This window comes from Streptomyces sp. RFCAC02, assembly GCF_004193175.1.
Lineage (GTDB): Bacteria > Actinomycetota > Actinomycetes > Streptomycetales > Streptomycetaceae > Streptomyces.
Genome location: NZ_SAUH01000001.1, coordinates 4,468,702 through 4,524,516, shown reverse-complemented (window position 1 = coordinate 4,524,516; position 55,815 = coordinate 4,468,702). Strand labels below are relative to the sequence as shown.

At 74.1% G+C, this 55,815-nt stretch carries 56 protein-coding genes and 1 pseudogene (2 of these 57 cut by a window edge); 27 read left to right on the top strand and 30 right to left on the bottom strand.

Translation table 11 applies throughout. The features are described 5' to 3' along the window. The 5 genes from EMA09_RS21070 to lepA all read right to left on the bottom strand — a co-directional run. Positions 1-117, bottom strand: the start of a protein-coding gene (locus tag EMA09_RS21070; RefSeq protein ID WP_206305977.1) for an iron chelate uptake ABC transporter family permease subunit. It extends 978 nt beyond the left edge of the window; the window shows 117 of its 1,095 coding nt (coding positions 1-117); the start codon lies at positions 115-117; its stop codon lies off the left edge, out of view. Further along, positions 114-1,154, bottom strand: a complete 1,041-nt coding sequence (locus tag EMA09_RS28685) for an iron ABC transporter permease (protein ID WP_240796705.1) — start codon at positions 1,152-1,154, stop codon at positions 114-116. The genes EMA09_RS21070 and EMA09_RS28685 overlap by 4 nt, the downstream gene beginning before the upstream one ends. A gap of 149 nt (positions 1,155-1,303) precedes the next feature. Beyond that, positions 1,304-1,885: an MSMEG_1061 family FMN-dependent PPOX-type flavoprotein gene (locus EMA09_RS21060; RefSeq protein ID WP_129842546.1), complete on the bottom strand. Its 582-nt coding sequence runs from the start codon at positions 1,883-1,885 to the stop codon at positions 1,304-1,306. 106 nt (positions 1,886-1,991) lie between these two features. After that, positions 1,992-3,869 (bottom strand): AMP-dependent synthetase/ligase, encoded by a 1,878-nt coding sequence (locus EMA09_RS21055; protein WP_129842545.1) that lies wholly within the window; start codon positions 3,867-3,869, stop codon positions 1,992-1,994. A gap of 96 nt (positions 3,870-3,965) precedes the next feature. Continuing rightward, complete coding sequence (gene lepA, locus EMA09_RS21050) at positions 3,966-5,825, bottom strand: translation elongation factor 4 (protein WP_129842544.1); 1,860 nt, start codon at positions 5,823-5,825, stop codon at positions 3,966-3,968. A 208-nt stretch (positions 5,826-6,033) separates the two neighbouring features. Between lepA and rpsT the strand changes: the two genes are divergently transcribed. Further along, positions 6,034-6,300, top strand: a complete 267-nt coding sequence (rpsT, locus tag EMA09_RS21045; RefSeq protein WP_129842543.1) for a 30S ribosomal protein S20 — start codon at positions 6,034-6,036, stop codon at positions 6,298-6,300. Positions 6,301-6,498: 198 nt separating this feature from the next. Here rpsT and holA read toward each other — a convergent pair whose 3' ends face one another. Beyond that, positions 6,499-7,485, bottom strand: a complete 987-nt coding sequence (gene holA / locus EMA09_RS21040) for a DNA polymerase III subunit delta (RefSeq protein ID WP_129842542.1) — start codon at positions 7,483-7,485, stop codon at positions 6,499-6,501. 54 nt (positions 7,486-7,539) lie between these two features. Here holA and EMA09_RS21035 point away from each other — a divergent pair, with 54 nt between their 5' ends. The 3 genes from EMA09_RS21035 (at position 7,540) to EMA09_RS21025 (ending at position 9,565) form a co-directional block, all read left to right on the top strand. Beyond that, complete coding sequence (locus EMA09_RS21035) at positions 7,540-7,785, top strand: hypothetical protein (RefSeq protein WP_129842541.1); 246 nt, start codon at positions 7,540-7,542, stop codon at positions 7,783-7,785. A 63-nt stretch (positions 7,786-7,848) separates the two neighbouring features. Further along, positions 7,849-8,307, top strand: a complete 459-nt coding sequence (locus tag EMA09_RS21030; protein ID WP_346655847.1) for a pyridoxamine 5'-phosphate oxidase family protein — start codon at positions 7,849-7,851, stop codon at positions 8,305-8,307. Between the two features lie 262 nt (positions 8,308-8,569). After that, positions 8,570-9,565 carry a tetratricopeptide repeat protein gene (locus tag EMA09_RS21025; protein ID WP_240796495.1) on the top strand — a complete coding sequence of 332 codons (996 nt, stop codon included), beginning with the start codon at positions 8,570-8,572 and terminating at the stop codon, positions 9,563-9,565. Between the two features lie 31 nt (positions 9,566-9,596). Here EMA09_RS21025 and EMA09_RS21020 read toward each other — a convergent pair whose 3' ends face one another. From EMA09_RS21020 to EMA09_RS21000, 5 genes are all read right to left on the bottom strand, one after another. After that, a complete protein-coding gene (locus EMA09_RS21020; RefSeq protein ID WP_346655846.1) occupies positions 9,597-12,215 on the bottom strand; it encodes a ComEC/Rec2 family competence protein in 2,619 nt (872 codons plus the stop codon). 1,204 nt (positions 12,216-13,419) lie between these two features. Continuing rightward, positions 13,420-14,196, bottom strand: a complete 777-nt coding sequence (locus tag EMA09_RS21015; protein WP_240796494.1) for a ComEA family DNA-binding protein — start codon at positions 14,194-14,196, stop codon at positions 13,420-13,422. A 234-nt stretch (positions 14,197-14,430) separates the two neighbouring features. Then, the gene (locus EMA09_RS21010) at positions 14,431-16,467 is read right to left on the bottom strand and encodes a GTP-binding protein (protein WP_240796493.1); all 2,037 of its coding nucleotides are present in this window, start codon (positions 16,465-16,467) and stop codon (positions 14,431-14,433) included. A gap of 166 nt (positions 16,468-16,633) precedes the next feature. Continuing rightward, positions 16,634-17,620 (bottom strand): methylmalonyl Co-A mutase-associated GTPase MeaB, encoded by a 987-nt coding sequence (meaB, locus tag EMA09_RS21005; protein WP_129842536.1) that lies wholly within the window; start codon positions 17,618-17,620, stop codon positions 16,634-16,636. Positions 17,621-17,628: 8 nt separating this feature from the next. Continuing rightward, positions 17,629-18,837 carry an acetyl-CoA C-acetyltransferase gene (locus tag EMA09_RS21000; protein WP_129842535.1) on the bottom strand — a complete coding sequence of 403 codons (1,209 nt, stop codon included), beginning with the start codon at positions 18,835-18,837 and terminating at the stop codon, positions 17,629-17,631. A gap of 129 nt (positions 18,838-18,966) precedes the next feature. On the opposite strand from EMA09_RS21000, the gene mce reads away from it, so the two are divergent. The 5 genes and pseudogenes from mce to EMA09_RS20975 all read left to right on the top strand — a co-directional run bounded on the left by mce (position 18,967) and on the right by EMA09_RS20975 (position 26,182). Then, on the top strand, positions 18,967-19,419 hold the full coding sequence (gene mce / locus EMA09_RS20995; RefSeq protein ID WP_129842534.1) for a methylmalonyl-CoA epimerase: 453 nt from the start codon (positions 18,967-18,969) through the stop codon (positions 19,417-19,419). Positions 19,420-19,546: 127 nt separating this feature from the next. Further along, positions 19,547-23,238, top strand: a pseudogene (locus tag EMA09_RS20990) (hypothetical protein). Positions 23,239-23,477: 239 nt separating this feature from the next. Continuing rightward, positions 23,478-24,419 (top strand): cellulose-binding protein, encoded by a 942-nt coding sequence (locus tag EMA09_RS20985; RefSeq protein WP_129842533.1) that lies wholly within the window; start codon positions 23,478-23,480, stop codon positions 24,417-24,419. Positions 24,420-24,499: 80 nt separating this feature from the next. Continuing rightward, entirely contained in the window at positions 24,500-25,405 is a 906-nt protein-coding gene (locus EMA09_RS20980; protein WP_129842532.1) for an ABC transporter ATP-binding protein, read from the top strand. A 60-nt stretch (positions 25,406-25,465) separates the two neighbouring features. After that, positions 25,466-26,182 carry an ABC transporter permease gene (locus tag EMA09_RS20975; protein WP_240796491.1) on the top strand — a complete coding sequence of 239 codons (717 nt, stop codon included), beginning with the start codon at positions 25,466-25,468 and terminating at the stop codon, positions 26,180-26,182. A 7-nt stretch (positions 26,183-26,189) separates the two neighbouring features. Here the strand turns inward: EMA09_RS20975 and EMA09_RS20970 are convergent, their stop codons facing one another. After that, positions 26,190-26,516, bottom strand: coding sequence for an ATP/GTP-binding protein (locus EMA09_RS20970; RefSeq protein WP_129842530.1), 327 nt, complete (start codon positions 26,514-26,516; stop codon positions 26,190-26,192). A 189-nt stretch (positions 26,517-26,705) separates the two neighbouring features. On the opposite strand from EMA09_RS20970, the gene EMA09_RS20965 reads away from it, so the two are divergent. Next, complete coding sequence (locus EMA09_RS20965; protein ID WP_129844173.1) at positions 26,706-27,788, top strand: LLM class flavin-dependent oxidoreductase; 1,083 nt, start codon at positions 26,706-26,708, stop codon at positions 27,786-27,788. Here the strand turns inward: EMA09_RS20965 and EMA09_RS20960 are convergent. Continuing rightward, the gene (locus EMA09_RS20960) at positions 27,757-28,146 is read right to left on the bottom strand and encodes an SCO5389 family protein (protein ID WP_129842529.1); all 390 of its coding nucleotides are present in this window, start codon (positions 28,144-28,146) and stop codon (positions 27,757-27,759) included. The genes EMA09_RS20965 and EMA09_RS20960 overlap by 32 nt on opposite strands. Positions 28,147-28,482: 336 nt before the next feature. Here EMA09_RS20960 and nucS point away from each other — a divergent pair, with 336 nt between their 5' ends. Further along, positions 28,483-29,163: an endonuclease NucS gene (nucS, locus tag EMA09_RS20955; protein ID WP_129842528.1), complete on the top strand. Its 681-nt coding sequence runs from the start codon at positions 28,483-28,485 to the stop codon at positions 29,161-29,163. Between the two features lie 71 nt (positions 29,164-29,234). On the opposite strand, the gene EMA09_RS20950 is transcribed toward nucS, so the two are convergent. The 5 genes from EMA09_RS20950 to EMA09_RS20930 all read right to left on the bottom strand — a co-directional run bounded on the left by EMA09_RS20950 (position 29,235) and on the right by EMA09_RS20930 (position 36,405). After that, positions 29,235-31,631: an ATP-binding protein gene (locus EMA09_RS20950; RefSeq protein ID WP_129842527.1), complete on the bottom strand. Its 2,397-nt coding sequence runs from the start codon at positions 31,629-31,631 to the stop codon at positions 29,235-29,237. A gap of 126 nt (positions 31,632-31,757) precedes the next feature. Continuing rightward, positions 31,758-32,051, bottom strand: a complete 294-nt coding sequence (locus tag EMA09_RS20945; RefSeq protein WP_129842526.1) for an STAS domain-containing protein — start codon at positions 32,049-32,051, stop codon at positions 31,758-31,760. Positions 32,052-32,221: 170 nt separating this feature from the next. After that, a complete protein-coding gene (locus EMA09_RS20940) occupies positions 32,222-33,076 on the bottom strand; it encodes a 3-hydroxyacyl-CoA dehydrogenase family protein (protein WP_129842525.1) in 855 nt (284 codons plus the stop codon). Between the two features lie 230 nt (positions 33,077-33,306). Then, positions 33,307-35,448 (bottom strand): prolyl oligopeptidase family serine peptidase, encoded by a 2,142-nt coding sequence (locus EMA09_RS20935; RefSeq protein WP_129842524.1) that lies wholly within the window; start codon positions 35,446-35,448, stop codon positions 33,307-33,309. A gap of 303 nt (positions 35,449-35,751) precedes the next feature. Continuing rightward, the gene (locus EMA09_RS20930) at positions 35,752-36,405 is read right to left on the bottom strand and encodes a TetR/AcrR family transcriptional regulator (protein ID WP_129842523.1); all 654 of its coding nucleotides are present in this window, start codon (positions 36,403-36,405) and stop codon (positions 35,752-35,754) included. Positions 36,406-36,485: 80 nt separating this feature from the next. Here EMA09_RS20930 and EMA09_RS20925 point away from each other — a divergent pair, with 80 nt between their 5' ends. Genes EMA09_RS20925 through EMA09_RS20915 form a run of 3 tightly spaced genes read left to right on the top strand, consistent with a single transcriptional unit; the run spans position 36,486 to position 38,685 of the window. Further along, complete coding sequence (locus tag EMA09_RS20925) at positions 36,486-37,271, top strand: ABC transporter ATP-binding protein (RefSeq protein ID WP_129842522.1); 786 nt, start codon at positions 36,486-36,488, stop codon at positions 37,269-37,271. Between the two features lie 53 nt (positions 37,272-37,324). Beyond that, on the top strand, positions 37,325-38,080 hold the full coding sequence (locus EMA09_RS20920) for an ABC transporter permease (protein ID WP_129842521.1): 756 nt from the start codon (positions 37,325-37,327) through the stop codon (positions 38,078-38,080). A 32-nt stretch (positions 38,081-38,112) separates the two neighbouring features. Beyond that, positions 38,113-38,685 (top strand): cob(I)yrinic acid a,c-diamide adenosyltransferase, encoded by a 573-nt coding sequence (locus tag EMA09_RS20915; RefSeq protein WP_129842520.1) that lies wholly within the window; start codon positions 38,113-38,115, stop codon positions 38,683-38,685. Positions 38,686-38,697: 12 nt separating this feature from the next. Here the strand turns inward: EMA09_RS20915 and EMA09_RS20910 are convergent, their stop codons facing one another. Then, on the bottom strand, positions 38,698-39,294 hold the full coding sequence (locus EMA09_RS20910; RefSeq protein WP_129842519.1) for a hypothetical protein: 597 nt from the start codon (positions 39,292-39,294) through the stop codon (positions 38,698-38,700). A 159-nt stretch (positions 39,295-39,453) separates the two neighbouring features. Here EMA09_RS20910 and EMA09_RS20905 point away from each other — a divergent pair, with 159 nt between their 5' ends. The 13 genes from EMA09_RS20905 to EMA09_RS20850 all read left to right on the top strand — a co-directional run bounded on the left by EMA09_RS20905 (position 39,454) and on the right by EMA09_RS20850 (position 46,507). Further along, on the top strand, positions 39,454-40,392 hold the full coding sequence (locus tag EMA09_RS20905; protein WP_346655845.1) for a histidine kinase dimerization/phosphoacceptor domain-containing protein: 939 nt from the start codon (positions 39,454-39,456) through the stop codon (positions 40,390-40,392). After that, positions 40,287-40,664: an ATP-binding protein gene (locus EMA09_RS29490; protein ID WP_346655873.1), complete on the top strand. Its 378-nt coding sequence runs from the start codon at positions 40,287-40,289 to the stop codon at positions 40,662-40,664. The genes EMA09_RS20905 and EMA09_RS29490 overlap by 106 nt, the downstream gene beginning before the upstream one ends. Next, positions 40,661-41,338, top strand: a complete 678-nt coding sequence (locus tag EMA09_RS20900; RefSeq protein WP_129842518.1) for a response regulator transcription factor — start codon at positions 40,661-40,663, stop codon at positions 41,336-41,338. Before EMA09_RS29490 ends, EMA09_RS20900 begins: the two co-directional genes overlap by 4 nt. Positions 41,339-41,412: 74 nt before the next feature. Next, a complete protein-coding gene (locus EMA09_RS20895) occupies positions 41,413-41,721 on the top strand; it encodes a gas vesicle protein (protein ID WP_240796490.1) in 309 nt (102 codons plus the stop codon). Positions 41,722-41,760: 39 nt separating this feature from the next. Then, positions 41,761-42,162, top strand: a complete 402-nt coding sequence (gene gvpJ, locus EMA09_RS20890; RefSeq protein WP_129842516.1) for a gas vesicle protein GvpJ — start codon at positions 41,761-41,763, stop codon at positions 42,160-42,162. Beyond that, entirely contained in the window at positions 42,159-42,920 is a 762-nt protein-coding gene (locus tag EMA09_RS20885; RefSeq protein WP_129842515.1) for a GvpL/GvpF family gas vesicle protein, read from the top strand. Before gvpJ (EMA09_RS20890) ends, EMA09_RS20885 begins: the two co-directional genes overlap by 4 nt. A gap of 1 nt (position 42,921) precedes the next feature. After that, positions 42,922-43,191, top strand: coding sequence for a gas vesicle protein GvpG (locus EMA09_RS20880; protein ID WP_129842514.1), 270 nt, complete (start codon positions 42,922-42,924; stop codon positions 43,189-43,191). A 4-nt stretch (positions 43,192-43,195) separates the two neighbouring features. Beyond that, the gene (locus EMA09_RS28465) at positions 43,196-43,855 is read left to right on the top strand and encodes a histone protein (RefSeq protein WP_168220773.1); all 660 of its coding nucleotides are present in this window, start codon (positions 43,196-43,198) and stop codon (positions 43,853-43,855) included. Positions 43,856-43,860: 5 nt separating this feature from the next. Continuing rightward, complete coding sequence (locus EMA09_RS20870; RefSeq protein WP_129844172.1) at positions 43,861-44,811, top strand: SRPBCC family protein; 951 nt, start codon at positions 43,861-43,863, stop codon at positions 44,809-44,811. After that, a complete protein-coding gene (gvpJ, locus tag EMA09_RS20865) occupies positions 44,808-45,140 on the top strand; it encodes a gas vesicle protein GvpJ (protein WP_129842513.1) in 333 nt (110 codons plus the stop codon). Before EMA09_RS20870 ends, gvpJ (EMA09_RS20865) begins: the two co-directional genes overlap by 4 nt. Further along, on the top strand, positions 45,137-45,982 hold the full coding sequence (locus EMA09_RS20860) for a GvpL/GvpF family gas vesicle protein (protein WP_129842512.1): 846 nt from the start codon (positions 45,137-45,139) through the stop codon (positions 45,980-45,982). The genes gvpJ (EMA09_RS20865) and EMA09_RS20860 overlap by 4 nt, the downstream gene beginning before the upstream one ends. Beyond that, positions 45,969-46,229: a gas vesicle protein gene (locus EMA09_RS20855; protein ID WP_129842511.1), complete on the top strand. Its 261-nt coding sequence runs from the start codon at positions 45,969-45,971 to the stop codon at positions 46,227-46,229. Before EMA09_RS20860 ends, EMA09_RS20855 begins: the two co-directional genes overlap by 14 nt. Continuing rightward, entirely contained in the window at positions 46,226-46,507 is a 282-nt protein-coding gene (locus tag EMA09_RS20850) for a gas vesicle protein K (RefSeq protein ID WP_240796489.1), read from the top strand. Before EMA09_RS20855 ends, EMA09_RS20850 begins: the two co-directional genes overlap by 4 nt. Positions 46,508-46,560: 53 nt before the next feature. Here EMA09_RS20850 and EMA09_RS20845 read toward each other — a convergent pair whose 3' ends face one another. The 11 genes from EMA09_RS20845 to EMA09_RS20795 all read right to left on the bottom strand — a co-directional run. Continuing rightward, on the bottom strand, positions 46,561-47,010 hold the full coding sequence (locus EMA09_RS20845) for a DUF2550 domain-containing protein (RefSeq protein WP_129842510.1): 450 nt from the start codon (positions 47,008-47,010) through the stop codon (positions 46,561-46,563). Positions 47,011-47,079: 69 nt separating this feature from the next. Further along, positions 47,080-47,463 carry a F0F1 ATP synthase subunit epsilon gene (locus tag EMA09_RS20840; protein WP_129842509.1) on the bottom strand — a complete coding sequence of 128 codons (384 nt, stop codon included), beginning with the start codon at positions 47,461-47,463 and terminating at the stop codon, positions 47,080-47,082. A 144-nt stretch (positions 47,464-47,607) separates the two neighbouring features. Continuing rightward, positions 47,608-49,062: a F0F1 ATP synthase subunit beta gene (gene atpD / locus EMA09_RS20835; protein WP_129842508.1), complete on the bottom strand. Its 1,455-nt coding sequence runs from the start codon at positions 49,060-49,062 to the stop codon at positions 47,608-47,610. Positions 49,063-49,064: 2 nt separating this feature from the next. Further along, a complete protein-coding gene (locus EMA09_RS20830; RefSeq protein ID WP_129842507.1) occupies positions 49,065-49,994 on the bottom strand; it encodes a F0F1 ATP synthase subunit gamma in 930 nt (309 codons plus the stop codon). A 3-nt stretch (positions 49,995-49,997) separates the two neighbouring features. Continuing rightward, positions 49,998-51,569 (bottom strand): F0F1 ATP synthase subunit alpha, encoded by a 1,572-nt coding sequence (atpA, locus tag EMA09_RS20825; RefSeq protein ID WP_129842506.1) that lies wholly within the window; start codon positions 51,567-51,569, stop codon positions 49,998-50,000. A 98-nt stretch (positions 51,570-51,667) separates the two neighbouring features. Continuing rightward, positions 51,668-52,492 carry a F0F1 ATP synthase subunit delta gene (locus EMA09_RS20820; RefSeq protein WP_129842505.1) on the bottom strand — a complete coding sequence of 275 codons (825 nt, stop codon included), beginning with the start codon at positions 52,490-52,492 and terminating at the stop codon, positions 51,668-51,670. Further along, positions 52,489-53,049: a F0F1 ATP synthase subunit B gene (locus tag EMA09_RS20815; RefSeq protein ID WP_129842504.1), complete on the bottom strand. Its 561-nt coding sequence runs from the start codon at positions 53,047-53,049 to the stop codon at positions 52,489-52,491. Before EMA09_RS20815 ends, EMA09_RS20820 begins: the two co-directional genes overlap by 4 nt. A 41-nt stretch (positions 53,050-53,090) precedes the next feature. Continuing rightward, positions 53,091-53,321 carry an ATP synthase F0 subunit C gene (atpE, locus tag EMA09_RS20810; RefSeq protein WP_129842503.1) on the bottom strand — a complete coding sequence of 77 codons (231 nt, stop codon included), beginning with the start codon at positions 53,319-53,321 and terminating at the stop codon, positions 53,091-53,093. Between the two features lie 94 nt (positions 53,322-53,415). Then, a complete protein-coding gene (gene atpB, locus EMA09_RS20805) occupies positions 53,416-54,225 on the bottom strand; it encodes a F0F1 ATP synthase subunit A (RefSeq protein WP_129842502.1) in 810 nt (269 codons plus the stop codon). Positions 54,226-54,438: 213 nt separating this feature from the next. After that, positions 54,439-54,864 (bottom strand): hypothetical protein, encoded by a 426-nt coding sequence (locus tag EMA09_RS20800; protein WP_129842501.1) that lies wholly within the window; start codon positions 54,862-54,864, stop codon positions 54,439-54,441. A gap of 261 nt (positions 54,865-55,125) precedes the next feature. Further along, positions 55,126-55,815: the 3' portion of an MraY family glycosyltransferase gene (locus EMA09_RS20795; protein WP_129844170.1), read on the bottom strand. It continues 744 nt past the right edge of the window; only the last 690 of its 1,434 coding nucleotides appear in the window; the start codon falls outside the window, past its right edge; the stop codon is at positions 55,126-55,128.

The following is a 55,815-nucleotide window of genomic DNA, read 5'->3' as shown; positions in this document are numbered from 1 at the left end:
CCCGCGCCGGCGGCCGACGTCACGGGAGGCGCGCACGGCCAGCCGGGCGGCGGCCAGGGCCTCGGACTCCGCCGGCCGCCGGCCGGCGCGCGGCGGGGAGCCGGTGGCGGCGCTCACAGTTCGGCCACCTTCCGGGCGCGGACCAGCAGGATGAACGGCACGGCCCCCAGCACCGCCGTGACGATGCCGACCTGCACCTCGCCTGGACGTGCCACGACGCGGCCGATGATGTCGGACAGCAGCAGGAGCGCGGGCGCGAGCACCGCGGAGTACGGGAGGATCCACCGGTAGTCGGCACCGGTGATGGCCCGCGCGATGTGCGGGACGACGAGCCCCACGAAGACGATCGGGCCGCACAGCGCGGTGGCCGCGCCGCACAGCAGGACGGTGAGGGCGGCGCACAGCAGCCGTACGGCGCCGACGCGCTGCCCGAGCGCGCGGGCCATGTCCTCGCCCAGCGCGAGGGTGTTGAGGAGGCGGCCGCAGGCAAGCGCGCCGACCGCGCCCACCAGGATGAACGGGGCGGCGTCCCCCACGGTGCCGGCGGCGCGCGACAGGGTGCCGACCTGCCAGAACCGGTACTGGTCGAACGTGTCGGTGTCGCTGAGGACGAGGGCGCTCGTGACCGAGCCGAGCGCCGCCGTGGTGGTGGCGCCGGCCAGGGCCAGCTTGACCGGGGTGGCGCCCTCGCGGCCCGGCGCGCTGACCCCGTAGACCAGCACGGCGGCCACCAGGGCGCCGGCGAAGCCGCACCAGACGTAGCCCGTGAAGGACGTGAGGTCCAGCCAGCCGATGCCGATCACGACGAACAGCGCGGCGCCGGAGTTGACGCCCAGCATGCCCGGGTCGGCCAGGGGGTTGCGGGCCACGCCCTGCATCAGGGTGCCGCCGAGCCCGAGGGCCGCCCCCACGAGCAGCCCGGCCAGGGTGCGCGGGAGACGCAGGTGGTGGACGACGATCTGGTCGCGGTCGGTGGCGTCGTAGTCCAGCAGGGCGTGCACGACCTTGCCCGCCGGCACGTGCTCGGCGCCGACGGCGAGGCTCGCGGCGCAGGCGGCGAGCAGCACCAGGCAGGACAGCAGCAGACCGGCGGCCAGCACCGGGCGGCTGCGGACCGACCGGCCGGTGACCGCCTCGGGGGCCGGCGGTGGCACGAGCGCCGGCCCGGCCGCCCGCGGCGTCACCGGGGGCTCCCGGGCGCGGTGTCCGCGCGTACGGCTCTGGGCATGTCGGGTCCCGCACCTTCACCAGTCGTTGAACTTAGGTGAGGCTACCCTACGTAAACCGGGCCTGGGGTGGCCCCTCACCCCCGGCGTGCGCGGCCCGGCGCCTCCCCCGGCGCCCACGTCCCGGGCCGCCACACGCCGGCGCGCGTGAGGGAGCGCGAACAGTGCAGGAACACCTCCTGCGTCCGCACCACGAGGGCGAGCTGCGGCGGATCGCCGGCCAGGGCCAGGCGGTCGAAGAACGGGGCGTCGCGGACGAGTTCCGCCGTGCCGTTGACCCGCAGCGTCTCCCCGACACCGGGTATGAGGAAGACCAGGCCGACGTGGGGGTTGCCCAGGACGTTCCGCCAGTTGTCGGCACGGCGGTTCCCCCGCCGGTCGGGCAGCGCGAGCGTCGTCGCGTCCAGCACCTGCACGAACCCGGGCGGGTCGCCGCGCGGCGAGACGTCGCACGTGCCGTCGGGCGCCGACGTGGCGACCATGCACAGCGGGGACCGGGCGATCCAGTCGCGCTCGGACTCCCCGAGATCCGGCCGCACCTTGTCGATCACCACCGGGTGCGGCGTACCGAGCAGCGCGTCGAGCTCGCCCTCCGAGGAGATCCGCACGGCACCGGCCAGGGGGTCGTCGAGGGGCGCCGGCCCCCGGTGGTCGAGCACGTCGCCGACCTTCCTCTCACGATCGGCAGCAGGTCACGGCACGTCCGGCGGGACCGGAACGGCCCCTCAGCCTAGTTCGCCCCGGCGGGCGGCCCAGGACCGGGCCTCAGTCCTTGTACATCTCGTCGATGAGGTCCCTGAACTCCGCCTCCACGACCGGCCGCTTCAGCTTCAGGCTCGGCGTGAGATCGCCGTGCTCCACATCCAGCTCGCGCGGCAGGACGCGGAACCGCTTCACCGTCTGCCAGCGCTGGAGCCCCGCGTTCAGCTCCTGCACATAGCCGTCCACCAGGGCCTGGGTGCGCTCGTGCGCGACGATGTCGGCGTACGTCGTGCCCGGCACGCCGTTCTCCCCGGCCCAGCGCGTGATCGCCTCGGCGTCCAGCGCGATCAGCGCCGAGCAGAACTTCCGGCCCGCGCCGACCACCACCATCGACGACACGTACGGACACACCGCCTTGAAGCGGCCCTCGACCTCCGTCGGCGCCACGTACTTGCCCACCGAGGTCTTGAACAGGTCCTTCTTCCGGTCCGTGATGCGCAGGTAGCCGTCGTCCGACAGCTCGCCGATGTCGCCCGTGTGGAACCAGCCGTCCTCGTCCAGCGCCTCGGCCGTCTTCTCCGGCAGCCCGTGGTAGCCCTGCATGATGCCGGGACCCCGCAGCAGCAGCTCGCCGTCGTCGGCGATCCGCGCCTCAAGACCCGGGAACGCCTTGCCGACCGTGCCGATCCGGTTGGCGGCCAGCGGGTTCAGGAAGGACGCGGCGGCCGACTCCGTGAGGCCGTACCCCTCCAGCAGGGGGATGCCGAGGCCGCTGAAGAAGTACCCGATCTCCGGGGTGAGCGCCGCGGAGCCCGAGACGACGAGCCGCATCCGGCCGCCGAACAACGCCCGCAGCTTCCCGTACACCAGCCGGTCGGCCAGCGCGTGCTTCGCGCGCAGCGCGCCGGGCACGGAGGCGCGCCCGGTGCGGCGGAAGTTCTCCTGGGAGACGCGCGCGAACTCCTTGGCCGTCGCGGCCGCCCAGTCGAAGATCCGGCCCTTCAGCGCGCCGTCCCCGTGCGCCTTCATCGACGCGCCGTTGTACACCTTCTCGAAGACGCGCGGCACGCCGCACATGAAGGTGGGGCGGACGTGCGGCAGGTTCTGGATGATGCGGTCCTGCCGGCCGTCGACCGCCGTGACACCGCCGACCTTGATGTGCGCGGACAGCAGCACCTTGCCGAAGACGTGCGCGAGCGGCAGCCACAGGTACTGCACGTCATCGGGGCGCATCAGGCCGATGGCGTCGATGGTGTGGCCCATGTACGACCAGGTGTCCTGGCTCAGCCGCACCCCTTTGGGGCGGCCCGTCGTACCCGAGGTGTAGATCAGCGTCGCGAGCTGGTCCGGGCGGAGCGCGGCGACCGTCTCGCGCACGCAGTCCGGCTTCCGCTCCAGGCGGGCAGCGCCGCGGGCGGCGAGGTCGGCCAGCGACAGGACCCAGCCGTCCGGGTCGCCCTCGGCGGGGACCGCGTCGGCCGCCTCGATGACCACGACGTGCGCGAGGTCCGGCAGGTCGGCGCGGCGCTCGCGCGCCTTCGCGAGCTGCACCCCGTCCTCGGCGATCAGGACGCGGCTGCCCGAGTCGGCGAGGATGAACGCGCTCTCCTCGGCGTTCGTCTGCGCGTAGATCGTGGTCGTCGCGGCGCCGGCGCACATGATGCCGAGGTCGGCGAGGATCCAGTCCACACTCGTGCCGGCGGCGATCGCGACCCGCTCCTCCGGCCGCACCCCCAGCTCCATGAGCCCCGCAGCCAGCGCGAACACGCGGTCCGCCGCCTCGCGCCACGTGTAGGACGCCCAGTCGTCGGGGCCGCCGCCCGGCGCGGCCACCGGGTAGCGGAAGGCCTCGTCGTCCGGCGTCGCCGCGACACGGTCCAGGAAGAGGTGGGCCACGGATGGCGGGCGGTTCTGCGTGAGCTGGTTCTGCCTGTCGGTCACGGGGTCCTCCGGGTGCCGCGCTGCAACGGGGTGACTTGCCGGTAACTTGAGAGTGTCGCCCAGATTAGGCGCCACGCTCCCCGTGCGTAAGGGGTGTCATTTCTTGTTCTTCCCCTCACCGCCGTCGCCATCCGACGACAGGGCCGCGATGAACGCCTCCTGCGGCACCTCGACGCGCCCCACCATCTTCATGCGCTTCTTGCCCTCCTTCTGCTTCTCCAGCAGCTTCCGCTTCCGCGAGATGTCGCCGCCGTAGCACTTGGAGAGCACGTCCTTGCGCATCGCCCGCACCGTCTCGCGGGCGATGACACGGGACCCGATGGCCGCCTGGATCGGGACCTCGAACTGCTGGCGCGGGATGAGCTCGCGCAGCTTCGACGCCATCTTCACGCCGTACGCGTACGCCTTGTCCTTGTGGACGATCGCGGAGAACGCGTCCACCTTGTCGCCGTGCAGCAGGATGTCGACCTTGACCAGGTCGGCGGTCTGCTCGCCGGTCGGCTCGTAGTCGAGGGACGCGTAGCCGCGGGTCTTCGACTTCAGGGCGTCGAAGAAGTCGAAGACGATCTCCGCGAGGGGCAGGGTGTAGCGCAGCTCGACACGGTCCTCGGACAGGTAGTCCATGCCCTGCAGGACGCCGCGGCGGGTCTGGCACAGCTCCATGATCGCGCCGACGTACTCGCTGGGCGCGAGCACCGTGGCGCGGACGACGGGCTCACTGACCTCGGCGACCTTCCCGCCGGGGAACTCGCTCGGGTTCGTGACCGTGTGCCGGGTGCCGTCCTCCATGGTGACCTGGTAGACCACGTTCGGCGCGGTGGCGATCAGGTCGAGGTTGGACTCGCGCTCCAGCCGCTCCCGGATGACCTCCAGGTGCAGCAGGCCGAGGAAGCCGACGCGGAAACCGAAGCCGAGGGCGACGGACGTCTCCGGCTCGAAGACGAGCGCCGCGTCGTTGAGCTGGAGCTTCTCAAGGGCGTCGCGGAGGTTCGGGTAGTCCGAGCCGTCGATCGGGTACAGCCCGGAGAACACCATCGGCTTCGGGTCCTTGTAGCCGCCGAGCGCCTCGGTCGCGCCGCGCCGCTGGAGGGTGACCGTGTCACCGACCTTCGACTGCCGCACGTCCTTCACGCCGGTGATGAGGTAGCCGACCTCGCCGACCGCGAGGCCGTCCGCCGGGGTCATCTCGGGCGAGTTGACGCCGATCTCCAGCAGTTCGTGCGTGGCGCCGGTGGACATCATCTGGATGCGCTCGCGCTTGCCGAGGGCGCCGTCCACCAGCTTCACGTAGGTGACGACGCCGCGGTAGGCGTCGTACACCGAGTCGAAGATCATGGCGCGGGCGGGCGCCTCCGGGTCGCCCACGGGGGCGGGGACCTGGCGGACCACCTCGTCCAGGAGCGCGTCGACGCCCTCGCCGGTCTTCGCGGAGACGCGCAGCACGTCGCCCGGGTCGCAGCCGATGAGGTGCGCCAGCTCGGCGGCGAACTTGTCGGGCTGGGCGGCGGGCAGGTCGATCTTGTTGAGGACCGGGATGATCGTGAGGTCGTTCTCCATCGCCAGGTAGAGGTTGGCGAGGGTCTGGGCCTCGATGCCCTGGGCCGCGTCCACGAGCAGGATGCAGCCCTCGCACGCGGCGAGGGAACGGGACACCTCGTAGGTGAAGTCCACGTGGCCCGGGGTGTCGATCATGTTCAGGACGTGCGCCGCGCCCTCCGCCTGCCACGGCATGCGGACCGCCTGGGACTTGATCGTGATGCCGCGCTCGCGCTCGATGTCCATGCGGTCGAGGTACTGCGCGCGCATCTGGCGCTGGTCGACGATGCCGGTGAGCTGGAGCATGCGGTCGGCCAGCGTCGACTTGCCGTGGTCGATGTGCGCGATGATGCAGAAGTTACGGATCAGAGCCGGGTCGGTACGGCTGGGCTCCGGCGCGTTCGAGGTGATCGCGGGCACGCGGGGTCCTGTCGGTCATGGCTGCGGAAGGGTGGATCGCGTCCCATGCTCCCACGCGGCGGACGCTGGTACGGATTCGGAGCCCGCGCGGGCCCGCTGGTAGGCTGGCGGACTGTGTCCGTCATCCGCGGAGCGCCGGCCGGCAGGCCGGGGCCGGGGTGGGGGACCGTCCATCGAATCACCGACAGAACCTGCGAAGGCTCATTCCGTGGCGAACATCAAGTCCCAGATCAAGCGGATCCGGACCAACGAGAAGGCCCGTCTGCGCAACCAGGCGGTCCGTTCCGAGGTCAAGACGGCCGTCCGCAAGGCCCGTGAGGCCGTGGCCGCCGGCGACTACGAGCAGGCCGAGACCGCCCGCCGTGTCGCGGCCCGCAAGCTCGACAAGGCCGTGAGCAAGGGCGTGCTCCACAAGAACAACGCCGCCAACAAGAAGTCGGCCCTCGCGCTCCAGGTCAACGCGCTCCAGGGCTGACACCGGGCTCGTTCCGCCGCCGGTCCGGGTGTGAAGCGGTCCCTCTCCCCGCTCCCTGTCCGGCGCGCGCACGGCACCGCGCTGATCCCAACGTTCGCCACGCGGGTGCGGTGCCCCTGAGCTTCTCGACGGTGCCGAAGGCCCCGGCCCCCGCCATCCCCCGGCGGGGCCGGGGCCTTCGCGCTGCCACGGCCCGCCTCAGCGGGAGCGGGCGGCCCGCGCGATGGTGACGACGGCCCGCTCCAGCGCGTACTCCGGGTCGTGGCCGCCGCCCTTGACGGCCGCGTCGGCCTCGGCGACGGCGGTCAGCGCGGTCGCGACGCCGTCGGCGGACCAGCCGCGCATCTGCTGCCGCACCCGGTCGATCTTCCACGGCGGCATGCCGAGGTCCCGTGCCAGGTCGGCGGGCCTGGCGCCGGCGGGCGCGGTGGCGAGCCTGCCGATGGACCGGACGCCCTGCGCGAGGGCACTCGTGACGAGGACGGGCGCGACCCCGGTGGACAGCGCCCAGCGCAGCGCCTCCAGCGCCTCGGCCGCCCGGCCCTCCACGGCCCGGTCGGCGACGGTGAAGCTGGACGCCTCGGCGCGGCCGGTGTAGTAGCGGCCGACGACGTCCTCGTCGATGGCGCCCTCCACGTCGGCGGCGAGCTGGGCGCAGGCGGACGCCAGCTCCCGCAGGTCGCTGCCGATGGCGTCCACGAGGGCCTGGCACGCCCCGGGGCTCGCGCTGCGCCCGGCGGACCTGAACTCGCCGCGCACGAACGCCAGCCGGTCCGCCGGCTTCGTCATCCGCGCGCAGGCCACCTCGCGGGCGCCGGCCTTGCGGGCCGCGTCCATGAGCCCCTTGCCTCTGGCGCCACCGGCGTGCAGCAGGACGAGGGTGATCTCGTCGGCGGGCGCGGCCAGGTACGCCTTGACGTCCTTCACGGTGTCGGCGCCCAGGTCCTGGGCCTGCCGGACGACGACGACCTTCCGCTCGGCGAACAGCGAGGGGCTGGTCAGCTCGGCCAGGGTGCCGGGCTGGAGGGCGCCGGGTTCGAGGTCGCGGACATCGGTGTCGGGGTCGGCGGCGCGCGCCGCCGCCACGACGTCACGGACGGCCCGGTCGAGCAGCAGCTCCTCCTGCCCGACGGCGAGCGTGACCGGGGCGAGCGGGTCGTCGGCGCGGGGTGCTCTGGCTGCCATGCGCCCAGCATCGCACGGACCTCGGACACCCGGCGGACGGGCGAGAATGGGGCGGTGACCGAGGGACGACATGTACTGGTGCTGCCGGACCGGGACGCGGCCGACGAGGTCGCGGCGGAGGTGGCGGACCGCCTGGGCCTCGCCGAGGAGCCCCGCCCCCTGCGGGACGCGCTGGCCGGCGAGGACGACGCGGAGGACGCGCAGTGGCTCGTCGTCGTGGAGGACCCGGATTCCCGCCACGACGCGGCCGCGCTGGCGGCGCTCGCCGAGGAGTACGACGGCTGGCTGGAACGCGACTGATCCCCCGGCCCTACGTCGCACGCCCGATGCGCACCGCCCCGGCCCGCCCTACGGTCGGCGCACATGATGCGGGAACTCCCCCCGCCGCGTGAGGCGGCACAGCGCAAACGGGACACTCTGCGACGGCTGCGGGACGACGAGGACGCCTGGGTGGCCACGGCCGGCACCGACGGCGAGCCGTGCCTGACACCGCTGTGGTTCGTCTGGCACGGCGGGCACTTGGTCATGGCCACCCGCGCGGCCAACCCGACGGCGGTCAACGCCCGCCGCACGGGCCGCGCGACGGTCTGCCTCGGCCACCCGCGCGACGTGGTGCGCATCGAGACGGACGTCGAGACCGTCCCGGTGGACGCGCTGCCAGGACCGGAGGCGGAGGCGTTCATCGCGAAACTGGCCTGGGACGTACGGAGCCTGCCGGCGTACACGTTCCTCCGCTTCCGCCCGACACGGATCACGGCGTGGCGCGGGGTGAACGAACAACCCGGCCGCCTGCTGATGCACGACGGCACCTGGCTGGTCTGACCCCCTCCCCCTCACGCCCCACCGCGCTGTACGACATACGTCACTGACCGCCGAGGAGCCTGCCAGCGTCTTCGGCGGCGGCCGACAGGCGCGGTCGAGAGCCTCCCGGCGTCCGGCACCGGACAACGAACCACGGCCTCCACTCGTCCGACCGCAGGCGCCGGACTTCACCGGGTCGAGCGGTCTCGGCGGAGCAGCGTCCGGCGATACCGTGGCGTCGGTGGTCCGGTCAGGAGAGTGGGACGTGCAGCGTCGGGAGTTCATGGCAGCATCCAGCGCGTACGCGTTGAGCGTTCTCGCGCTGCCCGACCTGGATGCCATCACCCGCCGCACCGCCACCGCCCAGGCAGGCTCGCCCTCGGTGCGCGTCGGCAAGGGCGAAGTCGCCGCGGTGCGGCAGATGACCAAGGTCCTCGGCGACGCCGCCGCCGAACTCGGCGGCGGACACGCCCGCCACCTGGTCGTGCGGTATCTCACCGAGGACGTCGCCCCCTGGCTGGGCGGCAGCTTCACCCAGGCGATCGGACGTGAGCTTTTCGCAGCCGTCTCCCAACTGGTGCACCTCGCGGGCTGGATGGCGGGGGATGAAGGCAACCAGGGTCTCGCCCAGCGGTATTACGCGCATTCCTTTCGACTGGCGGCCGAGGCCGGGGACGCGGAGCTGTCCGCGACAGCCCTGCGGGGCATGGCCGTCCAGGCCATCGACCACGGGCACCGGGCCGCCGCCGTCCGCCTGTCGGAAGAGTGTGTGCGGCGGGCGCGTGCTCTCGACGATCCGCGCGCGCTGGCCTACTACAGGACGACGCTTGCCAACGCGGCGGCTCTCGACGGCGACCGCCCCACGGCGGCTTCCGCACTGGCCGCCGCCCAGTCCGCGATCGAACGATCCCCGGCCGCCCCGGGCGAGTCGTGGGCCGGGCACTACTCGGTCGGGCGGTGGGCGCACGAGTCCGGGATGATCCTCGCCCGCCTCGGTGACCTCGACGCCGCCGAGGAGCACCTGCGGCACGCGCTCGACATCCACGGCCTCGACCGACGCCGCACCCGCGCGATCGTCTTGGCGGACCTGGGGCAGATCCGGCTCCAGCGGGGGGACATCGGCGCGGCCGTGGCAGGCTGGCACGACTTCCTGGACTGCGCGGACGGCATCCGTTCGGTCAAGGTCCACGACGCGGTCCAGGAGATGCGGGCACGTCTCGACCGCCTGAGCGGCGTGCCGGAAGTCGATGGGCTGAGCGAGCGGGCCGCCGCTCTCTGATCCCTCCGGTGCGGGGGTTCGTGCGCCGCTCTCATGGTGCATGGCGTGCGATCACTCGGGGGTCGGTCGTGTCGCCGGTGATGGCCAGGTGGCCGTGCAGGTCGGTGCGTGCCGTCACCGCGCCGGCGTCCGACAGTGCCTCCAGTGTGCTCGGTGCCGGGTGTCCGTAGGAGTTGTCCGCACCGGCGGAGATGAGCGCGATGCGGGGGCTCAACCGGTCCAGCAGGGCCGGGTCCTGGTGCGCCGAGCCGTGGTGCGCCACCTTCAGCACATCGACGGTCGGCAGGTCCGGATGGTCGGCCAGCAGCCGTTCCTGCGCGAGCGGTTCCAGGTCGCCCGGCAGGAACACGGTCAGGTCACCGGTGCGGACGAGCAGGGTGACGCTGGTGTCGTTCGCCCCGTAGCCGGCGGTCACTGCGTCCGGTGGCGGCCACAGCACCTCCCAGCTCAGCTCCTCCCCGATCCGGTGCCGCTCCCCCGCGACCGCCTCCCGCAGCGGCACGCCCGCCTCCCGCGCCACCCGCCGTACGGCCGCGGCCTGTTCCTCCTCGCCGGCGGCCGGCGGCGCCTGGATCGCGTCCACGCGCCGTCCGTCCAGGACGCCCTCGACACCGCCGACATGGTCGGCGTGGAAGTGGCTGAGGACCAGCAGCGGTACGTGCCGGACGCCGAGGTCGCGCAGGCACGCGTCGACCGCCGCGGGCTCGGGTCCCGCGTCGACGACCAGCGCGCTGGTACCGCCCGCCGCGAGGACCAGCGCGTCGCCCTGGCCGACATCGCAGGCGACCACGCGCCAGCCGTCCGGCGGCCAGCCCGTGATCAGGCGCGGCAGGGGTGCGGGGCGCAGCACCGCGAGGAGCAGCAGCAGGACGCAGACGGCGGCGGGCAGCGGGTGGCGCGGCAGCCGCCGGAGCAAGGTGACGGCGGCGACCGTGACGACGGCCAGCAGAGCAGCGCCCGACCAGCCCCCCGGCCAGGCCAGTTCGGCCCCCGGGAGTCCAGCCCCGGTGCGGGCGACCCAACCGATCCAGCGGGCGGGCCAGGCTGCGGGCCAGGCGGCCGGCGGCGCGGCGGCGGGCGCGAGCTGCGCGATCAGGATGACGGCCCAGCCGAGCACGATGACCGGCGCGATCGCGAGCTGGGCGAGGAGGTTGCACGGGACGGCTACGAGGCTGGTGCCCGGCGCGAAGACCGTGATGACAGGGGCGCACGCCGCCTGCGCCGCCGCCGCAGCGGCGAGGGCGGTGGCGAGCCGTTCCGGGACGCCGCGCCGCCGCAGCGCCTCCGCCCACCGCGGGGCCACCGTCAGCAGGGCGCCGGTGGCGAGGACGGACAGCAGGAAGCCGTAGGAACGGCTGAGCAGCGGATCGTGGAGGATCAGCAGCAGGACGGCCGCGGCGAGCGCCGGGAGCAGGGACCGGCGGTGCCCCGTGCCGAGCGCGAGCAGGGTCAGGGCCGCGCACAGCGCCGCCCGCAGCACGCTGGGGTCCGGCCGGCACACCAGCACGAAACCGGCGACGAGGACGCAGCCCACCACGGCGGTGGCGCGCAGCGGGATGCCGAACCGTGCGGCGATCCCGCCGCGTTCGGCGCGGGCGGCCAGGGCGGTGCGGCGCCCGACGAGGACGGCGAGGACGATCGCGACCTGACTGCCCGACGCCACGACGAGGTGCGTGAGGCCGGTGGCACGGACGGCGTCGGTCAGGTCCGCCGGCATGCGCGAGTCGTCACCGATGACGAGCGCCGGCAGCAGGGCGGCCGCGTCGCCGGGCAGGGCCGCGGTGGCGTCGCGCAGCCCCTGCCGCAGGCGGCCGGCGATGCGCTGCGCGGTGCCCGGCGATGCGGTGACGGGGGGACGGCCGGCGTCCCGGACGCGCAGGATCGCGGCCCGCTCCTCGCGCCGCTCGGGCATCGGCGGGGCCAGGTCGGCGCGCAGCGTCAGCCGGGTGCCGGGGAGGAGGGCGAGCCAGTCGTCCGGACGGTCGGTCTCCACGACGACGACCACCGGCGCGCGGACGGTGACCGCGCCGCCGGGCGGTGCCGTGACGCGGCGGGTCTCCGCCTCCAGGAGGACGGGCCGTGCCGCGCCCGGGGGCCGGTCGGCCCGGGCGGCGCTCGGGTCCGCCGTGAGCGTCACCTCCGCGTCCACGCGGGAGCCGGCGGCCGTATCCCACAGGTCGGAGCGGATGGCGGAGGAGTGGAAACCGGCCGTCACGAGGGCCGCCGCGCCGCACAGCAGCGCCATGGCCGCCGCCGGGCCGAGCGGCCGTGCGCCGTGCCGGGACGGCGCGCGGCGCGGTGGCAGGAGGCGGCCGGCGACGAGGACCGTGCCGAGGACGAGGACGACCGGCGCGGCCGGTGCCCCGAGCGCCTGGACGGCGACGGTCCAGACGGCCGACGCGCCCAGCACGCACCGGAGCACGGTGCCCCTGCCGGGGCGGAGAGCGGTGAGGGGGAGGGCGGCACCGGCCAGGAGGCAGCAGCCGAGAGCGCAGAGGACGGCCGTGCGCGCCGGCAGACCGAGTCCCAGTGCGGCACCGGCCCATGCGGCGGTTGCGGGCGGGATCAGCCGCAGGTCGGGCGGCTGGTGCTGCTTCGGCTCCGAGGCGCCGAGCCGGTGCCCCGACGCGGCGTGGACGGGATGCCGCACCGGCTGTCGGGGCGAGGGGGAGGACCGGCGGGCCGGCGCGTGCGCCCCCGGGCGGGGCAGGCCGGGGATGCGGCCGGCCGGCGCGGGCCGGGAAGCCCTGCCATCCGGGTCCCCGTCACGCGACCGACCGGTTCGACCGCCCGGCACCGGGCCGGGAACGGTTCCCGGGGACACCCCGCGCCCCGGCCCGGACCGTGGGGCGACGCCCCGCTCATCACCCGCCCTGCCCGGGAGCAGGGACGGTGGCACGGTCGGACGCTCCGAAGTGGCGCCACGCAGCGGCCGATCACCCCGAGCACGGTCGCGCCCCGGACCGCCGGCGCCGGCGTCACGCGGCAGCCGATCACCCCGACCACCATCACGTCCCGGACCGGCATCCCCTGCCGCACCGCGAACCATTCGCGGGAACGCCCGGGCTCCCAGTCCGACCCACGAGGACGTCCCGCGCGCATCACCCGCCACGTCGGCGTCGACCACCGGCAGCGGATGCCCCGGGACCGCGGCGGACGAGGCCCCCGGGCCGAAGCCGCGCAACGGATCGCCACCCGTTGCCGAATCGGGCACGGATCCGGCAGACGGCCCGTGTCCCGGTCCCAGCAGCGGGAGGACTGCCCATGCGCCTTCCACCGGCAGCGGATCCCGCAGGGGCACAGCAGGCGAACCCCCGGGGCCGGCGTCACCCAGCGGCCGACCGCCGCGGGCACGGTCGCGCCCCGGACCACCACCCGTCGCCGTACCGGGAACGGTTCGCGGGGGCGCCCCGGATCCCGGTCCGAGCACCGAGGACGAGCCTCGGACCACCGGCAGCGGACGCCCCGGGGCCGCGGCGGACGAGGCCCCTGAGCCGACGTCACGCGATGACCGGTCTCCCCGGCCTCCGTCGCGCCCCGGAACAGGATCCGTCTCCGCCTCATCCGCGACACCGGCCACCGGCAGCGCGGGCGACTCGGTTCCGTGCGACATGTGCTCGCGGGCCGCGTCGCCCCGGACGTCGTGGGTTCCGTGTCCGTGGACGGTTCGTGCGGTCGCCGCGGGTCGTCCGCGCGCCCGGCCTGCCCGGAGCCCGCCTTCCGGTCCGAGTGAACGGTGCGCCCCGGGCGGGTGGTCGAGGGGACGGTGACGCCGGGGCGTGGTGGGTGGGACGGCAGGTCCCGGCCGCTCCGGCGCCGTGGCATCCGTGTCCGGCGTGGGAACGCCGGACGGCTCACAGGACGACATGGGGCCTCAGATCCGCGAGCCGTCGATCGCCGATGCCGGAGACCTCGCCGAGCTGGTCGACGGAGGTGAAGGCGCCGTGCTCCTGGCGCCACGTCAGGATGCGGCCGGCGAGGACGGGGCCGATGCCGGGAAGGGTCTGGAGCTGGTCCGCGGTCGCCGTGTTGAGGCTCACGGGCGCGGGTCCGGCCTGCGCCGCTCCCGCCGGTGCCGCCTGTGGTCCCGGCCGGTCCGCTCCGACCACGATGTGCTCGCCGTCAGTGAGGACGCGTGCCCGGTTGAGCCCTTCGGTGTCCGCGTCCGGGGCGCTGCCGCCCGCCGCGTCGATCGCGTCGGCGACCCGTGAGCCCGGGGGCAGCGTGTAGATGCCCGGCTCGGAGACGTCGCCCGCCACGTCGACGACCACCTCCGCCCGTACGGACGCGCCGGTGGCCGCGGGCGCGGACGGCGGCTGTGACGGCGACGGGCCGGCGGACCCCGGAGCGGTCGGCCCGGCCGCCGCGACGTCGGTGACCGCGACCGTCCCGGGGCGGCCGGTGACGAAGTGGTACCAGCCGAACCCGACGGCGACCGCGAGCAGGACGGACAGCGCGGCGAGGGTCCGGCCCTCGACGCCGCAGCGTGCGCGCAGCCATTCCCGCGCGCGGTCGGCCGGCGCCCGCCGCTGGCGCGCCCCGCCACCCTCCGGCGGCCCGTCCGGTGGTTCGGGGGGCGGTCCTGGCGGCGGCGGTCCCGTCCCGAACAGCGCCGCCGCCCGCGCGGACACGGCGGTGCCGGACCGCCGCCCCCGCCCGCCCGGCCGGGACCACGCCGGTCGGCGCGGCCCCGCCCCGGCCCGGTCCCGGCACCCCCGGCCCACGGCGTGGTCACCCCTGTACGTCGTCGCGTCGTCTCCATGGCCCCGACCATGACGGCGCGCACGCCCCCTGGCCAGTGCCCTCCTCGAACCTGTGGACAACCCCGCGCCTGTGGACAACTCCGCCACTCTTCCGAGTGATTCTCAGGGCCTCGTCCCCATCCAGCGCCCGTCCTCCGCCGTGACGGCGAGACTCCGGTCGGCCAGGAAGCGGAGGTACGCCACCGGGTCGAGCGGGTCGCCGTCCGTCCGCTCCCGGACCGGCGGCGCGCCCCGCACCGGCCGGTCCGCGCCCGGCCGCGCCAGGACCGTGCCCTCCCCGCGCGTCAGTCCTGGCAGCGCCGCCACGAGCCGCTGGTGCGGCAGGACCGGCAGTCCGGCGGGGACCAGCCAGCCGTCCGCCGTCTCCCGCGGCTCGCCGAGTTCGGCGCCGATCCCCGCCAGGAAGCCGATGACCTCGCCCAGCGTGTCCGCCGGCACCTCCACGTCCACCGCGCGGCACGGCTCGAAGACCGCGCTCCCCGCCGAACGCAGCGCCCGCAGCACGACCATCGGCGCGAGCCCACGGAAGTCGGCCGCGACGCTCTCGGGGAACTTCGCGCGCGCCCGGAACACCGTCACGACGCAGTCCGTCACCTCCCACCCGAAGACGCCCTGCCCCAGGGTCCGCAGCACCGCGTCCTCCGTGGCCCGCACGAACGCCGCCGGCATGATGCCCCGCTCGTCCGCGTGGACGTACGTCACGCCAGCCCCGCGCGGCGCCGGCTCGATCCGCACGCCGACGGTGGCCCAGAACGGGTTGTCGCGCAGCCCGTCGATCACGGTGAGTGCCTCGCCCGCCCGGGTCGGCCGCTCGACGTACAGCGGCCGTGCCCCCTCGAAGACCGGGTCGACGCCGAAGACCCGCCGCAGCCGCGCGGCGATGACCTCCCGCTGGACCGCTCCGTACAGCAGCAGGGAGATCGCTCCGCCGCCGGAGCGCCGCACGCGGATGAGGGGGTCCTCGTCCGCGAGGGTCGTCAGCGCCGCCCACAGCCGGGCCTCGCCGCCCGGCCCGGCGGGCCGCACGACCGCTTCGAGCGCCGGCGGGGCGAAGTGGGCCGCCGCCGTCCCGCGCGGGTCGCCGTCCTCGCCGCCCAGCCGGTCGCCGACCCGTACGTCGTCGAGGCCGCGCACCCGCCCGATCTCGCCGGCGCGCAGCGGCCCGCCGTCGAAGCCGCCGGGGCGCACCACTTCGATGCCGGTGATCCGGCCGGTGGACTCCCGCGCGGCGCCGCCCGGTTCCCGGCGCCGGAGGGTGATCCGCCGCCGCTCCCGCACCTCCCCCGCCGTCATCCGCACATAGGCGACCTTCCGGCCCCGGCTCCCGTCGCCGGTCTCGGGGCGTTCGACGGCGAAGACCGTTCCGCGCGGCTCCCCGTCCGGCGCCACGGGCGGCCGCAGGTACGTCCTGATGCCGTCCGTCAGGGCGGCCGTGCCCTCGCCCGTCAGCGCCGAGCCGAACCACAGCGGATGCGCGACCCCCGCGGCCGTCTGCCGCGCGAGCCGGTCCCGCAGGTCGTCGTCGCCGGGTCGCGCCGCGCCGTCCACGAGCCGCGCGAGCAGGTCGTCGTCGTGTTCGGCCAGCGTCTGCGCCGCCCGTTCGCCGAGGCGCAGCGGGGCCGTCCGCGCGCCGGGCGTCCCGGCGCCGGTGACCGTGCCGAGCGGGACGGCGTACGGGGTGAGCCGGCGCCGCACCTCGGCGAGCAGCGCGTCGTGGCGGGCGCCGGGCCGGTCGATCTTGTTGACGAACAGCAGTGTCGGCAGGCGCAGGCGCCGGAGCGTGCGCATCAGGACGCGCGTCTGCGCCTGCACGCCCTCCACGGCGGAGAGCACGAGGACGGCGCCGTCCAGCACGGACAGGGCGCGCTCGACCTCGGCCACGAAGTCGGGGTGGCCGGGGGTGTCGACGAGGTTGACGCGCAGGTCGCCGACGGCGAACGCGGCCACCGCCGTGCGGATCGTGATGCCGCGCTCGCGCTCCAGTTCGCCGCTGTCGGTGCGGGCGCTGCCGGCGTCCACGCTGCCCAGTCCGGGGATGGCGCCGTGGTCGAAGAGCAGCCGCTCCGTGAGGCTGGTCTTACCGGCGTCGACGTGGGCGAGAATGCCGAGATTGAGAGTCCTGTCGGACAGGGTGGTCAAAGGGGTCCTCACGGATCGGGGAAGGGGCAGGCAGAAGTTCGACCGCTCCGAGGCGACGCCGCATCTCTCGCTCCTTCTCCCGGTGGTGACGGAGGACCGCCGGCCCCGGGGGGCCGGCCGCGGTGAAGCTACCCGATCCGCCGGGTGGCCGCACGCGTTTTCCGGCTCACCTCCCCCGCCCGGCGGCGGACCCGCCGCCCGTCAGGCCGGCGAGCAGTTCGTCGGCCGCCGCGTACGGGTCGGTGCCGCCCTCGGCGACCCGCTCCGCGAGCGCGGCGAGCCGCCGGCCGTCCGCCACTCCCGCCATGCGGCGGCGCAGCGCCGTCACCGCGATGGCCTCGATCTCCCGCGCGGCGCGGCGCGTACGGCGCGCACCGAGTTCCCCGCGGTCCGTCAGCCAGCCGCGGTGCCGGCCGAGTGCGGCGACGACCTCGTCGACGCCCTCGCCCCGCGCCGCGACCGCCTTGACGACGGGGGGCCGCCAGTCGCCGGGGCCGCGCGGGGCACCCAGGCCCAGCATGTGGTTCAGCTCGCGGACGGTGGCGTCCGCGCCGTCCCGGTCGGCCTTGTTGACGACGAAGACGTCGCCGACCTCCAGGATCCCGGCCTTGGCCGCCTGGACGCCGTCGCCCATGCCCGGGGCGACGAGGACGGCCGTCGTGTCGGCCTGCCCCGCGATGTCGACCTCCGACTGCCCGACGCCCACGGTCTCCACCAGCACCACGTCGCACCCGGCGGCGTCGAGGACGCGGACGGCCTGCGGCGCGGCCCACGCGAGCCCGCCGAGGTGCCCGCGGGTGGCCATCGAACGGATGTAGACGCCGGGGTCGGACACGTGCTCCACCATCCGCACGCGGTCCCCGAGGAGCGCGCCTCCCGAGAACGGCGACGAGGGGTCGACCGCCAGCACCCCGACCCGGTCCCCCGCCCGCCGGAAGGCGCTGATCAGCGCGGACGTGGTCGTGGACTTGCCGACACCGGGCGCTCCGGTGAGACCGACGACGTACGCGTGCCCGGTGTGCGGGGCGAGCCGGGCCATCACCTCCCGCAGCTCGGGGGCCTCGTTCTCCACCAGCGTGATGAGGCGCGCGACGGCGCGCGGCTGCCCGTCGCGCGCCCTCGCGACCAGGTCCGCGACCCCGCCGCCCCCCATGCCCCGCCTCACGCCCCGGGCGCGCGCAGGATCAGCGCGTCGCCCTGGCCGCCGCCCCCGCACAGCGCGGCGGCGCCCGTGCCGCCGCCGCGCCGGCCCAGTTCGAGGGCGAGGTGGAGGGCGATGCGGGCGCCGGACATGCCGATCGGGTGGCCGAGCGCGATGGCGCCGCCGTTGACGTTGACCCGCGCCGGGTCCGCGCCGAGGTCCCGCGTGGACTGCACGGCGACCGCGGCGAACGCCTCGTTGATCTCGATCAGGTCCAGGTCGCCGACGGTCAGGCCCTCCCTGGCCAGCGCGGCGCGGATGGCGTTGGACGGCTGGGACTGGAGCGAGTTGTCCGGTCCCGCGACATTGCCGTGCGCGCCGATCTCCGCGATCCACGGCAGCCCGAGCCGTTCCGCGCGGTGCCGCGCCATCACGACGACGGCCGCCGCGCCGTCCGAGATCTGCGACGCGGAGCCCGCCGTGATCGTCCCGTCGGGGCGGAACGCGGGCCGCAGCCGGGCCAGGGACTCCTCCGTCGTGTCCGGCCTGATGCCCTCGTCCTGCGCGACGGTCACCGGGTCGCCCGTCCGGCGCGGCACCTCGACCGGCACGATCTCCGCGTCGAACAGCCCGTTCTTCCGCGCCTCGGCCGCCCGCCGGTGCGACGCCGCCGCGACCGCGTCCTGCTCGGCGCGGGTGATGCCGAGACGGGTGTTGTGGACCTCGGTGGACTCGCCCATCGCCACGCCGTCGAACGCGTCGGTCAGGCCGTCGTGCGCCATGGCGTCCAGGACCTCCATGGCGCCGTACTTCTGCCCCGTCCGGCCCTTCGGCAGGAGGTGCGGCGCGTTGGTCATGGACTCCTGGCCGCCGGCGACGACCACCTCGAACTCGCCCGCCCTGATGAGCTGGTCGGCCAGCGCGATGGCGTCGAGCCCGGAGAGGCACACCTTGTTGACCGTGAGGGCGGGCACCGTCATCGGGATGCCCGCGCGGACCGCCGCCTGCCGCGCGGGGATCTGCCCCGCGCCCGCCTGGAGGACCTGCCCCATGATCACGTACCCGACCTGGTCGCCGGCGACGCCGGCCCGCTCCAGCGCCGCGCGGATGGCGAAGCCGCCCAGTTCGGCGGCGGTGAAGTCCTTGAGGGAGCCGAGCAGCCGTCCCATGGGCGTCCGCGCTCCCGCGACGATGACGGACGTGGTGCGGCCGGTGGGGGTCGTGGTCATGAGCGCACTCCTCGCCGATGTCGTGTACCGGTCGGTCACTGTACTCAGCGTGACACGGACCGCCGTCCGGGCGAAGACGTGGCGCACGGCACCGTTGCGCGGCCGCCGCGGGAGGAGTCCACTGGGGACATGCTGTCGCGTATCGACCACATAGGCATCGCCTGCCACGACCTCGACGCGACCGTGGAGTTCTACCGCTCCACGTACGGCTTCGAGGTCCACCACCGCGAGGTCAACGAGGAGCAGGGCGTCCGCGAGGCCATGCTCCGCGTCAACGGCACCGACGACGGCGGCGCCACCTGGCTGCAACTGCTCCAGCCGCTGCGCGAGGACTCGCCCGTCGGCAAGTGGCTCGCGCGGCACGGCGAGGGCGTCCACCACATCGCGTTCGGCACCGACGACGTCGACGCCGAGGCCGACGCCGTCCGCGGCAGGGGCGTCCGCGTGCTGTACGACGCGCCGCGGCGCGGCTCGATGGGCTCGCGCATCACCTTCCTCCACCCGCAGGACTGCCACGGGGTGCTGACCGAGATCGTCACGGCGGCCGCACCCGATGCCGCGCGTGGGCACTCGGCCCACTGACGCGCGCTGCCCCGGCCGGTAGAGTGGCCCAGCCGGGGCAGCGAGTATCCCTCTCCTCGTCCCGAGTTCGGCCGTTGACCGACGACGTTCACGCTTACCACGACCAGGGGACGGATGGGACCGCGCGGTGCGGGGCTACGACGCCTACCAGGCTGACGACCACCTCTCGCAACTCGAAGCCGAGATGGACCGGCTGAAGAAGGAGCGGGACAAGGCGGTCGATCACGCCGACGACCTCGGATACCAGGTCGAGGTCCTGCGTGCCAAGCTGCACGAGGGCCGCCGCGCCCTTGCCGTGCGCCCCGTCTACGGGGACGCCGCCTCCCACGCCGAGCAGGTCCTCCGCTCCGCGCACCACCAGGCCGACCAGATGCGCGCCGAGGCCGAGCGCGAACTGCGCGAGGCCCGCAACCGCTCCCAGCACGTCCTGCAGGAGCAGGCCGAGCAGCGCGCCCGCCTCGACGCCGAACTGCACGCGGAGGCCGTGAGCCGCCGCCGCAGCCTGGACGAGGAGCTGGCGGAGCGCCGGTCCACCGTCGAGGCCCACGTCAACGAGAACGTCGCCTGGGCGGAACAGCTCCGCGCCCGCAGCGAGTCCCAGGCCCGCCGGCTGCTGGAGGAGACGCGCGCCGAGTCGGAGCGCGCCATCTCCCAGGCCCGCGCCGAGGCGCTGCGGCTGGTCGACGAGGCACGCTCCCGCCTGGCCGCCGAGGCGGACGCGGCCCGCGCCGAGGCCGAGGAGGTGCTGCGCCGCGCCCGCACGGACGCCGAGCGCCTGCTGACGTCCGCGTCGGCCCGTGCGCAGGAGGCCACCGAGGAGGCCGAACGCCTGCGCTCCAGCACCGCCCAGGAGACCGACGCGGGGCGCCGCGAGGCCGCCGGCCTGCTGCGCGGCGCGGAGGAACGCGCGGCCGAGGCGGACGCGGCCCTGCGCGCGGCCCGTGAGGAGGCCGGACGGCTGCTGGCCGAGGCGGAGGCGGAGGCGGAGAAGCGCCGTTCGGCCGCCGAGTCGGAGTACGAGCAGCGCACCGCGACCGCGAAGGCCGAGATCGCCCGCATGGTCGGCGAGGCCACCCGGGACGCCGAGCGGCGCCGCACCGAGGCCCAGCACGCGCTGGATGAGGCGCAGGCGCGCGCCGAGCAGCTCGTCACGGAGGCCGCCGAGGAGGCGCGCACCAAGTCCGCCGAGGAGTACGCGGCGCAGCTCGCCGAGGCGGCGCGCACCGCCGAGTCCGTCCTCACGAAGGCGACGCAGGAGGCCCAGGCCACCACGCGGGCCGCCGCCGAGGAGGCGGAACGGCTGCGGGCCGACGCCGAGGCGGAGGCCGACCGGCTGCGGGCCGAGGCGCACGACGTCGCGGAGCAGTTGAAGGGTGCCGCGAAGGACGACACCGCGGAGTACCGCGCCAAGACGGTGGAGCTCCAGGAGGAGGCCAGGCGGCTGCGCGGCGAGGCGGAGGCGCTGCGGGCCGAGGCCGCGGAGGAGGCCGAGCGGATCCGCTCCGACGCCGGGCGGGACGCGGTCCAGCGGATCGAGCAGGCGGCGGCCAGCGCCGAGGAGCTGCTCGCGCGGGCGCGCACGGAGGCCGAGGAGATCAGGTCCGGGGCGACCGCGGAGAGCGAACGGGTCCGCACCGAGGCCATCGAACGCGCCACGACCCTGCGCAACCAGGCCGAGGCCGCGCTGAAGAAGGCCCGTGCCGAGGCCGACGCGCAGCTCGCCGAGGCCGCCTCTGCGGCGGAGCGCACGACCGCCGATGCGGCGGAGGCCGCCCGGCTGACCAGGGACGAGGCGCGCGACGCCGCGCGCGCGGAGCGCGAGGCGGCCCGGGCGGAGCTGGAGCGGCTGCGCGGCGAGGCGGAGGCGCGGGTCACCGCCGCCGAGGAGGCGCTGGCGGCGGCCCGTGCCGAGGCGGACGCGCTGCGGGCCGGGGCGGCCGCCGAGATCGAGCGGCTGCGCACCGAGGCGGCCGAGCGTGTCCGTGCCCTGACCGAGCAGGCGGAGACGGAGGCGGCGCGGCTGCGCGAGGAGGCCGCGGCCGACGCGGGCCGCGCCAGGACCGAGGGCGAGGAGGTGGCCGTCCGGCTCCGCGCCGAGGCCATCGCCGAGGGGGACCGGGTCAGGGAGGACGCCCTGCGCGCCGCCGACCGGGTGCGGGAGGAGGCCGCCGCCGCCGCGGAGCGCACGGCGGGCGAGGCCGCCGAGACCCTGGCCGCCGCCCGCGACGAGGCGGCGCGCCTGCGCACGGAGGCCGACACCCTGCTCACCGAGGCGCGCGACGAGGCGCACCGGGAGCGGGCGCAGGCCAGGGAGCAGAGCGAGGAGCTGCTCGCGGCCGGCCGTGCGCGGCTGGACGAGGCGGAGCGCCGCGCCGACACGCTCGTGTCCGCCGCCGAGCACAAGGCCCAGCAGGTGCGGGACTCGGTCAGCGGCCTGCGGGACGCGGCCGAGGCGGAGATCGCGAAGCACCGTGCCGAGGTGGAGCGGGAGGCCGCCCGCGTCCTGCGCGACGCGGCCGAGGAGAAGGAGGCCGCCGCCGCGCTCGCGGAGCGCACGGTGCGCGAGGCCATCGCCGAGTCGGACCGGGTGCGGGCCGAGGCCGCCGCGGAGGCGGAGCGGGTCCGTGCCGAGGCCGACGCGTTCCAGGACCGCGCGCGGCAGGAGGCGTCCCGCAAGCGGACGGAGGCCGCGGCCCAGGCGGACGAACTCCTCACCAAGGCACAGGAGGAGGCCGCCCGCATCCGCGCCGAGGCCGAGGACACGCGCGACCAGGCACGCAAGGACGCCGCCCGCAAACGCACCGAAGCCGCGGCCCAGGCGGACGAACTCCTCACCAAGGCACAGGAGGAGGCCGCCCGCATCCGCGCCGAGGCCGAGGAGACCCGCGACGAGGCGCGCAAGGACGCCGCCCGCAAACGCACCGAGGCCGCCGCCCAGGCCGACGAACTGGTCGGCAAGGCGCAGGAGGAGGCGGCCCGCATGGCGACGGCCGCCGAGGAGCAGTCGGACACGATGATCGCGGCGGCCCGTACCGAGGCGTCCCGCGTCGTGGCGGACGCGCGGCAGGCCGGCGGCGAGCTGGTGGAGACGTCCCGCGCGGACGCCAACCGGCTGCTGGAGGAGGCCCGCAGGGACGCCGCGTCGATAAGGGACCGCGCGGAGGACCTGCGCGCCCGTGTCGAGGCGGAGGTCGAGGAGCTGCACGAGCGGGCGCGCCGCGAGTCCGCCGAACTGGCGCGCGCGGCCGGTGAACGGGTCGACAAGCTGGTGGAGGCCGCCGAGGAGCAGCGGGAGGAGGCGCGCGCCGCCGCCGAGAAGACCGTGTCGGACGCCGACTCCGAGGCCAGCAAGATCCGGGTCGCGGCGGTGAGGAAGGCGGAGATGCTGCTGAAGGAGGCCGAGCAGCAGCGGTCGAAGGCCGTGCGGGAGGCCGAGCAGCGCAGGGCCGACGCGGAGCGCGAGGCGAAGCGGCTCGTGGAGGAGGGAAGCGTGAGCTGGACAAGCTCACGCGGCGGCGTGAGGACATCAATTCGGAGATCTCCCGCGTCCAGGACGTGTTGGAGGCGCTGGAGGGTTTCGAGGCGCCGAAGGCCGGCGGTGGCGGCGGGAAGTCCGCTGCGAAGTCCGGCAGCGGCGGCGGCAACGGCGGTGGGAACGGCGGCGGCGGTGCCGCCGGGAGCGGCCGGGGTCCGGTCGGCGGGCGGGGAGTTCCCGACCCGCGGGTCGCGGGCCGCCCGAAGTCCGGCGCGGGCGCGGGACCGCAGCGGCCGGGCGGCGGACCCCAGCGTTCGGGCGGCGGGAAGCGGCCCACGTCGTGACGTCCCGGTGCGGACGGAGCGAACGCCTGCCCGCCCGTGTACCCGTTCCCGCGAACCGGGCGAACATTCTCCACACAGAAGTGCGATCCGCTCGAAGACACGCCGTTCGCCCCCTAGGATGAGGCTTCCGAGGGCATGGACCCGTCTGACCGAAGGCTGAGGAGTTCTCCCTTCGAAGCGCTGAACGCCAAGCCACACGATCACCTACTCACTCACCCGTCTGAATCGACAGGAATTCCATGAGCGACACTTCCTCCCCCTTCGGCTTCGAGCTCGTGCGGCGTGGATACGACCGCGGGCAGGTGGACGACCGCATCTCGAAGCTCGTTGCCGATCGCGACAGCGCCCTGGCCCGCATCACCTCGCTGGAGAAGCGGATCGAGGAACTGCACCTCGAAACGCAGAACGCCCAGGCCCAGATCACCGACGCCGAGCCCTCCTACGCGGGCCTCGGCGCCCGGGTCGAGAAGATCCTCCGCCTCGCCGAGGAGGAGGCGAAGGACCTGCGCGACGAGGCCAGGCGGGCCGCCGAGCAGCACCGTGAGCTGGCCGAGGGCGCCGCCCAGCAGGTGCGCAACGACGCGGAGGCGTACGCGGCCGAGCGCAAGGCGAAGGCCGAGGAGGACGGCACCCGCATCGTCGAGAAGGCGCAGGGCGACGCGGCCGCCACCCGGGCCGAGGCGGAGAAGGACGCCCAGGCCAAGCGCGAGGAGGCGGACGCCCTCTTCGAGGACACCCGTGCCAAGGCGGCGCAGGCCGCGGCCGACTTCGAGACCAACCTCGCCAAGCGCCGCGAGCAGTCCGAGCGCGACCTGGCGTCCCGTCAGGCGAAGGCGGAGAAGCGGCTCGCGGAGATCGAGCACCGCGCCGAGCAGCTCCGTCTGGAGGCGGAGAAGCTGCGGACGGACGCCGAGCGCCGTGCCCGCCAGACGGTGGAGACCGCGCAGCGCCAGGCCGAGGACATCGTGGCGGACGCGAACGCGAAGGCCGACCGGATCCGCAGCGAGTCGGAGCGCGAGCTCGCCGCCCTCACGAACCGCCGCGACAGCATCAACGCCCAGCTCACCAACGTCCGCGAGATGCTGGCCACGCTGACGGGCGCCCAGGTCGCCGCCGCCACGCTGGACGACGACGACAGCGACAGCCTGGGCAAGGGCGTCCCCGCCCAGCAGTCCCGCTGACCCGCGCCGCGTTCACCGCAACGGCCCAGGGCCGCCGTCCTCACCGGGCGGCGGCCCTCGCGCTGTCCTAGCGTCGAGGCATGATCGAGCTGTCGGACCTGACCAAGCGGTACGGGGGGCGGACGGCGGTCAGCGGCCTGACGTTCACCGTACGGCCCGGCCGGGTCACGGGCTTCCTCGGTCCGAACGGCGCCGGCAAGTCGACCACGATGCGCATGATCCTCGGTCTCGACCGCCCGACGGGCGGCCGGGTCCTGGTCGACGGCGTGCCGTACGAGCGGCTGCGCACCCCGCTGAGGGTCATCGGCGCGCTGCTGGAGGCCCGCGCGGTGCACCCGGGCCGCACCGCGTACCACCACCTGCTGTGCCTGGCCCAGTCGAACGGGATACCGCGCCGCCGCATCGACGAGGTCCTCGACATCGTGGGGCTCACGGCGGTGGCGCGCGGGCGGCCCAAGGGGTTCTCGCTGGGGATGGGCCAGCGGCTCGGGATCGCGAGCGCGCTGCTGGGCGACCCGGCGATCCTGATGTTCGACGAGCCGGTGAACGGGCTCGACCCGGAGGGCATCCACTGGATCCGCACGCTGATGCGGCACCTGGCGTCGCAGGGCAGGACGGTGTTCGTGTCGAGCCATCTGATGAGCGAGATGGCGCTGACCGCCGACCATCTGGTGGTCATCGGCCGGGGCAGGCTCCTCGCTGACACGGCCATGGACCGTTTCATAGAGGAGAACTCGGCCACTTTCGTGCGGGTGCGGACCCCGGAACCGGAGCGGATGCGCGACCTGCTGACGCGGATCGGCGCATCGCCGGGCCAGGAGGCGGACGGCGCGCTGACCGTGCCGGGGTCGGACGCGGCGCGCATCGGTGAGCTGGCGCACACGAACGGCCTGGTGCTGCACGAGCTGAGCGTGCAGCAGGCGTCCCTGGAGGAGGCGTTCATGCGGCTGACGCACGAGACCGTCGAGTACCAGGCGAGGGGTTGACGGGTGGCGGGCGCGGGCGCGGGCCGGGTGCTGCGGTCGGAGTGGACGAAGATCAGGTCGGTGCGCTCCACACGGTGGACGCTCGCGGCGGCGCTGCTGGTGACCGTCGTGCTGGGGACGCTGATCAGCCTGCTGGTGCGGAACACGTTCGACGACCTGTCGCGCGCCGACCGGCTCACGTTCGACCCGACGCTGACGAGCTTCGCGGGCACGTCCCTCGGCCAGCTCGCGATGATCGCGTTCGGCATCCTCGTCGTGTCGAACGAGTACAGCACCGGCATGATCCGCGCCTCCCTGGCCGCCGTGCCGCGCCGCGGGCTGCTGCTGGCCTGCAAGCTGGCGGTCGCCACGGCGCTCGCGCTGGCGGTGGGGATGGTGACGAGCTTCCTGGCCTTCTTCGGCGGGCAGGCCGTGCTGGGCGGGCACCGGACGACGCTGGCCGAGCCGGGCGTGCTGCGGGCGGTGTTCGGGGGCGGCCTGTACATGACGCTGATCGCGCTGTTCGCGATGGGGATGACCTGGGTGCTGCGCAGCCCGATGCTGTCGTTCGGTGTGCTGATGCCGTTCTTCTTCCTCGTGTCGGGCATCCTCGCGAACGTGTCGGCGACCGAGCGGATCGGGCACTACCTGCCGGACCAGGCGGGGCAGCGCATCATGTCGGTGGTGGACACCGGGGACCGGCCGTACGGACCGTGGACCGGCCTCGGGATCATGCTGCTGTGGGTGGCGGCCGCCGTCGTCGCGGGCTGGCTGGTGCTGCGGCGGCGCGACGCCTGACCCGCGCTCAGTAGCGCGGCGCGTTGCGCGACCGCTGGACGCGCGCCCTGCGGCGGTCGCGGGCGTTCCAGCAGGCGGCGTGCCAGTGCCTGCGGTCCTCGACGGCGCCGAGCCGCGGCCACGCGACGACGTGCGGCACGCCGGGCGGGATCTCCTGGTCGCAGCCGGGGCAGCGGTAGTGCTTGGCGGCGGCGCCGCCGGTGATGCGGCGCACCACCCACTCCTCGCCCTGCCACTCCTCGGTGTTCTCCAGGCCGTGGACGCGCGGTCCGTCGTCCGCGCCGGCGGTGTTCGGCCGGGTACGGCCCTGGGGCCTGTTGCGTCGGGGGGACATGACGCCGAGTGTACGCATCCGCCCTTCCGACCCCTTGCGTGATGATCCGAAAAACCGGCGGGCGGACCGTGCCCTGGCCGGGTGTCGTCCGTTGAGCCCTGCGGGATCCGGAGATCCGGCGCGCGGATCGGACCCACCTGGAAGGGGACACCCAGCATGAACGACTCGACGCCCGGCGCGGCGGGCTCCCTGCGGATAGGCACATTCGTCCTGGCGGGGCAGTATCCCGGGCAGAGTCAGCAGGAGGCGCTGCACCGGGCCGTCCGGTCGGCCGTCGTCGCGGACGAGGCGGGCCTGGACGCCGTCTGGCTCGCCGAGCACCACTTCGTGCCCTACGGCCTGTGCCCGTCGGCCACGACCCTGGCGGCCCTGCTCCTCGGCAGGACACGCCGCATCGGAGTCGGGACGGCCATCAGCGTCCTGTCCACGGCGCACCCGGTGGCGCTCGGCGAGCAGGCGGCGCTGCTGCACCTGCTGTCCGGCGGCCGGTTCACCCTCGGCGTGGGCCGCGGTGGCCCGTGGGTGGACCTCGAGGTCTTCGGCGGGGGCGCGGAGGCGCTGGAGCGCGACTTCCCCGAGTCGCTCGACCTCCTGCTGCGCTGGCTGCGCGAGCCGCGCGTCGCGGCGGACGGCGAGCGCTACCGGTTCCGCGAGGTGGACGTCGTGCCCCTGCCCGCGAGCCCGCCGCCCGTGGTGGTGGCCTGCACGTCCCCCGGGACCGTACGGCTCGCCGCGCGCCGCGGCCTGCCGATGCTGCTCGGCATGCACATCGACGACGCGGAGAAGGCGGGGATGGTGGCGCTGTGGCGCGCCGAGGCGGCGGCGGCCGGCGTACCGGCGGCCGAGGTGGCGGCGGCCGGGCATGTCGCGGCGGGTGTCGCGCAGGTCGCGGACACGGCCGCCGAGGCCATGGGCGTCCTGCGCTCGGCGCTGCCCCGCTGGCTGAGCCACGGCCTCGCGGCGCACCAGACGTTCGACGGCAGACCGCGCCGGATGCGCGATCCGCTCGCCTACACGGAGCTGCTGTGCCGCCTGCACCCGGTGGGCGACCCGGGGCGCTGCGCCGACCGGATCGCCGCCACGGCCGCGGCCACGGGGATCACCCGCTTCGCCCTGCTGGTGGAGGGGTCGGGCGACACGGCCGCCACGGAGGAGAACGTACGGCGCCTCGCGGCCGAAGTGCTGCCGCTCCTGCCCCGCCACGCCGGCGGGGGAACGGCAGCACGCGGCGGCACGGCGGTCAGCAGTCGCGCAGTTCCGGCGACTGGTTGAGCAACTGGCTGCGGACGGACGTGAACCGCGCGTGGACCTCCTCGCGGCCCGCGGGCGGGAAGACGGCCACGCGGTGGCAGTTCTGGAAGGCGAGACGGACCCCGAAGTGCCTCTCCAGCGCTCCCCTGATGGCGTCGCTGGCGAGCGCGCGCAGCAGTTGGCCGCGATCGTGCTCACTCGGCGGCGGCGTCGTGTTGTCGGCGAAATCACCGCCGTCCGCGTCGAGCCGGGCGACGAGTGAGCTGATCATCTCCCAGGCGAACGGCAGGGAAGTCCGGACGCAGTCGACGAACTCCTCGTCATCGACCTCGCCCCGCTCGGCCCGGGCGAGCAGTGCCGGTGAGACGTCGAGCGACATGAATGTCTCCTCTCGGACCCCGAGCGGGGTCTCGTGGAACGGCCCGGGGACCCGACCGCCCAGCGCCACCGCAGACCACGGGTGAAACAGCTGTGCCCGGCGGCGACGCCCCCAGGGCAAACGGTAGGCGTCCCGCCCCGTGCATGTCAGGGATACGGGGCACATAACCGGCCACGGCCTGAACCCAACCGTCCCGCACGCCCCAGGAGGACCCCAGGCCACCCGAGCCTGCCCCCACCGATCAACCGGCGTACACGGGAGGCGCGTTCGGCCGCGCACCCGCTCCGGTGCCCCACCCGTCCCGGGGCTCGGCCGGTGACGTCTAGGCTGGCGTCCATGCGTCTCGTCATCGCCCGTTGCTCCGTGGACTACGCCGGCCGCCTCACCGCCCATCTGCCCCTGGCGCCGCGGCTGATCCTGATCAAGGCGGACGGCTCCGTCTCGGTCCACGCCGACGACCGGGCCTACAAGCCCCTCAACTGGATGTCCCCGCCGTGCACGCTCAAGGAGGCCCCGGCGGAGGAGGAGGGCGGCCCGGCCGTCTGGACGGTGGAGAACAAGGGCGGCGAGAAGCTGATCATCACCATGGAGGAGGTGCTGCACGACTCCTCGCACGAGCTGGGCGTCGACCCGGGCCTCATCAAGGACGGTGTGGAGGCCCATCTCCAGGAGCTGCTCGCCGACCGCATGGAGACGCTGGGCGACGGCTGGTCCCTCGTCCGGCGCGAGTACCCGACGGCGATCGGCCCGGTGGACATCCTCGGGCGTGACGCGGACGGCGCGACGATCGCGGTGGAGATCAAGCGGCGCGGGGAGATCGACGGCGTCGAGCAGTTGACGCGGTACCTCGAACTGCTGAACCGCGACCCGCTCCTCGCCCCGGTGCGCGGGGTGTTCGCCGCGCAGGAGATCAAGCCGCAGGCCCGCACCCTGGCCACCGACCGGGGCATCCGCTGCGTGGTCCTCGACTACGACGCGCTGCGGGGCATCGAGGACGACAAGCTGCGCCTGTTCTGACGGACGGGCGGACGCGTCGTACGGGACGGGCGGCGCGCGGACACTTCCCGCGCGCCGCCCGTCCCCCGCCGTCAGGCGATGGGGGCCTCGCTCTCCGAGGGGGTGAGGCTCGTGGACGCGTTGGCGCCGCCATCGGTGCCGGGCGTCGGGGTGCCGGTCGGGTCGTCCGTCCCGTCGTCGCCCTCGCTCGTGCCGGTGTCGCTGTCGCCCGGCTCGGTTGTCGGCGTCTCCTCACCCGTGGAGCCGCCGTTGTCGCTCCCGCCGCCCGGATCGGTGGTGGTCTCCCCGTCGTCGTCGCCGGGTCCGCCGGCGTCGTCGTCGGTGTCCCCGCCATCGCCGGCATCGTCGTCACCGCTGCCGCCGTCACCGCCGCCGCCCGGGGTGTCGGAGGTGCTGCCGGAGCCGTCCGTGGACGAGCCGGTCTCCTCGTCGCCGGGGTCGGTCCAGGACTGGGTGGGACCGTCCGTCGGCGACGCGTCGTCCGTCGCCTCGTCGGTGCTCCCGGCGGACGGCGCCTCGGTCTCCTCCTCCGTCTCGGACGCCTCGTCGGACGGCCGGGCCGTCGTGTCGTCCGACTCCTCGCCGAGCGGCAGGTCCGGGTCGGAGACGGCCGGGTCGGTCGTGGCCGTCTCGGGCTCCTCGTCCGTGCCCGAGCTGAGCCCGAACGCGACCACCGTGCCGAGGACCGCGACCAGCAGGGCGCCCGCGCCGGCGAGGGCGACATTGCGCCGGACGCCGCGGCGCCGCCCGGCGCCCCCGTCGTCCGCGTCCATGCCGCGCACGCCCATGATCACGTGGGTGTCGGCCGCGTCGTCGGCACCGTGCGGCGGCGCGTCGAACACCGCGGCGGACTCGGCCACCGACGCGGGCAGCGTCACCGTGTCGTCCCGGGCGCCGGCCGGCGGATCGGCGGCCTGCGGGGCACCCGCGGGCAGGCCGCGCGGCGGCGTCAGGTCCACGGCCGGCGGCTGCGCGGGACGGCTCAGGTCCTCGACGAGCGTGAGGGCGCGGCGGCCGGCGACGGCGCCGCCGGCGTCGGCGAGCACCCCGCGCAGCGCGGTCGACGCCTCAAGCTCCACCCGGGCGCGGTCCAGGCTGCCCCGGCAGATCATGAGGACGCCGAGTTCGTGGTGGAAGTACGCCTGCTCGGCGACCTCGCCGGCGGCCCTGGCCGCCTCCTGGCCGCTGCGGAGCACACGCTCCCACGCGCCCCAGCGCAGCGCCGCCGCCAGCAGCGGTGCCGCCGTGCGCGCCAGCCGTGTCACGTCCGCCGCGTGGCCGGCGCGCTGCGTGGCGGAGACGGCGGCCAGCACGGCGTCGGCCTCGGTGGCGGCGCCCGCGGCGCCCGCGGCCGGCTGCGCGAGCCACCAGGTGTAGTGCTGCGCGGTGACGAGGACGCGGTCGTCCGAGTCCTCGCCGTAGCCGGCGTCGGTCAGCTCGGCGACGAGGACGGGCGCGATGCGGTGGCCCGTCCCTGCGGCGGTGAGGAGGCCGGTGTCCAGCAGCTCGGTGAACGCCTGGGCCGCGTCCGTCGCGCCGGTGACGGCCGGGAGCTGGTCGGGGCCGGGGAGTTCGCCCCCGAGGGCGACGGCGAGGCGCAGGATCTCCCGTGCCGTGGGAGACAGTTCAGCGGCGAGCGCGGCGGTCAGGCCGTCCGCGCCGGGCAGCGGCGCCCCCTCGGCGCGCCGCCGCAGGAGGGCGCCGGCCTCGGTGATCCGCAGCGGCAGCCCTTCCGACGCGCGGCACAGGCCGGTGGCCCAGGCCACCTCGGTGTCGTCGAGGGAGCGGTCCGCCGCGAGTTCGAGGAGCGCGAGGGCGGCGGCGGTGGACAGCCCCGGCAGGGCGACGTCCTCGACGCGTGCGGCGGGCGACGGCGCCGGCACGTCCGGCCCCGCGCCGAGGAGGAACGCGCACTCGGGGGTGGCGGCGAACAGCTCGTCCAGGGCGGAGCCGCCGAACTCCAGGTCGTCCAGGACGACGACCGCGCCGATCTCGCGGAGCGCGGCGGTCAGCTCGGTCGGCCCCGGGCGGTAGCCGGCGGTGTGGTGGACGGTCGTGAACAGCTCCTGGAGGACGTCCTCGACGGAGCGGCGGTGGCCGTTGAGACGGATGACACCGTACGGGGCGAGGCCGGCGCAGTCGCGCGCGACGGCGGCGAGCAGCGCGGAGCGGCCCGACCCGTCGGCCCCGGTGACGCGCGCGGACCGGCCCCGGGACAGGAGCCCGTACAGGCGGTGGCGTATCTCGTCGCGTTCGAACAGGGGGGCGTCGGCGACGGACGCCGCGGGGCCCGGCAGGGTGCCGGGCGCGCGGCGCGGCGCGATCGGGCGGCGGCCGGGCGGGCAGGAGACGATTTCGCTGCCGTCCACGGGGTTCACGGTGAGCAGGAAGTCGCCTGCGACGAGTTCGACGACCCGTCCCGTCTCGCGGGGCTGCTCACCGTTCGGGGCGGAGGGGTTGAGGTCCATGCTCTTCGTCTCTCGAACGCGGTGCGGAGGAGTTGCGGATGGTGCCCACGCTACCGTCGTGACGCGGTGTCCCGGCGCCCGGTGCCGCCCTCACCGCGGGGATCACGCGTGAGGATCGCGCGGTGGTCAGGGAGCGATGGTGAGGATGCGGTGCAGCCGTGTCGCGACGAGCACGCGCCGCATGTGCGGCGGCACGGCCCGCAGGACGAGGCGCCGGCCACAGCGTCCGGCGCGGCGGTGCGCGCCCATGATGACGCCGAGTCCCGTGGCGTCGCAGGAGTCGAGCTGCCGCAGGTCGAGGACGAGATCGCCGTCGCCGCCGTCCACGGCGCGGTGCAGCGCGAGGCGGACATCGGCCGCGTTCCGTACGTCGAGGCGTCCGCCGACGACCAGCTCCGCGTGGTCGCCCGTGATGTGCATGCTCACTTCCCCCGGTTCGTGGTGCGGCTCGTCAAGTCCCGGGGCGGCCCCGCCGGGCCGCCCGCAGGCGATCAAGAGTGGTACACGGAACGTGTCCGGGCGACCCGATGACGGCCGGCCGTGCCGAAACCGATACCGAAACCACTCCTCGGGGTGATCACGAGGCGTGTTCAGGAGGGGTGCGGGTAGAAACCGCGGCCCGTCTTGCGGCCGAGGTCCCCGGCGTCCACCATGCGGCGCATCAGCTCGGGCGCGGCGAACTTGGGGTCGCGCGTCTCGCCGTGGATGTTCTCGGTGGCGTGCAGGAGCACGTCGATGCCCGTGAGGTCGGCGGTGGCGAGCGGCCCCATGGCGTGGCCGAAGCCGAGCCGGCACGCCAGGTCGATGTCCTCGGCGCTGGCGACGCCCGACTCGTACAGCTTGACGGCCTCGACGACGAGCGCGGCGATGAGCCGTGTCGTGACGAAGCCCGCCACATCACGTTCGACCACGACGCAGGTCTTGCCGGTGGACTCGGCGAACGCGCGGGCGGCGGCGAGGGTCTCGTCGCTGGTCTTCAGGCCGCGGACGAGTTCGCACAGCGCCATCATGGGGACGGGCGAGAAGAAGTGGGTGCCGACGACGCGTTCGGGGCGGCCGGTGACGGCCGCCAGCTTGGTGATGGGGATCGCTGAGGTGTTGGAGGCGAGCACGGTGTCGTCGCCGACGAGCCCGTCGAGGGCGCGGAAGACGGCCTGTTTGACCTCGAGCTGCTCGAACACCGCCTCCACGACGAGGTCGGCGCCGGCCACGGCGTCGAGATCGGTGCCGGTGGTGATACGGGCGCGGGCCGCCTCGGCGTCCTCCTCGGCGAGCGCGCCCTTGGCGACGAACTTCGCCCATGACCGCTCCACGCCGGCCAGCCCCCGGGCGAGGGCGGCGTCCGTGGTGTCGATGAGGGCGACCTCCCATCCGGCCCGGGCGGCGACCTGCGCGATCCCGGCCCCCATGAGTCCTGCTCCGACGACGGCGAGCTTGCTGGTCACGTGGCGATCTCCCTCGATCTCGGCCCGGTCGGGAGACCAGACCTTACTAGTGCCGCGTCAGGCAAGGTTCGCCCGTCAAGGAGCGGCGTCCGGTGCGGTGCATCGCAAGGCGCCGGATCGCAGCTCATACCCGTCGTATTCGCGCGATACGGCAACGCAGCGAGGTGCCGTGCCGGGCGGCGCGACGGGGCGAACCTTGCCTGACGCGGCACTGGCTGCCGGGACCCGGGTCATGGGTCCGCGCGCGCGGATGACGCCGCGGGCGGGTCGTGGCGGACCGTGGGGGAGGCCGGAGGGCCGGGCATGCGGGTGTGGACCGCGCAGAAGGCGAGGGCGTCCGCCTCCAGGTCCGCCCACTGCGCGGCGGTGTCGGGGCCGTGGCCCGCGCCGTCCTGCGTGCGCAGGAGCACCGGGCCGCCGGTGGTGGCGTGCTGGAGCGCCGCGGTGAACTTGCGGGTGTGCGCGGCGCCGACGCGGGGGTCGGTGCGGTGGGTGGTGAGCAGGACGGCCGGATAGGCGGTGCCGGGGCGCACGTTGTGGTACGGCGAGTACGACAGGAGCGTGTCGAGCGCGGCGGGGTCGCCGGGGTCGCCGAACTCGCCGAGCCACAGCGCGCCGCGTCCGAGCAGGGGGTAGCGCACCATGTCGGTGACGGCGGCGCCCACGACGGCCGCGGCGCAGCCGTGCGGGGCGCGGGTGAGGGCGACGGCGGCCATGAGGCCGCTGTGGGAGGTCCCCTTGACCGCGAGCTGCCCCGGCGTCGTCACGCCCTCGGCGGTGAGCCACGCGGCAGCGGCGGCGAAGTCGTCGAAGGCCGTGGGCTTGTTGGGTCCCGACCCGGCGGCGTGCCACTGCTTGCCCAGGTCGCCGCCGCCGCGCACGCCCGCGACGGCGTAGGCGCCGCCGGCCTGGACCCAGGCGAGGATCGTGGGCGAGTAGCCGGGCGCGAAGGTGGCGCCGAAGCCGCCGTATGCGGTGAGGACGGTGGGCAGCGGGCCGCGCGCGCCGGGGCCGTCCGGGGGCAGGATCAGGCAGATGGGCACCGGGGTGCCGTCGGCCGCCGGGAAGGTGGTCTGCCGTACCCGTACGCCGGCGGCTGCGCGCGGCGGGGGCGTCACCGGGCGGGGGCGCATGTCACGGAGATCGACGCGGTGGACGGTGGGCGGCGTGATGTGGTCCGTGTAGGAGAACCACGCCACCCCGGTGTCCCCGGGCGGGCAGGTGAGGCCCGAGATCCGGCCCGGTCCCCGGCCGGGGACGGGCAGGTCGGCGAGCTTCCCGCCGGTGGTCTCGTGCAGGGAGACGGTCGGCCGGCCGTCGCGCGAGGCGGTGACGAGGAAGCGCGCGGCGCCCGTCGCCGGATCGGCGAGGGCGACGCAGGCGCCGATGACCGCGCCGTCTTCGGGCGTGATGACGGTGCGCCAGTCGGCGGAACGCGGGTGCCGCGGGTCGACCAGGCAGACACGGCCGCGCGGCGCTGCGGCGTCGGTGACGGCGTAGACGAGGGAGCCGGGGCCGAATCTGAGCAGCGCCTGACTGCCGTCGGCGGTGCCGTCGTGCAGGAGTTGCGGGGAGAGGTCGGTGAACCGGCCGCCGGAGATGTCCGCCAGGTACAGGGCGTTGCCGCGCATCGTGCCCGGGGAGCGGTTGACGACGAGCCACCGGCCGTCGGAACTGGTCCCCACCGACAGATGGTCGGAGGTGGTGAGGACGGGGGTGTCGCCGGACACGGGGTCGCCCGTGCGGTGCAGCAGGACGCGCTGCCGCCCGTCGTCACCGGTGGCCGTGCAGTAGAAGCCGGTGTCCCCGGGGAGCCAGGCGACGGAGCCCGGCGCGCGCAGCGGCAGCGGCCCCTCCACCGGGCGGGCGGTCGCCACGTCCCACGTCCACAGGTGCTGCCGCCCGTCGCGCCGGTCGCGGAGCCGGCAGGCGACCAGGTCGCCCGACCAGGAGGGGCGCCAGGTCTCCAGGACGGTCAGGCCCTCGGGGTCGACGGTGAGCGGGTCGAGCACCACGCGGCCCGCGCCGTCGGGCGCGCCGTCGTCGACGACGGCCAGGACGCGCCGCCGGTCCTCCCCCGCCGCGCGCACGGCGAAGTGCCGGGAGCCGCGCACCACGGGCGGCGACTGGCCCGGCCCCGCGAGCGCCCCGGCGGCGGCCAGTTCGCGCAGCCGTGCGGCGAAGTACGGCCGTGCCGGCCAGTGCGGCGCGTGCGTCTCCCACAGCGCGCGCTGCGCGGCGAGCCAGCGGTCGCACGCGGGGCTGTCGTCGTCCTCGAGCCACCGGTACGGGTCCTCGACCGACCGGCCGTGCAGGGTGTCGGCCACCGGCGATCGCGGCGCGGCCACGGGGGCCGCGGTGTCCCTCGTCATGGAGTCCTCCCGGACGGCGGGGCGGCGGGCCCGGCACCGGGCCCGCCGCGTTCCGTGACCGGTGTCAGCCGACCTCGCCGTCCGCCAGCATGAGGCGCCAGTCCTCCAGGCAGGCCGCCTCGTCGGCGGGGAGAAGGGCCTCCAGGACCGGCACGCCGGGCAGTTCACACATCATGACCTCCAGTGGGTGAGCGGGCGATTACACAGATATATGTGCCTGTCACGCTCGGCTCTACGCCACTCTTTCGGGTGGGGCTGCGTACCGGCCCGTACGGCGGGCGCGGGGGTCGGCGTACGCGCCGGCTACGACGCTCCGCCCGGCGTGAGGGGACGGCGCGCGTATCCCATGACCCGGTCGCCGAGGAGCGCTTCGGCCTCCGCGATGACGTGCAGCATCCGCCGTACGATCTCGTCGGCCGGATCACCGGCCATCGCGCCGTCCCCCGCGACGCGGAAGACGTTGCCCGTGAGCCAGGTGAGGAGCCCGGCGACCAGCCCGGGCACGGGGTCGTCCGGCGCGGCGCCCGTCTCCTCCCGCAGGGTGTCGGCGAGCCGCTCCGCGGTCGCGTGCTGCATGCGCTGGAGCCGGGCGATGAGGGTGGGCGACCCGAAGACGACGCGCAGGAAGCGGTCGTACCCGCGCTCCATGAAGCCGACCCAGGGCCGGCGGTCCGCGATGTCGCGGCGCAGCTCACGGAGGAGCGCCTCGGCGGCGGACTCGCCGGGCGCCCGGTCGCGCACCCGGCGGGACGGGCGGTCGACCTGGTGCTCCCAGGGCAGGAAGAGGTCCTCCTTGGCCGGGAAGTAGTTGTAGACCGTGTTGACGGAGACCTCGGCGGCCTCGGCGATCTCGGCGATCGTCACCGCGTCGAAGCCGCGCGCCACGAACAGATCGGTCGCCACGGCGCACAGGTGCTGCCTGGTCTGCGCCTTCTTCCGCTCCCTGAGTCCCGTCATGGTGCCATGGTAACCATTTTAGGTTCAATGAAAACTTGGAGGGATTGCAAAATTGGTTCGACTCTGGTTCGCTGCTCCCCATGGCAACGATCCTCACCACCCATGACCTCGCCAGGACCTTCCGGACGAAGCGCGGCCCCGTCGAGGCCGTCCGGGGCATCGACATGGAGGTCGAGGCCGGCGAGATCCTGGGCTTCCTCGGCCCGAACGGCGCGGGCAAGAGCACGACCCTGCGCATGCTGACGACGCTCCTCCCCCCGACGCGCGGCACCGCCACGGTCGCCGGCCACGACCTGGCACGCGATCCCGTCGCCGTACGCCGGCGCATCGGCTACGTGGCGCAGTCGGGCGGCGTCATGCCGGACGAGACCGTGCGCGCCGAACTGGTCTTCCAAGGGCGCCTCCACCATCTGAGCAGAGCCGAGTCCGTGGCCCGCGCCCGCACGCTCGCCGGCGAACTCGACCTCACCGACCTGCTCGACCGCAAGGGATCGGAGCTGTCCGGCGGCCAGCGGCGCCGCCTCGACATCGCGCTGGCCCTCATGCACCAGCCGGCCGTCCTGTTCCTGGACGAGCCGACCACCGGCCTCGACCCGGGCAGCCGCGCCGACCTGTGGGACCTGATCCGCCGCGTCCGCGCCGAACGCGGCACCACCGTCTTCCTCACCACCCACTACCTGGACGAGGCCGACGCGCTGTCCGACCGGCTGGTCATCGTGGACGGCGGCCGGGTCGTCGCCGAGGGCACCCCCGCCGACCTGAAGGAACGGCACGGCGGCTCCCCCGACACCTCGCTGCAGGACGCCTTCATCGCCATCACCGGACGGGGCCCCAAACGGCAGGAGAACGCGCCGCTCGCCCTCTGAGGCCGCCCCCACCCGTCGCTCCCCCGCCCGAAACCCTCCCGGAAGTCACCGACATGCGCACGTTCCTCACCGAAACCGGTGTCGTCTTTCACCGCTACGCACGGCAGACGCTGCGGTCCCGCATCAGCGTCGTCTTCGGCCTCGTCCAGCCCCTCCTCTTCCTCTGCTTCTTCGGCCCGCTGCTGCGCGACGTCCCGCTCGGCGGCGACGGCGACTCATGGCAGACCCTCGTGCCCGGCCTGCTCGTACAACTCGGCCTCTTCAGCGCGCTGTTCGCGGGCTTCGGCATCATCATGGAGAAGCAGTTCGGCGTCGTGGAGCGCATGCGCGTCGCGCCGGTCAGCCGGCTGGCGCTCCTCCTCGGCCGCGTCCTGCGCGACGCGGTGCAACTGATGGTCCAGTCCGTGCTGATCGTCGTCGCCGGCACGGCGTTCGGGCTGCGCGCCCCGGTCGCCGGCGTCCTGATCGGCTTCCTCTTCGTGGCACTGCTCGGCATCGCCCTCGCGTCGCTGTCGTACGCGTTCGCCATGCGCGTCAGCACCCCGCAGGAGTTCGCGCCCGTCATCAACTCGGTGAGCCTGCCGGCCATGCTGCTCTCCGGCATCCTCCTGCCGATGGCCCTCGCCCCGACATGGCTGGACGTGACGTCGCACTTCGTCCCGTTCCGCTACATCGTGGAGGGCGTGCGGGCCGCGTTCGTCGGGCACTACACGGACTCGGCCGTCGCCTACGGTGCCCTGGCATCGGCGCTGCTGGCGGCCGTGTCGCTGACGGTCGGCACGCGCCTGTTCCGCAAGGCGGGTGCCTGACCGGGAGGCCGTACCCGCCCTACCCTCGTGCCATGGTGAACCTGACGCGGATCTACACCCGCACCGGAGACAGCGGCACGACGGCCCTCGGCGACTTCAGCCGCACCGCCAAGACGGACCCGCGCATCGCCGCCTACGCCGACGCGAACGAGGCCAACGCCGCCATCGGCACGGCGCTGGCCCTCGGCGACCTGCCCGAGGACGTGCGCACCGTCCTCGGGCGGGTGCAGAACGACCTGTTCGACGTGGGGGCCGACCTGTCCACCCCCGTCACGGAGAACCCGAAGGTGCCGCCCCTGCGCGTGCGGCAGACGTACATCGACCGCCTGGAGGAGGACTGCGACCGCTTCCTCGCGCCCCTCGAACCGCTCCGCAGCTTCATCCTCCCCGGCGGCACGCCCGGCGCGGCGCTCCTCCACCAGGCGTGCACGGTCGTCCGCCGTGCCGAACGCTCCACGTGGGCCGCGCTCGACGCCCACGGCGACACCATGAACGCCCTCACGGCCACGTACCTGAACCGCCTGTCCGACCTGCTGTTCATCCTCGCCCGCACCGCGAACGCCGAAGTGGGCGACATCCTGTGGGTGCCCGGCGAGAACCGCTGACTCCCCCGCCGTTCAGGAACGGGGCTCCCGCGCCGCCTCCGGCCGCCCCGACTCCGGCGGCCGGTCCGGCTGTTCCGGCTGCTTCGGCCAGAGCGTGTAGGTCAGCGCGACGATGCCGTGGATGACGACGGCCCTGACGGCCGTGCCCTGCACGCCCCGCAGCGACCCGGTCCCGCCCGCCCCCGCGTCGTCCACCAGCCGGACCATGCCCTCGATCACCACCAGGGTGATGACGGCCGCCACCAGGGTCATCCGCCACAGCCGCCACTCGTACCGTGACCGCGCCGCCCCGTACCGGGGCGGCCCGGCAGGCCGCTCCGCGCCGCCGAACCGGTGGGCCACGTACCCGTCCGCCCACCGGATGACGCGGTGGCCGTAGGCGACCGTGAACCCGAGGTACAGCGCCGCGAGGCCGTGCGTGAACGACGCCTCGGTGCCGCTCCGCAGGTCCTCGACGGTCGCGACGAGCAGCGCGACGTCCACCAGCGGCACACCGAGCAGCAGCACGGTGCTCAACCGCCGCATCCGCAGCAGGTAACGCGTGGCCAGCCCCGCCGCGAGCACCACCCAGAACGCGACTTCCGCCGCGCCGATCAGCACCAGGCCCATCGGTCACCCCCCTCACCGGTCCTGCCGCCGGCCCGCTCCCACCATCTCCCGCGCCCCGGCGTCACGTCCTCCTCACCGGGGCCGATTCCCGGGCGCGCGGCCTGCATCCTTCGATGCAGGGCCATGGGCGCGGCGGGACGCGCGTGCTGAGATGGATCCGTGCCGAACCCGCCGCCGCACCGCCGTCCCCACCGCGACGATCTCGCCATCGCCGCCGCCGGGCTCGTCGGCGGTCTGCTGCTGTGGTCGTTCGGGCTCTACAACAGCCCGGCCCTCGAACGCGGCCCCCTCGTCCTGCTGCCCCTGCTGGCCATGTGCGCCGCCGAGGTGATGCGCCGCACCGCCCAGCCGTGGGCACTGCTCCTGGCCTGCGCCGCCCTGGCGGGTGACCAGATGACGGGGTCGCTGCTCGTCACGGTGCTGATGTTCACCGACGTCGTGTACGCCGCCGTGATGTACGGCCCTCCGCGCACGGTCCGCGCCGTGCCCGTCGTCAGCGTGACGGTGACGGTCGCCGGGACCCTCACCGTCCTGGCGGCACTGCGCACCCCCGTGGCGCTGCTCCTCGGCGTCACTCTCGGCCTCGTCACGATCGGTCCCGCGTTCACGGGCGTCGTCACCAGGACCCATCGCGACGCCGCCGCGGCCGAACGGCTGCGCGCCGACCAGACGCGGCTGCTCGCCGAGGTGGACCGCGTCCAGGCCGTCACCGCCGAACGCAACCGGGTGGCGCGCGAGTTGCACGACGTCATCGCCAACCACCTGTCCGCCGCCGCCCTGCACTCCACCGCGGCCCTCGCCGGCGACGACCCCGCCGCCGACCGCGCCGCGCTGCGCGTCGTCCGGGAGAACGCCACCCAGGGCCTCACCGAGATGCGCCGCCTCATCGGTCTGCTCCGCGAGGGCGTCACGGACGACCCCGCCCCTCCCCGAGCCTCGACGGGCTCACCGCCCTCGTCGAGCGGACCAACGCCGCGGGCGCCCGCGCCGGGCTGCGTGTCACCGTCCGGAACGACCGCGCGACGGCCCGCCCGCTGCCCGCGCCCGTCGAACTGGCCGCCTACCGCATCCTGCAGGAATCCCTCGCCAACGCCCTGAAGTACGCGGCACCCGGCGAGGTCGCCGTCCACCTCGCCCAGCGCGACGACACCCTCTCGCTCGCCGTCACCAGCCCGCACGGCCACCACGCGACGACCGCCGTGGTCCCGCCGCCGGGCACGGGCACCGGCCTCCTCGGCATGACGGAGCGGGCCGCGCTCCTCGGCGGCACGCTCACCGCCGGCCCCGGGCGCGGCGGCCGCTGGGAGGTCCGCGCCGCGCTCCCCCTCACCGTCCCCGTGCCCCCGGCCGTGCAGGAGCCGCTGCCATGACCCTCCGCGTGCTCGTGGCCGAGGACCAGGCCACGGTCCGTCAGGGCATCGTCCTGATCCTCCGCGGCGCGCCCGGCATCGAGGTGGTCGGGGAGGCGGCCGACGGCGAGGCGGCCGTGCGTCTCGCCCGCGCGCTGCGGCCCGACGTCGTCGTGATGGACCTGCGCATGCCGGTGCTCGACGGGGTCTCCGCCACCGCCGCCATCACCCGCGAGGGCCTGGCGGAGGTGCTGGCGCTCACGACGTTCGACATCGACGCCCACCTCTTCGGCGCGCTGCGCGCGGGAGCGGGCGGCTTCCTCCTCAAGGACACGGACGCCGCCGGGCTGATCGACGCGGTCCGCACCGTGGGCGCCGGCGAGGGGATCGTGGACCCCTCGGTCACCCGCCGGCTGCTCACCGCCTTCGCCCGCACGGCTCCGCGGCAGGACGACGGCGGCAGGACCGCGCACCCGGCGGCGGCCCGCGTCGCCTCCCTCACCCCGCGCGAGCGCGAGGTGCTGGCCCACATCGGCGCCGGCCTCTCCAACGCCCAGATCGGCCGCCGTCTCGCCATGGCGGAGGCCACGGTGAAGAGCCACACGAGCCGCCTGCTCGGCAAGCTCGACCTGCGCAGCCGCGTCCAGGCCGCCCTGCTCGCCCAGGAGTTGGCAATCACCACCGAACGGGACTGACGGGGGGCGGCCGCCGCACCCGGATGGCGCAGCAGCGCGCGCCCCCGGCGCGGGGGCGTGCCCAGACTGATCCCATGGCAGAAACCTCGAAGCGGCACGGCGGCCGGGACACGGCCGACCCCGCCCCCATCCGCGGGGCCACCGGCGCCGCGCGCCGCGCCAGCCGGCGTCTGGAGAACCTCACCGGCCACCCGGTGGACGGCGTCTCCGCCGTGTCCGAGGAGGAGCACGGCTGGCGCGTCGCCGTCGATGTCCTCGAAGTGCCCCGCATCCCCGACACGACGAGCCTCATGGCCACCTACGAGGTCGACCTCGACCAGGACGGGAAACTCCTCCGCTTCCGCCGCGTCCGCCGCTACCGGCGCGCCGCGGCCGACGACTGACGTACCGCCCCCACCGCCCCGCGAAGGAGCCCCCGAGCCATGACCGTGACCACCACCTACCGGGACGACGTGGCCTGCGCGCCCCGCGCCGGCACCCTGTACGACGTCATCGACATCATCCTCGACCGCGGCATGGTCATCGACGTGTTCCTGCGAGTCTCGCTGGTCGGCATCGAGATACTGCGCGTCGACGTCCGGGTCGTCATAGCCAGCGTCGACACGTACCTGTACTTCGCCGAGGTCTGCAACCGCATCGACCTGGAGTCCGACGACCGTTCCAAGACGCTGCCCGACATCATCGGGGGCGTCCAGGCCGCCCGCAAACCGGTCCGCACGACGGCCGTCAAGGGTCTGAAGAAGGCCATGGGCGGAGACAAGGGCGCCAAGAAGGCGAAGAAGGCCAAGGACAAGATGACCCGCCACGGAGGCGATGGCGGATGAGCGGCACGAAACCGCCCGGCCTGTACGTCTACGGCATCGTCCGGCCCGGCCACCCGCTGCCCGACGGCACCCGCGGCGTCGGCGCCCCGCCGGCGCGCCTGCGGGTCGTGCGCGGCCCGGGGGCACTCGCCGCGGTCGTCAGCAGGGCGCCGGACGACCTGCTCGCCCGCCGCCGCGACCTCATCGCCCACCGGAACGTCCTGCTCGCCCTCGCCGCCGACGGCCCGGTCGTCCCGATGCGCTTCGGCGTCGTCGCACCGGACCGCGCCACCCTCGCCGAGCGCCTCGCCGACGGGACGGCCGGCCACACCGGGCTCCTCGACCGCCTCGACGGCCGGCTGGAGATGAACTGCAAGGTGTTCCCCGTCGAGGACGCCCTCGCCGACCTCCTGCGCACCGACGGGCGGCTGCGCCGCCTCCGGGAGGACGCGCGCCGCAGGCCCGGTTACGAGACGAGCGTCCGGCTCGGCGAGGCGGCGTCGGACGCGCTGCGGCGCCGGGCGTCGGGCGCGGCGGCCCGCGCGCTGCGCGCGCTCGGGGCGTACGCGGAGGCGACGGCCGCCGGACCCGAGGTGCCGGGCTGCGTCGGCAACACGTCCTTCCTCGTCCCGCGCACCGCCGTCGCCGCGTTCGGCTCGGAGGCGGCGCGCTGGACGGAGGCCCTCGCCGGCCACGCCGACCTGCGGGTCACGGGACCGCTGCCGTGCTTCAGCTTCGTGGGCCCCGAGGCGTCCCCGCTGCCGGCCGGGCAGGGCTGACATGGGCCTGCTGTCCGGACTCCTGCTGCTGCCGCTGGCCCCGGTGCGCGGTGCCGCCTGGGTCGCGGGGCAGGTCGCCGACGCGGCCGAGAAGGAGACGTGCGACCCGGCGCCCGTCCTGGCCCGGATCACCGCCCTGCACCGCGCCCTCGACGAGGGCGAGATCGACCAGGACGAGTTCGAGCGCCAGGAGGAGGACCTCCTGATCGAACTGCGGCGCCGCCAGCGGGCCATGGCGCGTCCCCCCACCGACCGAGCAGGAAGGCTCTGATCCGATGGACAACTCGAAGGCGGCCCTCGCGGCCGGCATCGCGAGCGGCTACCTGCTCGGGCGCCGGCGCAAGGCACGGCTGGCCATCGCCGTGGCCACGTACGCCATGGGCCGCAGATTCGGCACGAGCCCGAAGGACATGGCGTCCGCCGGGCTGCGCAAGCTCGCCGGGAACGGCCAGTTGGCCGAGCTCGGCGGGCAGATGCGGGACCAGTTGCTCGACGCGGGACGCACGCTGGCCGACGAACGCATCGGCTCGCTCGCGGACGCCCTGCACAAGAAGACCGAGGCCCTCGGCGACGGCCGCCGGCCGGACCGTGACGAGGACACCGGTGACGAGGACCGCGCCGGGAGGGACGACGACCGCGACACGGACGACGAGCGGGACGACGAGGACGAGGACCGCGACGAGGACGAGCGGGACGACGGGGACGAAGAGGAAGACGACCACGACGACGAGGACGAGGACGAGGGGGAGGACGAAGAAGAGGGGGAGGACGAGGACGACGAGGACGAGAAGCCGAAGCCCTCGAAGTCCCGCGGCAGGAGCCCGGCGAGCAAGAAGGCCGCCCACACGAAGAAGGCCGCCACCCAGCGCCGGAAGGCGGCACCCGGCAGCAAGAAGGCCGCGCGCATCGTCACCCGACCCGACCGCAAGGGATAGCCGACATGGCGGACAACGACAAGGACGGCAAGCAGGACGTCCTCACGAAGAGCCTGGAGCGCCTCGGGCACGAGATCACCGGATTCCTCACCGCCCGGCTGCACCATCTCGCCGAGTCGGCGGGCAGCCGGCTCAGCGGCGTCGCCGGTGACGTGGGCGAGCAGGCCCTCAGCGGCAAGAACCTCCCCAAGATGGGCGCCAAGCTCGCCAAGGACCAGGCCGTCGGCAGCGTCAAGAAGGCCGTCCCCGGCATGGGCGGCGGCGATGACGACGGCGGGGGTGACGGCGGCGGGAACGGTGACGGCAAGCAGGGCGGCAAGTCCGGCGGCAAGTTCACCAGCATCGTGGAGACCCTCGACATCGGCGTCCCCCTGCGCGAGTGCTACCGGCACTGGACGAGCTACGAGGACTTCAGCGACTACATGAAGGGCGTCCAGAGCGTCCAGCGGTCCGACGAGACGACCAGCGACTGGAAGCTCAAGATCGGCCCGTCCTCCCGCGGCTGGAAGGCCACCGTCCAGGAGCAGGTGCCCTACGAGCGGATCGAGTGGACGTCCGAGGGCGCCCAGGGCAGCACCAACGGCGTCGTCACCTTCCACGAGGTCGCGCCACGGCTCACGCGCATCGTCGTGGTGGTCATGTACTACCCGGCGGGCTTCTTCGAGAAGACGGCCAACCTCTGGCGCGCCCAGGGCCGCCGGCTCCGCCTGGACCTGAAGAACTTCCAGCGTCACGTCACGCTGGAGGCCGAGGAGGTGCCGGAGGGCTGGCTCGGCGAGATCAAGGACGGCGAGGTCGTGAAGGACCACGAGCCGCCGGACGACCAGGACGGGAACGACGAGGACCAGGACCGCGACGAGGACGAGCGGGACGACCAGGACCAGGACGACGACCAGGACCAGGAGGACCAGGACGAGGACGAGGACGAGGACGACGAGGAGCGTGACGACCGGTGACGCTCCCGCTCGAACCCCTCGACTGCGACTCGTTCGAACCCTGCAAGCCCCGCGCGTCCAACCTCGCCGACATCCTGGAACGCATCCTCGACAAGGGCATCGTCATCGCCGGCGACATCAAGATCGACCTGCTCGACATCGAGCTGCTCACGATCCGCCTGCGCCTGTTCATCTCCTCCGTCGACACCGCCAAGAAGGCCGGCATCAACTGGTGGGAGACCGAGCCCTCCCTGTCCACCACCGCCGCCCACGACGCCCTGGTGGACGAGAACCGCCAGCTCCGCGACCGCATCGCCGCCCTCGAACAGGAGAGCTCCGACGCCTCATGAGCACGACCGCCACCTGTGTCTTCGCCGTCTGCCCCGCCGACGCCGCGCCCGCGCTGGCCCGCCGCCTCACCGGCCCCGCCGGCCACACCGAGGCGGCGGGACCCGTCCGCGCCCTGCCGGCCGGCCCCCTCACCGCCGTCGTCCAGAGCGTGCCGGCCGACGCCTTCACGCCCGAGGCCCTGCGCGAACGGCTCGCCGACCGCGCCGCCCTGGAGCGCTGCGCCCGCGCCCACGACGAGGTGGTCGCCACCGTGGCCGCCACCGCGGCGACCGTCCCCCTCCCCCTCGCGACGCTCTACCTCGGCGACGAACGGGCCGCCGCCGCCCTCGCGGCCGACGCCGCCCGCCTCCTCCCCGCCCTGGTCCGCGTCGCCGGGCGCGACGAATGGGGCGTCAAGGTCACCGTCGCCCCCGCCGCCACGGCCGCCCCCGACCCCGAACCCGCCCTCAGCAGCGCACCCGCACGGCGGCCCGCCCCGCCCTCCAGCGGACGCGCCTACCTGGAGCGCGTACGGGACCGGGGCCGCGCCAGGGACGCGCGCCGGCAGGCCGCGCTCGACGCGGCCGACCGCGTCGAAGCCGCCCTGCGCCCCCTCGCCGCCGCGTCCCGCGCGCTGCGGCTCCAGGACACGGCGGACGGCGCGGGCCACCAGATCCTCAACACCGCCCACCTCGTGGACCGGACGCGCGCGGTCGAGTTCACCGCGGCCGTGGCGGCCCTGCGCCGCCTCCCCGGCATCGCGGGCCGCGTGACCATCGGCCTCACCGGCCCCTGGGCGCCGTACTCCTTCGCCGCCCCCGACGCCGCCCCCCACGACGGAGGCCCCGATGCCCAGCGCTGAACCCGCCGCCGTCGACCCGCGGACCGCCGACCCCGTCCCGTGGACGGGACCCGAAGGCCCCTACGGCCCGATCGGGGTGCCCCTCGTGGACCTGCTCGACCGGGTGCTGGGCTGCGGCGTCGTCCTCAGCGGCGACCTCGTCATCGCGATCGCCGAGGTGCCGCTCGTGCGGCTGTCCCTGCACGCGCTGCTCGCGTCGGTGTCCGACAAGGTGCCGTCGCCCTGGGCCGACAGCGGGCCGCTGTGACGGCGCCCGCCCGCCTCGACATCGACCGGGACAGCGTGGGGCGCGACCTGGCCGGGCTCGTCCTCACGATCGTGGAACTGCTGCGCCAGCTCATGGAACGCCAGGCCGTCCGCCGCGTCGAGTCGGGGAACCTCACCGACGACCAGATCGAACGCGTCGGCACGACCCTCATGCTGCTGGAGGAGCGCGTGGCCGACCTCCGCGACCAGTTCGGCCTGACCGCCGCCGACCTCAACCTGGACCTCGGGCCGCTCGGCTCCCTGCTCCCGAGGGACTGACACCGGGACGGGCACGGGACCGGCGGGAACCCGGGAAACAGAAAGGCCCGGCTTCAGGCGACGTTCACCCGTTGTCCGGGCGGTGCCGCCTCCAGCCAGGCCAGGAAGCCGGTCAGCGCGTCCTCGCTCATCGCGAGTTCGATGTCCCATTCGTCGTGCCGACAGCTCAGCACCACCGCCCCCGGCAGCAGCGCCAGCTCCTCGTCCCCGACGGGGCGCCGGCGCTCCCGCACCTGGATGCGGTCGCGCTGCAGCGTGCGCCGGGGCCGCAGCGCGTAGGAGAAGACGCGGAACCACTCGACGTGGTCCCCGTTGTAGCGGGCGACGCCGTACAGCCAGCCCTTGCCCGGGGACCCGCCCGCGCGCGGCGCGCCGAACCGCGCGCTGCAGTCGAACGTGCCGCCGAGCCGCTGGATCAGCCTGCGGCGCAGCCCGAAACCGAACAGTCCAAGGGCCACGAGCAGCAGCACCGCTGCCACGCACACGCACACGACGAGGACCATGGAACTACGACCTCCTCGTCTCCTGCCGTGTGTCTCGCGCCGGATACCCCGGACGTGCCCGGATAAGGGTCAGTGCCCGGCGGACACCGCGCGCAGACGGACGTCGGCACGCCGTTCCGCCTCGGCGTCGTCCTCGGCCCGCGCCTGCTCCAGAGCACGCTGGGCGCGCTCGACATCGATCTCGTCGGACAGCTCGGCGATCTCCGCGAGCAGCGACAGCTTACCGTCCGTGTACGACAGGAAACCGCCGTGCACGGCCGCCGACACCGTTCCGGAACCGCTCTCGCCCGCCGTGCGGATGGTCACAGGACCCGACTTCAGGACGGCAAGCACCGGCTGGTGCCCCGGCATGATGCCGATGTCGCCCGCGGTGGTGCGCGCGACGACGAGGCTCGCCTCACCGGACCAGACCCGGCGGTCGGCGGCGACCAACTCGACGTGCAGCTCAGCCACGATGGCTCCCTCTACTTCCGGATATCGCTGTGGATATCACTGGCTGGTCGAAGAATAGTTGGGACCCGCGGACGGCCCCGGGGCGGGGGCACCCTCACGGAAGGGCGGCGCCCCCGCCCCGGAGCACGTCCACGGCCGACGGCGTCAGGAGACGCCGAGCGCCTTGGCCTTGGCCTTCAGGTCGTCCAGGCCACCGCACATGAAGAACGCCTGCTCGGGGAAGTGGTCGTACTCCCCGTCCGCGATGGCGTTGAACGCGGCGATGGACTCGTCCAGCGGCACGTCCGACCCGTCGAGACCGGTGAACTGCTTCGCCGCGTGGGTGTTCTGCGACAGGAAGCGCTCGATCCGGCGGGCACGGCTGACGGTGAGCTTGTCCTCCTCGCTCAGCTCGTCCATGCCGAGGATCGCGATGATGTCCTGGAGGTCCTTGTACTTCTGCAGGATGTTCTTGACGCGCGAGGCGCACTCGTAGTGGTCCTGCGAGACGTAGCGCGGGTCCAGGATGCGGGACGTGGAGTCCAGCGGGTCCACCGCGGGGTAGATGCCCTTCTCGGAGATCGGACGGGAGAGCACCGTCGTCGCGTCGAGGTGGGCGAACGTGGTGGCCGGGGCCGGGTCCGTCAGGTCGTCCGCGGGCACGTAGATCGCCTGCATCGAGGTGATCGAGTGACCACGGGTCGAGGTGATGCGCTCCTGGAGCACACCCATCTCGTCCGCCAGGTTCGGCTGGTAGCCCACCGCGGAGGGCATGCGGCCCAGCAGCGTGGAGACCTCGGAGCCGGCCTGGGTGAAGCGGAAGATGTTGTCGATGAAGAACAGCACATCCTGCTTCTGGACGTCGCGGAAGTACTCCGCCATGGTGAGGCCGGCCAGCGCGACCCGCAGGCGGGTGCCCGGCGGCTCGTCCATCTGGCCGAAGACGAGCGCGGTCTGCGGCAGCACGCCGGAGTCCGCCATCTCCTCGATGAGGTCGTTGCCCTCACGGGTGCGCTCACCCACGCCGGCGAACACGGAGACACCCTCGTGCAGCTTCGCCACACGCATGATCATCTCCTGGATGAGCACCGTCTTGCCCACGCCGGCGCCGCCGAACAGGCCGATCTTGCCACCGCGGACGTACGGGGTCAGCAGGTCGACGACCTTGAGGCCGGTCTCGAACATCTCGGTCTTCGACTCGAGCTGGTCGAACGCCGGCGCCTTGCGGTGGATCTCCCACCGCTCGGTGATCTCCGACTCGGCCTCGGGCTCGTTCAGGACGCGGCCCAGCGTGTTGAACACCCGGCCCTTGGTCATGTCGCCCACCGGCACGGTGATGCCCCGGCCGGTGTTCGTGACCGGAGCCTGACGGACCAGGCCGTCGCTCGGCTCCAGCGCGATGGTGCGCACCATGCCCTCGCCCAGGTGCTGGGCGACCTCGAGGGTCAGCGTCTTGGTCGCGCCCTTCTCGGCCGGGTCGGCGATGTCGACGGTCAGCGCGTTGTAGATGTCGGGCATGGAGTCCACCGGGAACTCCACGTCCACGACCGGCCCGATGACCCGCGCGATACGGCCCGTGGCCGTGGCCTGCGAGGGGGCCGACTCAGCAGCAGTAGTCATGATCAGCGTTCACTTCCCGCGGTCGCGTCGGCCAAGGCGCTCGCGCCACCGACGATCTCGGTGATTTCCTGGGTGATTTCGGCCTGGCGGGCCGCGTTGGCAAGCCGCGTGAGCGACCTGATGAGCTCTTCGGCGTTGTCGGTGGCCGACTTCATCGCCCGCCGGGTCGCCGCGTGCTTCGACGCGGCGGCCTGCAGCATGGCGTTGTAGATGCGGCTCTCGACGTACCGCGGCAGCAGCGCGTCGAGCACCTGCTCGGGGGACGGCTCGAACTCGTACAGCGCGTGCGCCCCGCCCCCGCGCCGGAGCACCTCGGCCGATTCCTCGGCCGTGGACTCCATCGCCAGCGGCAGCATCCGCCGCTGCACCGGGGTCTGCGTCATCATCGAGACGAACTCGGTGTAGACGATGTGCAGCTCGTCGACGCCGCCCTCGTCGGTGTCCCGCCGCACCGCCTCGATCAGGGGCGCGGCGACCGCCTTGGCGTCGGCGTACGTCGGGCTGTCCGTGAAGCCCGTCCACGACTGGGTGACGGGCCGCTCGCGGAAGCCGTAGTACGCGACGCCCTTGCGCCCGACCACGTACGCGTCGACCTGCTTGCCCTCGGCGACCAGCCGGCCGGTCAGCTCCTCGGCCGCCTTGATGGCGTTGGCCGAGTAGCCGCCGGCGAGGCCGCGGTCGGACGTGATCAGCAGCAGCGCCGCCCGCCGGGGCCGCTCGGCCTCGGTGGTCAGCGGGTGCTTGACGTCCGCACCGTGGCCCACCGCGGTCACCGCGTTGGTCAGCTCATCGGCGTAGGGCGCCGACGCGGCCACCTTGCGCTGCGCCTTGACGATGCGCGAGGCGGCGATCATCTCCATGGCGCGGGTGATCTTCTTGGTGGCCGTGACGGACTTGATCCGCCGCTTGTACACACGAAGCTGAGCGCCCATGGATCAGCCCTCGCCGACCAGGTGGCCGTCCGACGTCTCGAACTGCTGCTTGAACTGGTTGACCGCGGAGCGGACGGCCTGGATCGTGTCGTCGGACATCTTGCCGCCCTCACGGATCGAGGTCATGAGGTCCTTGTGGTCACGGCCCAGGTAGTCGAGCAGCTCGCGCTCGAAGCGGCGGATGTCGCCGACCGGGACGTCGTCCATCAGGCCGTTGGTGCCGGACCAGACGGAGACGACCTGGTTCTCGGTCGAGTACGGGTTGTACTGGTCCTGCTTCAGCAGCTCCACCATGCGCTGACCGCGGGACAGGGCCGCCTTGGACGCGGCGTCCAGGTCGGAACCGAAGGCGGCGAACGCCTCGAGCTCGCGGTACTGGGCCAGGTCCACGCGGAGCGAACCGGTGATCTGCCGGATCGCCTTGTGCTGCGCGGAACCGCCGACGCGGGAGACGGAGATACCGACGTTCAGCGCCGGCCGCTGGCCCGCGTTGAACAGGTCGGACTCCAGGAAGCACTGGCCGTCGGTGATGGAGATGACGTTGGTCGGGATGAAGGCCGACACGTCGTTGGCCTTGGTCTCGACGATCGGCAGACCCGTCATCGAGCCGCCGCCCATCTCGTCCGACAGCTTCGCGCAGCGCTCCAGCAGGCGGGAGTGCAGGTAGAAGACGTCGCCCGGGTACGCCTCGCGGCCCGGCGGGCGGCGCAGCAGCAGGGACACGGCGCGGTAGGCGTCGGCCTGCTTCGACAGGTCGTCGAAGACGATGAGGACGTGCTTGCCCTCGTACATCCAGTGCTGGCCGATGGCGGAGCCGGTGTACGGCGCGATGTACTTGAAGCCCGCCGGGTCGGACGCGGGGGCCGCGACGATCGTCGTGTACTCCAGCGCGCCGGCGTCCTCCAGGGCGCCGCGCACGGACGCGATGGTGGTGCCCTTCTGGCCGATCGCCACGTAGATGCAGCGGACCTGCTTGTTCGGGTCGCCGGAACGCCAGTTGTCGCGCTGGTTGATGATCGTGTCGACCGCGAGGGCGGTCTTGCCGGTCTGCCGGTCGCCGATGATGAGCTGGCGCTGGCCGCGGCCGATCGGGGTCATGGTGTCGACGGCCTTGTAGCCCGTCTCCATGGGCTCGTGGACCGACTTGCGCTGCATGACCGTGGGGGCCTGCAGCTCCAGGGCGCGGCGGCCCGAGGTCTCGATCTCGCCGAGACCGTCGATCGGGTTGCCCAGCGGGTCGACGACCCGGCCGAGGTACCCCTCGCCGACACCGACGGAGAGGACCTCACCGGTGCGGCGCACCGGCTGCCCCTCCTCGATACCGCTGAACTCGCCGAGGACCACGGTGCCGATCTCGCGCTCCTCGAGGTTGAGGGCGAGACCGAGGGTGCCGTCCTCGAACTCCAGCAGTTCGTTCGCCATGGCCGAGGGAAGGCCCTCGACCTTCGCGATGCCGTCGCCGGCAACGCTGACCGTCCCGACCTCTTCGCGCGAGGCCGCGTCCGGCGTGTACGACTGGACAAAGTTCTCCAGTGCGTCCCGGATCTCATCCGGCCGGATCGTGAGCTCCGCCATCTGGGTTCCCTGCTCTCCTTGTTGGGACCGTAAGTTCGTCCGTTACGGCCCAACCGGGCCGCTGCTCCTGCAATGTTGGGGTGGCGCGGTGGCCGCCGTCAGCCGGCCATCCGCCGGCCGACCTCGTCCAGCCGCTCCGCGACGGTGCCGTTGATGACCTCGTCACCGATCCGGACCGAGATCCCGCCGATGACCGCCGGGTCCACGTCGAGGTTCAACTGGATCTGCCGGCCGTACAGCCGCGCCAGGGCGTCGCCGAGACGCTGCCGCTGCCGGTCGCTGAGCGGCACCGCCGAGGTGACCACCGCGACGGAGCGGTCGCGCCGGGCCGCCGCGAGGGTGCACAGCGCGTCGATCCCCGCGTCCAGGCTACGGCCTCGCGGCCGTTCCACCAGGCGCGTGACCAGCCGCACCGTGACCTCGTCGGCGCGGTCGCCGATGAGGTCGCGGACCAGACCGGCCCTGGCGGCGACGGCGGAGGCGCCGTCCCGCTTGTCTGCGAGGGCGGCGCGCAGCCGCGGCGCGGTGGCGACGATCCGGCCGAACCGGAACAGCTCGTCCTCCACCGCGTCCAGGGTGCCGGTCCGCTCCGCCGCGATCAGGTCGGCGGAATCGGCCAGCTCCTCCACGGCGTCCACCAGGTCGCGCGACGCGGACCAGCGGGACCTGACCATGCCGGAGAGCAGGTCGACGGCCTCGCCGGAGACCTGCCCCGTGAGGAGCCGGCCGACCAGCTCCGCCTTCCGCTCGCCCGACTGGGCCGGGTCGGTGAGGACCCGGCGCAGCGCGGTCTCCCGGTCCAGCAGACCGGTGACCCGGGCCAGATCGGCGGCGAGGGCGGCGGCGTCGGTCGACGTGTTGTCGGCCAGGGCGTCCAGGCGTTCCCTGGCGGATTCCAGCGCCTCGCGGCTCGCTCCGATCATCGGCCCGCCTCGGACTGGGTGGGGATGCCGGCCTGGGCCTTGTCCTCCAGCTCGTCCAGGAACCGGTCGATGGTCCGGCTCTGGCGGGCGTGGTCCTCCAGGGACTCACCGACGAGCCGGCCCGCCAGGTCGACGGCGAGCTTGCCGACGTCCTGCCGGAGCTGCTCGGCGGCCTGCTTGCGGTCGGCGGCGATCTGGGCGTGACCGGCGGCGATGATCTCCTCACGCTGCCGCTGGCCCTCCGCGCGCATCTCGGCGATGAGCGCGGAACCCTGCTCCTTGGCCTCCTGCCGCATCCGGGCCGCCTCGTGGCGGGCCTCGGCGAGCTGCTCGCGGTAGCTCTCCAGCGTCTGGCGCGCCTCGGCCTGGGCGGCCTCGGCCTTCTCCATGCCGCCTTCGATGGCGTCCCGGCGCTCCTCCAGCGTCCTGTTGATGCTCGGGAGGAGCTTCTTGTAGAAGACGAAGAAGATGACCGCGAAGCAGAACAGTCCGATGAAGACCTCGGGCCACACCGGCAACAGAGGGCTCTGCGGCTCCTCGCTGGCCAAGTTGATCATGGTTGTGGACCTCTCGTCGGTAAGGGCTTCGGGCGGGAGGCTCAGATGGCGAACGCCAGCACGAAGCCCATCAGCGCCAGCGCCTCGATGACGGCGAAGCCGAGCAGCATGTTGGTACGGATGAGACCGGCCGCCTCGGGCTGGCGGGCCATGGCCTGCACGCCGTTGCCGAAGACGATGCCGACGCCGACACCCGGGCCGATGGCCGCGAGGCCGAAGCCGATCGTGTTGACGGAGCCTTCGACGGCGGCGAGGGTCTCGAGAGCAGACATGTCGGTTGATTCCTTCTGTGTGGTGGGCCGGTGGGAGGAAGGTCCACCGGTCGCCTTGCGGGCGGTTGGTGCGGAGGTTGGTCTGGCGTCGCTCTCAGTGCGCTTCTTCGAGCGCCTGGGAGAGGTACTGGGCGGTCAGCACGGTGAACACGTAGGCCTGCAGCGCCTGGATGAACAGCTCGAAGGCCGTCAGCACGAGCGCGAGGATCAGCGAGAACACCGAGTAGACGGAGCCGACGAAGGTGCCGAGCATGTACCAGGTCGCCGTGATGAACAGCAGCAGCAGCAGGTGACCCGCGAACATGTTGGCGAAGAGCCGGACGGCCAGGGTGAACGGCCGCAGGATGACGTTCGAGACGAACTCGATGGGCGTCAGGACGACGTAGATGCCCTTCGGCAGCCCGCTGGGCACGCAGAGGTTGCGCATGCCGCCGACGAAACCGTTGGTCCGGAAGGTGACCGTCATGTAGGTGGCCCACACCACGATGGCGAGGCCGGCGGGGATCGCGATCGCCGAGGTGACGGGGAACTGGGCGAACGGGATGACCGCCCAGACGTTCATGATCCAGACGAAGAAGAAGAGCGACACGAGGAGCGGTACGAACGGCTCGCCCTTCTTGCCGATGATCTCCCGGGAGATGCCGCGGCGCACGAAGTCGTAGCCGGCCTCCGCGATCATCTGGAACTTGCCCGGCACGACCTTCGGGTTCGCGAACGCGGCCCAGAAGAAGGCCAGGACGACCGCGGTGCCGATCAGCGCCAGCAGCATGATCTTGTTGACCTCGATCGGACCGATCGAGAACAGCGGATCGAAGATGAACGACCACACCGACGGAGCGGGGAAGCCGCAGTCCTGGAACAGATGGCAATCGGTCTCGAAGGCGAGTACCTGGTCGTTACTCACCGTGAGCTCCCTCGGCGTGACGCATGAATACGGCTACCTCGATGTGTCGGCGTGGCAGCGTGCCACGGGACGGCACTGGACTGGGTGTGGCGGAGGCCGGGCCGGTCAGCGCACGCGCGGCTGTCCCGCACAGCCCGCGCGGCATCGCTCCGGCTTCCGGCGTCGGACGATAGCAGCCCGCGACCACGCCGGTTATCCACCCCTTGGCCCGGCTCATCGCCCACCGCCCGGCGGGACGGAGCCGGCCTCCGGCTGGACGTACGGGGTCTTGGACTTCAGGTGCGCCCGGACCGTGCCGGCCAGCCACGCGGCGATGCCCACCAGCACGCCGGCGGCGAAGGCCCGCCCGTTGAGGAACGAGGCGTCGCGCAGCAGGAGCAGCAGGACGAGAAGGATTCCCATCTGCGTGGTGTAGATCAGCAGCGCGGCGCCCATGAACAGTTCGGGCCAGCGCGCACCGACATGGATCAGGGACACCATGCCGAGCGCGAAGAACGCGGCGGCGACGAGCACGCCGAGGGCCACCCCGAGCGCACCGTCCGCGGCGGCCGTCACCGCACCGATGGCGACGGCGAGCACACCTACCGCGGCAGTGGGGATCGCGGCGCCTCGGATGATCCGGGCGTCGTTGGACTGCATGGAAGTGTTTCTCCGGGCGGGGACTACGGGGACGGTCGTCATTGACGTCGGACGTGGTGCGGCCGCGTCGCGCGACGGGCGCGAACGGTCGCACCGGGAAACGCTTGGGTCGTGTACCTCCGGCGGCAGGGCTGCGGCGCCGGGGGTTTCGTGAACGCTATCACAAACTATTTGATGAGGTCTTTACCCAGTTCGTGTGGAGGGCGTCACACGAGAGGGGTAATCACGGCGTTGCGGCGCTGACGCCGAGCGTGACATCTGCTATGACCGGCTGTCGATCTTCCGGCGGACGCCGAAGCGCTGCCGGTCCCCCACCGCCGAGGCACCGTGCGGACCGGGCCGTACGGCCCTCGCACGGGGGTCCTGCGGCCCTGTGCCGGGCTCCCCGGGCGGGACGTCGTCCGCCCCGCGCGAGGGCTCCCCAGCGGCCGTCACGGGCCGTTCCCCGGCATCGGCCGGCGGCTCCGACAGGCCCTCGGACGTGGGCTGTTGATCCTCTCCCGAGGCGTCCGCGCGCCGCATACGGTAGCGCGGCGGCACGATCCGCTGCGCCCAGGCCGGCACCCGGGGGGTGAACCGCGGCAGCAGCAGGACGACCAGCCCGACGGCGCTCAGTCCCACGATCGTGGGCACGATCCACGCGCTCGCCGACTGCACCGAGTACCCGACGGACCCGAACGCGATCAGGGACGACCAGAAGTACATGATCAGCACGGCCCTGGACTGGCTGTGCCCGATCTCCAGCAGCCGGTGGTGCAGGTGCCCGCGGTCGGCGGAGAACGGCGAGCGCCCGTTCCACGTCCGGCGGACGATCGCCATCACCAGGTCGATGAACGGGATCGCGATGATCGTCAGCGGCAGCAGCAGCGGGATGTAGACCGGCATCAGCTGCGTGACCGTGTCCCGCTCGGACAGGGTGAAGAGGTACACCGCGTCCGGGTCGACCTGGCC

Bases quoted from the DNA above. Each gene is read 5' to 3' on its own strand.
- EMA09_RS20910 (WP_129842519.1), bottom strand. From the start codon at position 39,294: ATGGGCCTGGTGCTGATCGGCGCGGCGGAAGTCGCGTTCTGGGTGGTG.
- EMA09_RS21030 (WP_346655847.1), top strand. From the start codon at position 7,849: ATGATGCGGGAACTCCCCCCGCCGCGTGAGGCGGCACAGCGCAAACGG.
- atpE (WP_129842503.1), bottom strand. From the start codon at position 53,321: ATGTCTGCTCTCGAGACCCTCGCCGCCGTCGAAGGCTCCGTCAACACG.
- EMA09_RS20985 (WP_129842533.1), top strand. From the start codon at position 23,478: ATGAGCGACACTTCCTCCCCCTTCGGCTTCGAGCTCGTGCGGCGTGGA.
- EMA09_RS20945 (WP_129842526.1), bottom strand. From the start codon at position 32,051: ATGCACATCACGGGCGACCACGCGGAGCTGGTCGTCGGCGGACGCCTC.
- EMA09_RS20960 (WP_129842529.1), bottom strand. From the start codon at position 28,146: ATGTCGCTCGACGTCTCACCGGCACTGCTCGCCCGGGCCGAGCGGGGC.
- EMA09_RS28465 (WP_168220773.1), top strand. From the start codon at position 43,196: ATGGACAACTCGAAGGCGGCCCTCGCGGCCGGCATCGCGAGCGGCTAC.
- EMA09_RS20880 (WP_129842514.1), top strand. From the start codon at position 42,922: ATGGGCCTGCTGTCCGGACTCCTGCTGCTGCCGCTGGCCCCGGTGCGC.
- holA (WP_129842542.1), bottom strand. From the start codon at position 7,485: ATGGCAGCCAGAGCACCCCGCGCCGACGACCCGCTCGCCCCGGTCACG.
- EMA09_RS20855 (WP_129842511.1), top strand. From the start codon at position 45,969: ATGCCCAGCGCTGAACCCGCCGCCGTCGACCCGCGGACCGCCGACCCC.
- EMA09_RS20935 (WP_129842524.1), bottom strand. From the start codon at position 35,448: ATGACGAGGGACACCGCGGCCCCCGTGGCCGCGCCGCGATCGCCGGTG.
- EMA09_RS20970 (WP_129842530.1), bottom strand. From the start codon at position 26,516: ATGTCCCCCCGACGCAACAGGCCCCAGGGCCGTACCCGGCCGAACACC.
- EMA09_RS20860 (WP_129842512.1), top strand. From the start codon at position 45,137: ATGAGCACGACCGCCACCTGTGTCTTCGCCGTCTGCCCCGCCGACGCC.
- EMA09_RS20900 (WP_129842518.1), top strand. From the start codon at position 40,661: ATGACCCTCCGCGTGCTCGTGGCCGAGGACCAGGCCACGGTCCGTCAG.
- EMA09_RS20950 (WP_129842527.1), bottom strand. From the start codon at position 31,631: ATGGACCTCAACCCCTCCGCCCCGAACGGTGAGCAGCCCCGCGAGACG.
- mce (WP_129842534.1), top strand. From the start codon at position 18,967: ATGCTGTCGCGTATCGACCACATAGGCATCGCCTGCCACGACCTCGAC.
- EMA09_RS20870 (WP_129844172.1), top strand. From the start codon at position 43,861: ATGGCGGACAACGACAAGGACGGCAAGCAGGACGTCCTCACGAAGAGC.
- EMA09_RS20885 (WP_129842515.1), top strand. From the start codon at position 42,159: ATGAGCGGCACGAAACCGCCCGGCCTGTACGTCTACGGCATCGTCCGG.
- EMA09_RS20920 (WP_129842521.1), top strand. From the start codon at position 37,325: ATGCGCACGTTCCTCACCGAAACCGGTGTCGTCTTTCACCGCTACGCA.
- EMA09_RS20830 (WP_129842507.1), bottom strand. From the start codon at position 49,994: ATGGGCGCTCAGCTTCGTGTGTACAAGCGGCGGATCAAGTCCGTCACG.
- EMA09_RS21000 (WP_129842535.1), bottom strand. From the start codon at position 18,837: ATGACCACGACCCCCACCGGCCGCACCACGTCCGTCATCGTCGCGGGA.
- atpD (WP_129842508.1), bottom strand. From the start codon at position 49,062: ATGACTACTGCTGCTGAGTCGGCCCCCTCGCAGGCCACGGCCACGGGC.
- atpA (WP_129842506.1), bottom strand. From the start codon at position 51,569: ATGGCGGAGCTCACGATCCGGCCGGATGAGATCCGGGACGCACTGGAG.
- EMA09_RS20815 (WP_129842504.1), bottom strand. From the start codon at position 53,049: ATGATCAACTTGGCCAGCGAGGAGCCGCAGAGCCCTCTGTTGCCGGTG.
- EMA09_RS21025 (WP_240796495.1), top strand. From the start codon at position 8,570: ATGGCAGCATCCAGCGCGTACGCGTTGAGCGTTCTCGCGCTGCCCGAC.
- gvpJ (WP_129842516.1), top strand. From the start codon at position 41,761: ATGACCGTGACCACCACCTACCGGGACGACGTGGCCTGCGCGCCCCGC.
- EMA09_RS20980 (WP_129842532.1), top strand. From the start codon at position 24,500: ATGATCGAGCTGTCGGACCTGACCAAGCGGTACGGGGGGCGGACGGCG.
- EMA09_RS20820 (WP_129842505.1), bottom strand. From the start codon at position 52,492: ATGATCGGAGCGAGCCGCGAGGCGCTGGAATCCGCCAGGGAACGCCTG.
- EMA09_RS20845 (WP_129842510.1), bottom strand. From the start codon at position 47,010: ATGGTCCTCGTCGTGTGCGTGTGCGTGGCAGCGGTGCTGCTGCTCGTG.
- EMA09_RS20895 (WP_240796490.1), top strand. From the start codon at position 41,413: ATGGCAGAAACCTCGAAGCGGCACGGCGGCCGGGACACGGCCGACCCC.
- EMA09_RS20800 (WP_129842501.1), bottom strand. From the start codon at position 54,864: ATGCAGTCCAACGACGCCCGGATCATCCGAGGCGCCGCGATCCCCACT.
- EMA09_RS20925 (WP_129842522.1), top strand. From the start codon at position 36,486: ATGGCAACGATCCTCACCACCCATGACCTCGCCAGGACCTTCCGGACG.
- EMA09_RS20915 (WP_129842520.1), top strand. From the start codon at position 38,113: ATGGTGAACCTGACGCGGATCTACACCCGCACCGGAGACAGCGGCACG.
- EMA09_RS20930 (WP_129842523.1), bottom strand. From the start codon at position 36,405: ATGACGGGACTCAGGGAGCGGAAGAAGGCGCAGACCAGGCAGCACCTG.
- nucS (WP_129842528.1), top strand. From the start codon at position 28,483: ATGCGTCTCGTCATCGCCCGTTGCTCCGTGGACTACGCCGGCCGCCTC.
- meaB (WP_129842536.1), bottom strand. From the start codon at position 17,620: ATGGGGGGCGGCGGGGTCGCGGACCTGGTCGCGAGGGCGCGCGACGGG.